Genomic DNA, 57,671 nt, shown 5'->3' with positions numbered 1-57,671 from the left:
CTCGCCCTCATGACAGGCGACCTCGACAACGCGTCGCGTTATATCAGCCTCATGCACCGGCACTCCAACGACAGCCGGCTCACGCATTGGCTCGACTACGCCGAGGGCCTGCGTGGCTGCCATGATGTGCTGGCCGGCAATATCGAGTCGGGGCTCAGCGCGCTCGAATCCGTCATCGAGAAGATGCTCGCGCGCGGCTATCGCCGTGTGCTGACGCCGCTGATCGTCATGTGGGCGGAAGGGCTGGCACAGGTCGGCCGTGCGGAAGAAGCGCTCGAACAGCTTCAGACCCTGCTCGCGTTCTGCGAGAAAAACGGCGACATGCTGTATCTGCCTGAAGTCTGGCGCGCCATGGCGGCAGTCGTGTTCACCGGTGGACGTTCGGGCGCTCGGGACGTCGATACGGATTCGGCGTTGGCGTACGTGGACAAGGCCATCGAACTGGCCGAGGCGCAAGGCGCGCCCGCACTGAGCGCGCGTGCGGCCGTCACACGGGAAACGATAGTGGGCGGTATCGGACCCGCGTCCCATTTACCGCTTGTCCCGCAAGCGTAGAACGCTGCTTCGCGCGGCGCCAGCACACGCTCGCTCAGACTTCTTCGGCCTCGCATTCGCTGGACTGCGTCAGACGCGGTGATTTCAACGCGTCGATCATCGCGAACAAGGTCCTGATCTCCGACAGGCTCGACGCCGGATCGAAAGAAGCCGCCACGCCCAGCAGACAGGCCAGCGCATCGCATTGCCGTTGTTGCCGCAGATAGAGCCGCGCGATGCAGAGCGTGGTGCGCAGCACCAGCATCGGCGCGCCGTGGGCTCGCGCAATTCGCACGGACTCGTCGAAGCAGGCCTGCGCATCCTGCAACTCCCCGTACTGCGCGTGACCGGAATCGGGCTGCTTGCCGGCTTGATCCGCCAACGCAACGAGGGCGACACCTTCCGCACGCCAGATTTCCGGCAAGTACAGCATCTCGCCGTGACGATGACAAAACTCGCGGGCCTCACGCAATCGTTCGAGCGACTCCGGCGCGCGCCCGTTTGCGATCAACGCTTCGGCATGGGCAACGACCAACGGCGTCGACAATCGACGGTATCCGCGCGACTGCAGCGAGTCGAGCGAATGCTCCAGGGCCGCGAGTCCCCGTTCCGTATGTTCTTCGATCAAGTCCAGCCAGCCGGCAAGGCCTTCGCCGTATTCGCGCCAGACGGCGAAATCGTGCAGCGCCGTTTGTGCGCGCAAAGCGCCGAGGTAATGTCTGGCACGCGCGGCGTCGCCGGATTGCAGCGCGAGCGGCGTGGCCACCAGCGCGAGCAGATGCGTGAGCCAGGGCTCCGTGCGACCGGGTTCGACCAGGGCAACGGCGCTGTCCGCGAAGGCCATCGCCTTTTGCACATCGCCGGCTAGCCACGCGATGCGCGCCAGGCTGCACGATGCCATCACGCGTGTGTCGGCAGCGAAATGCCGGATCGCCGCCGCTTCGTCGGGGTGATCCGCGACGTGTTGCAACACGGTTTCGAGTTGCGCACGCGCACCGGCGTGCTGCCCCTGATAATGGCTTGCAATCGCGGCCGCTACCTTCGCGAGCGTGCCTTGCCAGTCGTGACCTTGTTCCTGCGCGAAGCGCTGCAGGCGGCTCGCGTAGGCGAGCGCGTGATGCACCTCGCCCGCGGCCATCATGGCGCCCCATAGTCCCCAAAGCGCGCGCGCCTGGGCCGCGTCGTCGCCCGATATCATCGCCAGTCGCAGAACATCGAGCCACAGGCGCGTGCCCTGTTCGACCGGGCCGCCACGGTTGAGCAGCACGATGGCAAGCGCGGCGCGAAGGTCGATTTCATCGGACGGCCTGATGCTGCCGGGCGGCAGCAGGTCGATTGCCCGCACGGCGCTCGCCGCGCGACGCTCGCACTCGTCGAGCATCCGGCAGTCGAGCAGCGCATTGACCATGGTGGCCGAGAGCTCCACCCCGAGCCGCGCGTCGCCTACGTCGGACAAGGCCCAATCGAGCGCGCCGCGTGCATCGTCGAGCGATTGATGCAACTCCGGCAGCGAGCCGCTATCCGCAAGGGCATGGCTTGCCGTGCTGCGCAGGCGCTGCGCGAAAACGCGCGCGGCACGCGACAGGACCGCACGCGTTTCGCCGCTTTCGGCAAGCCGTTCGAACGCATAGGCGCGCGACGACTCCGTCAGCCGGTACTTCGCCACCGGACCGTCGTATTCGACGCTGACCATCGACTTCGACACGAGTTCGTCGATACCGTTGATCGCCATGCAGCTGCCCAGGTCGGCGTCGCACGCCACCGCGCACATGGCGTCGAGCGTGAACAGACCGCCGAACATCGCGAGCCGGCAGAACAGCCGTTGCGACGACGGCCTGAGCAGCCGGAAGCTCCAGTCGAAGGTAGCCCGCAAGGTCTGGTGCCGGGGTAACGCGGTACGGTAGCCACCGGAGAGCAGCGCCATACGGTCGTCGAGGCGCTGATGCACGCCCGCCACGCCGAGCGTGGCGACCTGCGCGGCAGCGAGTTCGATGGCGAGCGGTATGCCGTCGAGCCGGCGGCAGATTTCGCCGACGAGCAGCAGTTCGGTGTCGTTGCTCGGCGGGTCGTGGCGCAACGCGCGGGTGCGCGACAGGAACAGATCGACGGCCGAACTTGCGGGCAGGTCCTCGCTCGCGGCATCGCGCGGCGGTACGTCGAGCGGCTCGACCCAGAACAGCACTTCGGCCCCGATGCGCAAAGGCTCGCGGCTCGTGACGAGCACGCGCAGCGCGCCGTTCAAGGTAATCAGCTTCTCGACGATCTCCGCGACGTGACCGGCGACGTGCTCCACGTTGTCGAGCAACAGCAGACGCTCTTCGCCTCGCAGCGTCGCCGCCAGCCACTCGACTCGGGGCGCGCTGTCCGCGACGGACAGACCGAGGCTCTCCGCCATCGCGCCGAGAATCGCGTCGCGGCTGCTGAGCGCGTCGAGCGAAACGAAGCACACATAGTCCGGCAGCGTGGCCGCGATCTCGCGGCCCACGGCGAGCGCCAGCGTCGTCTTGCCGATGCCGCCCGCGCCGATCAGGGTCAGCACGCGATTCGATGCGAGTTGCTCACGCACTCGCACCACCGCGCGCTCGCGTCCGATGACGGCGCTTCGCTGCGGCAATGGCCGCATGCGCGCGGTCGCGGGTTCGCTGGATGCGGGTCTCGCGGACAAGGCCACGGAGTCGACGGCGAGCGTGCGGCGCTGAACAAGCTGGTAACCGCGACCGGGCACCGTGACGATCCAGTCGCGCCCGAGTTCCTTGCGCAATGCCGAGAGATGGACCTGAATATTGTTTTCTTCGACGATCGTGTCGGGCCACACTGCCCGCATCAATTCGTCTTTCGACACGACGCGCCCCGCCGCCATGGCCAGCACACAGAGAATATCGAAAGCACGCGAGCCGATTGGCAGTACTTCGCCATGCCGGCGAATCTCGCGCCTGTCCGTGTCCAGGTCGAACGGTCCAAATCCAGTCATATTGCTCGCTGTCGATGTCTTCTACGGCATGAACGGCGAATCACGGAATGGATCGACCAACCTGAAACACCGCTGAATGTTCTCCCTGGTATTTCACCTGACTAGCGAGACGAAGGGTTTTCGAATCCTGCGCAATTGTTGGCATGGCTTGCCGAACAGAAAGACCCACGACAATCGAAGCGCGTCTATTCGAATTATTCGCTTGTTCTATTCGAATTATTTGAAGCTGTTCTGCCTGAAACGGCCGGGCGAACAGCCCATTGCCGCCGTGAATGCCCGCGTGAAGCTCGCTTGCGACGCGAACTGGCAGCGGCTCGCGACCTCGGCAAGCGAAATGCGCGAATTCAACAGCAGCGTCTTCGCATGTTCAATGCGCCGCTGACCGAGATAACGGTACGGCGACTGACCGGTCGCCTGTTTGAACGCGCGTGAAAAATAGAATGGACTGAGACACGCAATCGCGGCGAGTTCATTGACGCCCAGATCGTCTTCGAGATGCGCCTCGATGAAATCGACCACGCGCCGCAAGCGTTTGTCGCCGAGATCGTGTTTTCCGGCCGGCACGTCCGTCACTTTATGTGGAAGACTCGCGTGAGCCCGCACCAGACGCGAACACAGTGTCAGCGCCGCGCTTTCGACGAATAGCCTGCCACCCGTACCGGGCGACTCCAACTCCACTGAAATCGCTTTCGCCAGTTGCTCGATCAAGGGATCGATAAAGCCGGCTTTGTAGTGCAGACATTCGGGATGCACGTCGGGATAACCGTCTTCACCGCTCAAATCCGTGAATAAAGCGCGCGGCAAATAGACGTGCAGAATGTCCGGCAATGCTCCGCTAATGGAGATGGAATCTTCGGCCAGTCCCTCGGGACACAGCCAGAGCGTACCGCTCGCCGCGGCCGTGCTTTGCCGTTCGCCGCCCATGCTGCGCCGGACGAAGGCGTTGGGATTGCCGTTGAGCGCAAGCGTGAGTTCGGTGACGCGCGGCAGTATGTCGGGAATTTCACCGCCCGGATGCGCGCGGCGTTCAGCGCGGATACCCGACCAGTTCAATCCGACGGACGACATCAGAACCGGGGAATGGGGAAACTTGGTACGTCCATGTTCGACCGCGATGGCTCTGTCAGTCAAATTCATTATCGGAAAACCTGGTTCAGCATGCGCACCACTTCGGAGCATCGGGCGCGGAGACACGTCGAGCAATGTCGAATACGGGTTCTGCGATTCGAACCCAACGGCCGGTAGTGTAACCGCGTCCAAAATAACGCGTGCGCCGCGACTTGAAAGCGGCCTGATCCTTCGTTGAAAAGTAGTTCTCCTGCTCACGAACTTCTGCTCTTTTGCCTCGCAATCAACGCTGCATCACGCCCGCTCATCAGCCAAATTAACAAGGATTAAGCGATACCGCCACGACGCTTTGTCTATGATCACTGCATGTTATCGAGCTTTCCGAAGCTATAAAAAGAGGAACCCCAAATGCGTTTCATCAGCTTTATTCGTCAAGGCGTGGCCGGCATTGCCGTCAAGAATCCGGATGGTCAGTACCGCGGTTTTCTGCAAAGCGATTGTGCTTATCCGGGCGATCTCGCCTCATTGCTGCGCGCAGGACCGCAAGAATTGAAATCGGCAGGCGATCTTCTCGTTACGCAAGGCACGCTATTCGAAGCAGACGAGATCAGCTTCGCGCCGCCCGTCTCCACGCCAGAAAAGATCATCTGCGTCGGCCTCAATTACGCCGACCACTCGATCGAAGCCGGCTACCAGGTGCCCGACTATCCCACGCTATTCGCGCGCTTTCCTCACAGCCTGATCGGCCACGAAGCACGCATCGTGAAACCGCGCGAGTCCGATCAACTCGACTATGAAGGAGAACTCGTGGCGGTGGTGGGTCGCGCCGGCCGACGCATTCCGAAGGCCGAGGCGCTTTCCTATATTGCTGGCTATACGCTATTCAACGACGCAACCTTGCGCGACTACCAGTTCCGCACACCGCAATGGACAATGGGCAAGAACTTCGACGCGACGGGCGCCATCGGCCCCGAGTTCGTCACGGCCGACGAACTGCCCGAAGGCGCTGCGGGCTTGCGCATCCAGACGCGGCTGAACGGCGAGATCGTGCAGGATGCCAATACGAGTCAGATGGTGTTCGACGTCGCGACATTGGTGGCGTTGATCAGCGATGCCATGACGCTTCAACCGGGCGATCTGATCGTGACCGGCACGCCGTCGGGTATCGGCATGGCGCGAACCCCGCAACTGTGGATGAAAGCGGGCGACGTCTGCGAAATCGACATCGAGCGTATCGGCGTGCTGCGCAATACGGTCGCGGCGGATTAACGCCGCGACCATCGCCCGTTAAGATCAGTCTCCGGTCCAGCCCTTCAGAAAGTCGATCAGCAGTTCATTGACGCGTTGGGGCTGTTCCTCCTGCGGCAAGTGCCCGCATTGCGCAATCGGTTCAGCGCGCAGATTGTGGGCCATGCCCTCCCACACCGCCTTCATGTCGAACATGCCGCCCACGGCATAGAAGTCTTCGCCCCACAACGCCATGGTCGGACACTCAATCTTGATTTCCGCGTCCACCAGGTCCTGGGCGACGTCTTCGGCATTGGCGCGGTAATCGGACATCGCGCCGCGCACCGCGCCCGGACGCTTATAAGCCTTCACGTAGGTATCGAAATCTGCGCCTTCGATGGTGTGCGGGTTGTAGCACCAGTCGGAAAAGAAGTGATGCAGCCATTCGGCTTCCTTACCCGCGATCAGCGTTTCCGGCAGATCCATGACCAGATGGAACAGAAAGAACCAGTAAGCCCGCGCGGTTTGCGGATTCATGTTCTGCGCGACGACCCGCGTCGGCACGTTATCCATCACGACGAGCCGGTCCACCCTGGCCGGATGATCCTTGACGAGACGTGTCGCCACGCGTGCGCCGCGATCGTGCCCGACCAGCGCGACCTTGCCGATTCCCAGTTCGTCGAGCAAGCCGACGATGTCCCGCGCCATATTGCGCTTGTCGTACCCGGCACTCGGCTTGTCGGTCTCTCCATAACCGCGAAGGTCCGGCGCGATGACCCGGTAATGTCTGGCCAGTTCGGGAATCTGATGCCGCCATGCAAAGCTGGTTTCGGGGAAACCATGCAGCAGCACGACGACCGGCCCGCTGCCGGCATCGAGATAATGTTGACGAATACCGTTGGCGCGAAGCGTGTGATGCCTGACTTCGATCGTGTCCGTGTTCATGGGGTCTTTCCTTTGCAGTGTCGTTAGAAAGCGGTTGCCGGAAGCCGGCGGAATTCACTGACCAGGCGCCGCTTCGTAGTTGACCGGAATCCAGTCATACGTATTGCCGTTCTTTCTGATGTGGCCGAGACCCGGAAAGGAAATATGCGCAGCGGCGACGAGATAGCCTTTCTTCGCGGCCAGTTCGAGTGCGGTCTGACGTGAACGTTTGGCCGCGCTCGCATCGCTGTCGTATTCGATCGACACCTTCGGGTTCTGCAACTGGATCGACGCGACGTGGATGATGTCGCCCCACGCCAGCATGACTTTCGAATCGCTCGTGACGAGATAGCCCGTATGACCTGGCGTGTGTCCCGGCAACGCGATCGGGCGAATGCCGGGCACGATTTCGTCGTCGCCGGTAAAGGGCTTGAAGCGGCCCGCCGCCACATACGGCGCGACGGACGCGATGGCGGCATCGAAGAACGTGCTGAGAAAGGCGGGCGCTTTCGACTTGTTAGCGGCGTCGAGCCAATAGTCGGCATCCGCCTGGCTCACGCGCACGGTTGCATTCGGAAACGCCATCGCGCCATTGGCATTCACTCCGCCAACGTGATCCTTGTGCAGATGCGTCAACAGAATTTCATCCACCTGACCTGGTTCGTAGCCGGCCGCGCGCAGATTGGCGAGCAGCTTGCCGCAACAGTCACCGTAAAGAACGCCCGCGCCCGAATCGATCAGAATCAGTTTGGTGCCGGTATTGACCAGAAAGGCGTTGATCGATCCCTGCACCGGCTTCTCGAGATAGTCGCGCTGAAGATCGCGCTGCACTTCCGCTTTCGATACGCCCTCCACCACGGTATCGATTGGGAACGGATGTGTGCCGTCGAGCAAGGCGGTCACTTCGAATTTGCCCAGCATGACGCGGTAAAAGCCGGGGCCTTGCGTTTTGACCAGCGGTGCCTCGGCACACGCCGCCGCACTCCAGATCATGGCGATCGCGCTCAGCAGCAACGCCCACCCATATGCCGCACGCGTTGTCCAGCCGCGTCGAACCTGCTTCATGATTTCATCCTCGACATGCAATGTGTTCAAACCGGAAAAAGCCGGCAACGGGACCGGCTCACTACATCACTGCGCGCAATGCCTCTGACGTCGAAGCCCGTTGCAGAGCATCGACGTCAGAGGTCAAGCGCGTTGCCGGCCGCCGCTTACGCTCGCGCGAAGTCGAGCAGATCCTGATTGAGCCGGTCTTTGTGCGTGAAATAGATGGCGTGCGGCGCGTTCTCGTACACGAGGAACTTTGCGTTGCTGATGAGCGCCGCCGCAGCCTTGCCGGTCACGTCGAAATTGACGACCGCATCGCCGTTGCCGTGAATGACCAGCGTGGGAATATCGAACTTCGCGAGATCGGGCCTGAAGTCGGTTTCGGAGAATGCGGCCACGCAATCGTAGGTGCCTTTCAAGCCACCCTGAAGACCGAGCGACAAGGTCCAGTCGAGGTATTGCTTGCTCACCACCGAACCCGGTTGATCGCTACCCGTGAAGACCGGACCGAACTCGTCGAGAAATTTGGCGCGGTCGTTGAGCAGGCCCGCACGAATGCCGTCGAAAATAGCCGGGTCCATTCCTTCCGGATGATCTTCGCGACGAATCATTAAGGGTGTCACGGCGCTCAGCAAAAATGCTTTCGCGAGACGCGCCGTACCGAAGCGGCCGATATAACGCGCGACGTCGCCACCGCCCATCGAGAAGCCGCCCAGAATCACGTCGTGCAAATCCAGTGCTTCGATCAGCGATTGAATGTCGCCGGCGAAGGTGTCGTAGTCGTAACCGGTCCACGGCTGATCCGAGCGGCCAAAGCCACGGCGGTCATAAGCAATCACACGAAAGCCGTTGTCGGCCAGGAACTTCATCTGCAGTTCCCACATGTCGGCATTCAACGGCCAACCGTGACTGAGAACGATCGGTTGGCCCGTGCCCCAGTCTTTATAGAAAATCTGGGTTCCGTCTGTTGCGGTAATAAAGCTCATTGGAATGACTCCTGGTTGACGGCTCGGGTCGCGCGACGAATACGGCCGCGCAGCCGGCCGTATTGCAGTTCGTGCGTGAACTGCAATACGTTGAATCGGCCCGGTCGGGGACCGGTGCACACATCGGACACCGCGTCAGGAACCGCCGCCTTCCTCGGCAACGCTCAGACGGTTGTCGATGGAATCCGCGTGCGCGGCGCGTTTCGCAACGTCGCCCGCCAAGGCGATCTGCGACTCGACCGGCACCGTGCCCACGAGCGAAACCACGCCGCCCTTCACCACGATGGCGATATTGCTGGCGGTCAGGCCTTTGGTCGTATTGAGCGCGTGCCGCACTGCCCTGGACACTTGATGGTTCTCGGCGCGCACGGCTTTCCTGCTCGCGGGTGCGGCTGTTTGCGATGCCGCTGCGTCGGTGGTCGTTTGCGCAACGGCTGCGCCGCAAACGAGCTGGGAAGCAAAAACGGCGGCGGCGCCGCATGCCGTCATGAACGCGGAAATTCGCATGATGTAATCCTGATGACTCTGGTTAGATAGAAATCGGCTTCGTCGACCGTGACGGTCATGCAGGGCTATCCCTGTCGAAGCTAACTCATGGTAGGCAGGTTTGCTTTGCAGAGCCGATTAAACCTTGTTAAACGTCCCTAAGCGTGCATAAGCGCTTCCCTAAGCGCCGTCCCTAAGCGCGCACGAAGCGAAGCGCACCGCCGACGTCGGGCGAATCGCCATGGAAATATTTCTTCGTGCGTTAAGGATTTTTAATCATTCTGAAGTTCAGGACGGCCCCTGGAAACGTACGATTCAGGCTAGACCGGCCGTCTCGCGATGACGGCCGGCAACGTCGACAACAGCGCATGACTGGAGAAAATCTTGGCTACCACAAACCAGACGAACAACGGCATCCCCTCACCGAATCGCCGGCAACTGCTCGTCGCCGGCGCTGGCGCTGCCGGCGCAGCGGTCGCGGCGATGGCCGTGCCGGGCGCCGCCATGGCGGCGGCAACCGCTACCGGCCCGGCAGCGGGCAATGCATCCCACCCTCATCATGGAGAGCATCACGCAATGAACACGGTCACGACTAAAGACGGTACGCGCATCTATTTCAAGGACTGGGGCAAGGGCAAGCCGGTCGTGTTCTCGCACGGCTGGCCGCTCGACGCGGATGCGTGGGACCCGCAAATGCTGTTTCTGGTGCAGAAGGGCTACCGCGTGATCGCTCACGATCGCCGCGGTCATGGCCGTTCGGATCAGCCTTCGTACGGCAACGACATGGACACGTACGCCGACGATCTGGCCGCGGTCATCAACGCGCTTGATCTGAAGGGCGCGATGCTCGTGGGTCATTCCACGGGTGGTGGTGAAATCGCGCATTACATCGGCCGTCACGGCACGTCGCGCGTGTCGAAGGTCGTGCTGATCGGCGCAGTGCCGCCGATCATGCTGAAGACGGAAAGCAATCCGAACGGCCTGCCGATGTCGGTGTTCGACGGCATCCGCGCGAGCACGGCAAGCAACCGCTCGCAGTTCTTTAAGGACCTCGCGGTGCCGTTCTACGGCTTCAACCGTCCGAATGCGAAAGTGGAGCAAGGCACGATCGACGAATTCTGGCGCGAAGGCATGGCCGGTTCGGTGCTCGGTCAGTACGAATGTATCAAGCAGTTCTCCGAAGTGGACTACACCGAAGACTTGAAGAAGATCGACGTTCCGACGCTGGTGCTGCACGGTGACGACGACCAGATCGTTCCGATCGACCAGGCCGGCCGCATGTCGGCGAAGATCGTGAAGAACGCGACGCTCAAGGTCTATCCGGGCGCGCCGCACGGCATGTGCACGACGGAAGCCGACAAGGTGAATGCCGACCTGCTCGCGTTCCTGCAAAGCTAAAAGCAGCACGACGGGCGACGGTTGCCTGATTCACACCGTCGCCCGGCCGATCGTTTTTTCTTGCCGCTTCTTGTACCCGCTTTTCGCACCCGTTTCTCGCATCCACTTCTCCCGCCCCCCTCGCGCCTTCATGATGCGCGTGCCTCGTCCCTTCCTTCGCAATCGTTCCAGCGTGCCGTGCAGAAGCCACGGTTGATATAATTTTTTCGACCGACCCAGGCTCGCCTCGCGCACGACGGCGCCAATATGGCCGCCGTCAACCGCTCATCCGCCGGAACTTTCAATGTCCCAACAGACAGCCACCCCGACTCCCCCACCGACCTTGACCGGGTTGTTTCTGATTTTCAGCCGTATCGGCATGACGAGTTTCGGTGGCGGACTGAGCGGATGGCTGTTGCGCGAGTTCGTGCAGGACCGCGACTGGATCAGCGAAGAAGACTTCCTGAACGGTCTCGCCATCTCGCAGGCGCTGCCGGGCATCAACGTCAAGAACATGGCGATATGGATCGGCCACCGTCTGCTCGGCTGGCGTGGCGCGCTGCTCGCGGTTGCCGGCATCATCGTGCCGCCGGCCATTCTGATCATCGTGCTCGGCACGCTGTTCAGCCATCTGCTGCAATTCCCCATCGCGCACGTGTTGCTGGCGGGCGCGGCCGCCGCAGCTACGGGTCTGTCGCTTTCCATGGGCGTGACCACGGCGCGGCGCGTGCCGCGCAAGCTGATCCCGATGATCTTTCTCGCCGGCACCTTCGTCGCGGTGGGCATCCTGCGTCTGCCGCTGGTGTGGGTCGTGCTGGTCGCGGGCGGTCTGAGCGTGTTGCTCGAATATCTCAATCTGCGCAGGGCATAAGCGATGTCGGCACGCGTTCTCTTACAGATTGCAGCGGTCTTCGCGCCGCTGTCGCTCGTGACGATTGGCGGCGGCCAAGCCATCGTCGCCGACATTCAACGGCAGGTGGTGGACGTGCATGGCTGGATGACCCATGCGCAGTTCGCCGCCGACTTCGCCATCTCACGCATGGCGCCCGGCCCCGGCTCGCTGCTGGCCACCTTGATCGGCTGGCAGATCGCCGGCTTCTGGGGCGCCGTGGTTGCCACCCTGGCCCTGCTCGCGCCAACCGGCATCCTCATCTACGGCGTCACTCACGTATGGGCCCGCTACAAGGGCGCGGCCTGGCAGCTGGCGCTCGAACGCGGGCTGCGTCCGGTTGCCTCCGGCATGATTCTCGCGGCCGGTTGGGTGCTGCTGAAGTCGCTCGATGGCGGGCTTCCCGCCAAGGCCATCGCGCTCGCTTCACTGGCCGTTCTGCTCAGCAGCCGGATCAATCCGCTCCTGCTTCTGCTTGCAGGCGCATTGCTGCTACTCGGAATCGGCGAACTGAACTTCGCGTTGCCGGCCATGCTTCAGATGCACGTGACCAGCTAAGGCGCAGCACGGACACGCGCTGGCTGCGCTATCCAGTCATACCCACGCAGAGACTCGTCTGCTGAAGCGAACCTGCGTCTGCTTCAGCGATCAGGCACGTCACGTGCTGCTCAAGGCTCCGGAACGGATAACGAACCCTCAACATTCAGGAGCCGCTTATGAAGGTCAAGACACTGGTTTGCGCAGGCGCCCTCGCCGCGATTCTCGCGTCGCAAGGTGCGATGGCACAGGTTGCCGGATTGCAGCCGCTCGGCGGCACGGTCGAACAGACCAACGCCTTGCTCAAGGGCTGGAGCGTGCGCCGTGCGCTGGTCGACGAGCCCGTTTACAACGATCTGAACGACAAGATCGGCAGCATTTACGACGTGATCATTGCACCCGACCGTAAGGCCACTTACGCGGTGGTGTCGGTGGGTGGATTCCTCGGCATGGGCAAGCACTATGTGGCTATTCCGGTCGACCACTTCGAGATTCGCGACGGCAATCTGTTCCTCGCCGGCGCCACGAAAGACGCGCTGAAATCCGTGCCTGAATTCCAGTACAACAAGCTGGAAAAAGCGACCAAGCCGAAAAAGGTCAAGGCGGAATAAGTCGTGTCATCAAGCGGCGTGACGGCGGGTGCCGGGCGTCTGCCGGCACGCTGCCTCAAGCCGGACGCGTGATCAGTTGCAGCGGCGTTTCGATGACCTTCGACAACGCCGACTGCTTGCGTCCTTCCGTCACCGCTTTCAAGGCCACGTCCATGCCGAATACCGCCTGACGTTCGCCGAACTGATCGACCGTGGCCAGCACGCGGCCGTCCGCGATCAACGGCTTCACGGCCTCGATATCGTTGTATCCGGTGACCAGCACGCCGCCCGTGCGTCCCGCGTCGCGAATCGCGTCGACGGCACCCATCGCCATGTTGTCGTTTGCGCACATCAAGGCGCGCAATTGCGGATTCTCGACCAGCATTTTCGAAGCGACGTCGCGGCCGGCGGCGTACTCCCACTCACCCGAACGCACCGCGACGATCTTCATGTCAGCCGCGTTCATCGCCTCGCTGAAGCCGGCCGTGCGCTCGCGCGCATTGCGATCGGCCGTGCTGCCTTCCACGATGCCGACCTGGGCGCCCGCCAGCAGTTTGCTCGCCAGATAGCGGCCGACGAGCGTCGCGCCCTTGCGGTTGTTCGGCCCCACGAACGGCACGGAAATGTGTGCGGCGTCCTGCGCGGCGTCGTCGAGCGGATTGTCGATCGTGATCACGATGATGCCGGCCTTGATGCCGCGCGCCACCACTGCCGTGAGCGCTTTGGAGTCGGTCGGGGCGATCACGATGGCGTCCATGCGCGCCTTGATCATGTCGTCGACCATGCGTATCTGCGAAGCGGTGTCGCTCTCGGAGGTCGTACCGCGCAGGGTCAGCGAAAACTGCGACGTGTAGTGTTTCTGATAATTCTGCGCGGCGCGGGTCATCTCGACGGTGAACGGATCGCCGAGCGACTTCAGCACGAGGCCGATCTTCACCGGACCGCCCTGCGCCGCGCGGACCCACGGCGCGCCCACGAGTCCGGCAGCGGCGAGCGCACCGGCAACCATCACACGGCGACGCATTCCCTGCTTCATCTACGATCTCCTGGACTCGACAACCGCGACGCGATGTCGTCGAACAACGGCCGTTCGCGCGGCACATCGTTCAGACATGCCGCTTTCAGTGCGAGCAGCGTCGCGGCGATCGCGGGCTCGGCGTGCAAGTCGTCGCAACGCTCGATCAACTCTTCCAGCAGGCAGCCGAAGGCGCGCACTTCGAGACGCTGCCAGACGCGGCCCTGTTGAGAACCGGTGCCGTAAAAAGACGCCGCGCCAAAATCGCCGAGCAGCGCACTGCCCTGTCCGCGATGAAGAATATTGTGCGCGTACAGATCGCCATGCATGACGCCCTTCGCATGCAGATGAGCCGCCGCCGACGCGATGCCGTGAGCGAGTTGCACCGCAGACGCCGAGTCAAAGCGCGTGTCTGCGGCGTATACGTCGCGCGTGCACGAGTCGAAACTCGGCGGCCCGGCCAGATTGCGGAACGCCGGATCGATCAACGCCATCACGAGGCCATGTGTCTGGTCCGGATGACCCTGCACTTTTCCCACGACGGGAATCAGATTCGGATGATCGGCGCCATGAATACAGGCGGCCATTTCGCAGTCGGGCAGACCGTCGCTGGTCACCACGCCTTTGAAGAGTTTCACGGCAACCGGTCGCGGCGCGGCGCTATCACTCTCGCGGCTATTCAGGCTCGCGCGATAGATCACGCCCGACGCGCCCTCGCCTAACTGCTGCTCCAGCGTCAGATGATCCCACTCGATTTCCGCAATCGGTTCATCGACCAGCGCCGCATGTTCCAGCGGTTCGCTCAACGGATTGCCCGCATAAGCGAGCCACGCAAGACGCGGCATCTCCGCCAGCCAGTCCGGCAGTGCGTCGAGACGGTTCGCGGCAAGCCGCAGCAGTTCGAGCCGCGTGCAGCGGGCCAGTTCGTCAGGCAGACTTCGCAGACGATTGCCGGCCAGCATCAGCTTCTGCAATTGCGCACAACCGCCGATCTCGCGCGGCAAGGTTTCGATTTCGTTGTCGGTGAGAATCAGCCAGCGCAGTTGCGGCGGCAATGCGCGGCCCGATACGCGACGAATACGGTTAGCCTTGAAGCCCACCATGCTCAGTTGCGAACACTCGCCAAGCACTTCCGGCAATTCGGTAAACGGATTGTTCGACGCGAACACCACGCGCAGTTTGTGGAGGCGAGGCAAATCGTCGGGAAGCGCCGTGAGCGCATTGCCGGAGAGGTCGAGAATTTCCAGCGTGTCGGCCAGATCGAAAATCTCGCGCGGGAATTCGCTGAGTCCGCACGAAAGACTGAGGCGGCGCGCGCCGGCCAGTTGTCCTGTCCGCAGTTGTTCGAGAGTGCTGGTGCTGTTCACAGTGTTAAAAAAATTCCGGTTGCCGGCCAATCTCCTGCCGAAGCCCCAATTCTACTGAGTCGCGCGGCAAGTCGCGCCGCGCGTTTCGCTCCGGCGCGAGTCCGCGCATAGGCAGGCACGCCGAAAGCCGTTAGCATGTCTGTTGAATGGCGCAGGCAACGACACCGCAAGATCCGGTGTGTTCGCGCCGCAGCAGTGGATTAAGGTAGTCATACGGCGTTCCCGTTGCAGCGCGCATGCATGCGCAGCGCACGGACAGCGCGCCTTCCAATCGGTTCAGGAGCAGCACAGTGACATACGCATACAAGTTGATGGACTCGCCGGTCGGCAAACTGACACTCGTTGCAAAAGGCGAGTGCCTCGCCGCGATTCTGTGGGAGAACGACAAGCCCAACCGCGTGCGCCTGCCGGAGATGAGCGAAGCGAACGAAAGCCCGATCCTGCTCGAAGCCGAGCGGCAACTGAACGAATACTTTGCCGGCACGCGAGACGGTTTCGATCTCGCGCTCGACTTTCAGGGCACGGAATTCCAGAAGAAGGTCTGGCACGCGCTGCTGACCATTCCGTTCGGCGAAACGCGCAGCTACTCCGATATCGCCGCGCAGATCGGCAGCGTGAATGCGGTGCGGGCGGTCGGCGCGGCCAACGGCAGGAATCCGATTTCGATCGTGGCGCCGTGTCATCGGGTGATCGGCGCGTCCGGTGAACTGACTGGCTTTGCGGGCGGACTGGCGAACAAGATGTTCCTGCTGTCGCTGGAAGCGGGACAAACCTCGCTTGAAGCCGCGCATGCCGGCAATCCGCCGAAGCAGGCGCCGTCGCGGCCCAGAGCGAAGCCCGCGCGTACCGCGCCCTCGCCGGAATATGGCACGCAGGCCACGCTGTTCGGCAATTGAGTGTCCGCGAGGGCATGCAGAGGCGCGGCTGCGTCGCGCCAACTCGCGTGTCGTGAAGACGGCTCAGAAGTTATCGAAGAACGCACGCGCCGCGATCATGCAGAACGACGCCACCAGTTCGCCGTGATAAGCCTGTAATACGGCCGACGCGCCGCCGTCGGTCGCGCCTGCGGCCACCGCCTGACTGGCGAGCTCGGCCTTGGCTGCGGCGAAGCCCTGCTTGATCGGCGCATACGGATCGGACGCGCCGGAAGCCGGCGAGTCCACGTCCAGCACCGAGGTCAATCCAGCGGGTACGCCTGCGTTTTTCCAGTAAGCCTGCTCGATACGCGCGTTGAAAAAGAACACCGTGGGATCGGAGTTGCCGCCGCACATCAGCACCGGCGCGCGCGGCACCCAGTTGCGCAAATCGTTGCGTTTGAACGCCTGACGCAGCGGCTGCGCCGGACGCGCCGCCGGCAGCAGCGCCGAGGTCGCGTTCGGGAAAGCGCCATCGGGATTCGCCATGGCGTCTTCGAGAAGACCCAGACGATACGAATTGCGCACGAGGTCGCCGCTGCCGAATCCGGAAGCGAACAGCGGCGTCAGCGCGGGCGGCGCAAGCGGCGGCGCAGTGGGCGGCGTCAGGTCGGCGAATTGCGGTGCGGGCGGTGTGCTGCTGAAAAGATGCAGCGGCGGCAGCTTGCCTTTTGCAAACAGCGTGTCGAGCGACTGCACACTGGGCAGCAGATTCTCGATGCCGGGCGCGTAGGCCGCTTCGTAGAAGTCGCCCGGCCTGCGATACAGGTTCCCATAGGCCTGCTGATAGCCCGTCACGACGAGCACCGTGAACAACGTGGAACCGAGATTCACCTCGCCTTCGATGAGTGCGTCGGCAGTGGCGGCGAGCGCGTAGGGCCCCGAACCGGGCGCGGCGGCCGTCACGTTCACACCCGCCGCCTGCAACGCACGATGCGTCGCCATCGCCACATAGCCGCCTTGCGAGTATCCCGTCACGAAGAGCTTGCCGTTTTCGCGCGGCCGTTTATCGCTCCGTGTCGCGTTCAAGACGGTACGCGCCGCGCGCAGCGAGTCGATGACGTCGGCCGATTGCTGGTCGCCGTTCAGATACGGGTGATACGGCAGATCGGAGCCCGCGTAGCCCGCATAGTTCGAAGCCACGACCATATAGCCTTGCGCCGCGTAAATGGCCGCGACGCCGATGCCTTCGCCCGCGCCGTCCACGTTGCCGGGATCGGTCTGCGTGATGTCGGCGAGGTTGTAGTTGCGATACGCAGTGGTGCCGTGCGCATAGATCATCAACGGACGCGCGCCGCTGCATGCCGTGGCGCGTCCGGTCGGGATCATCAGCGCGCCGCTCGCGGTGGTGGCCTCGCCCGCGCCGCCGATCGTGCGATAGCGATACGTGACGATATCGACGCCGCAAACCGGCGTGCCAGCAAGCTGGGCGAGTTGCTGCCCCGACGCATTCGACGCGAGCAGTTTCGCAAAGGCCGCTGCGCTGAGCCGTAACGTCACACGTTGATCGAGTAGCTCGCCACGTCCGCGGCACGCGCTGTCGCACCGGGAATCCGCCTCGACATTCACACTGGCGCCCAGCGCGAAACCAGTCAGCAGCACGAGGGCTGCGCTACGTACCGCTGCGGACATGTTGGGCTCCTACGTATTGTTGTTCGGCTAGGTGGCCTTGCAGAGTGTCAGGAGTATAGGTAAACCGAAAGCGGGCGGCTTCGTGTTTGACGACGAAGCTCGTCGAGGTGCGCGTGCGTTGGCGAAATAGCGCCCGGGAATGGCGGCTCGACACTACAGGCGCCGGCCGGCGCGTCGCGCGAAGCGATCGAGGCCAGCGGCGCCGCCCGAAACGTGCCGGTTTCGACGTGGTACGAGCCGGGCGCGGTCGGCCGAGGCCTCGCACCGAAACATCATTTCGTGCCGAGCGGCTCCCACAGCGTGCGGCCGAAGAAAGTCAGCGTGCGGTCCCATGCCTGCTGCGACCACACCGGGTCGAACTGCGTGCGCGGAATGCGGCCCGGCCCGACTGCGTCTTCGTTGGCGAAGGCGTGGTGCGCGAGATAGCGGTGGAACTCGAAATCGACCTTGCCGTCCTTCAGCTTGCCTTCCAGCTGATCGACCACGTCGGCGGTGAAGAACTCGTCCTGGGTCGCCCAGTGAGCGATCAACGGCGCGGTGATCTTCGACGGGTCGATGTATTCCAGCGGCGGAAAGCCGTACCACACCACACCGGCCGATACCTCGGGCACATTGCACAGCGCGAGCAGCGTCAGCGCGCCGCCCATGCAATAGCCGGTCACGCCGACACGCGCCGACTGCTGCTTCAGATATTGCACGGCACCACGAATGTCCTGGGTCGCGGCGTCGGCGAAATCGAGTTCGCCGAGCAGATGGCTCGCCTCGGCTTCTTCGACCGTCGACTTGCCGCGAAACAGATCGGGCACCAGCGCGACGTAGCCGGCTTCGGCATAACGGTCGGCGACGCCGCGAATCTGGTCGTTCAAACCCCACCACTCCTGAATCACGACGATAGCCGGTGCGCCTTCGAGCTTCTTCGGTTTGGCGATATAACCCTGCACGTCCTTGCCGTCCGGGCGGCTGTACGTGATCATCGAACCTGCGGTCTTTTTCATCGGATGCTCCTCGGGTGAACGGAAGCGCTAGCATAGCCCCGACGACACCGCGCCTGCATGCTCGCTTCCATTACACGACCGGCGCGGCGGCCTGTTCTCCCGCCTTCAGAAAATCGACGAATGCGCGCAGCGGCGCGGGCAGATGGCGGCGTCCGGGATAGTAGAGAAACGGCCCGGAAAAGCGCTGCCACCACGGCTCCAGAATCGGTTCCAGCGCGCCGCTGTCGAGTTGCGGACGCAGCATGTCCTCGAACAGATGAATCACGCCCACACCGGCAACCGCCGCGCTCACGGCCAGATCCATGGCCGCGCCGGGACGCACCAGCAGCGGCCCGGACGGGTCCAGCCGCAGAATCTCGCCGTCGCGCTCGAAATCCCAGGTGGGCTTGGCGCCGCCCGCGAACTGGCCGCGCAAACAGGCATGCGAGAGCAACTCACGCGGATGCGTCGGGCGTCCATGCAGGTCGAGATAACCCGGCGACGCGGCGGTGGCGAAGCGCTGCACGCGCGGCCCGATCGGCACGGCGATCATGTCCTGTTCGAGCCGCTCGTCGTAGCGGATGCCCGCGTCGCAGCCGATCGACAACACGTCCACGAAACCGTCCTCGACCACCACTTCCACCCGAATGTCGGGGTAGGCTTTCAGAAACGCCGCCACGACGCCGGGCAGCACGATGCGCGCGGCGCTGGACGGCACGTTCAGCTTGAGCGTGCCGGTGGGTTTGTCGCGGAAACCGTTGAGCACGTCGAGCGAGGCTTCCATTTCGCTGAAGAGCGGCGTGATCCGCTCCATCAGACGCAAACCCGCTTCGGTGGGCGCGACGCTGCGCGTGGTACGGTTCAGCAGCCGCAGCCCGAGCTTCGCTTCGAGGCGCCGCACCGCAATGCTCAGGCTCGACGCCGACACGCCGCTGACACGCGCGGCGTCGCGAAAGCCGCCCGCCTGGGCGACCGAAACGAAGGCGGCGAGATCGTTGAATTCCATGGTCACTGTTCAATTTTCGAAACAACCCGTTCAATTTAGATCGGATTATCGAACAGCGCAAACGCTTCCATACTGTGTCGACCTCATCAAGGAGAACACCATGACGGACATCCACTCGCAGGACACCTTTCAGTTTGCCGGACGTGCGGTGCGCCGCATGGGCTATGGCGCCATGCAACTGGCCGGCCCCGGCGTGTTCGGCCCGCCGAAGGATCGCGCGGCGGCGCTGGCCGTGCTGCGCGAGGCAGTGGCGTCGGGCGTCAATCACATCGACACGAGCGACTTCTACGGCCCGCACGTCACCAACCAGATCATTCGCGAAGCGCTGCATCCGTATCCCGGCGACCTCACGATCGTGACCAAGCTCGGCGCGGTCCGCGACGACAAGGGCGGCTGGCTCCCCGCGCTCGAACGGGCCGACATCGAACGCGGCACGCACGACAATCTGCGCAACCTGGGTCTCGACGCGCTCGACGTGGTCAACCTGCGGATCATGGGCGACATTCACGCGCCCTCGGAAGGCTCGATCGAAAAAGAAGTCACGGCGCTGGCCGAACTTCAGCGCAAGGGACTCGTGCGGCACATCGGCCTGAGCAACGTGACGGCCACGCAGATCGCCGAAGCGCAGAAGATGGTCGACGTAGTCTGCGTGCAGAATCACTACAACCTCGTGCAACGCACCGACGACGCGCTGGTCGATTCGCTCGCGGCGCAAGGCATCGCGTACGTGCCGTTCTTCCCGCTCGGCGGCTTCACGCCGATCCAGTCGTCGGGACTGAACACGCTCGCGCAGAAGATCGGCGCGACGCCGATGCAGGTGGCGCTCGCCTGGCTGCTGCATCGCTCGCCGAATATCTTGCTGATTCCGGGCACGTCGTCGGTCGCGCATCTGCGTGAAAACCTGCAGGCGGCGAATCTGAAGCTGACGGACGCGGTGCTCGCCGAACTCGATGCGATCGGCAGGAGCGGCACGCACGATGCGGGTGCGGCCGGACACTGAGCGCGCCGTTCAGGCTCGAATCCGCCTGCCGGCTGGACCGACCTCTTTCACGCAGGTCGGTTAAGCTTCGGTGCACACGCATTGGGTCCGCGGAGACCGTTCGTTCGAACCGGTTGCAAAACCGCTCCGCGCCGACAGGCATTTCATTTTTCGAGCTTGAAACTCATGGACAAACAGGCACTCATCATCGGCGCAAGCGGGATCGTGGGAAGCAATCTCGCCGACCGGCTGATCGCCAACGGCTGGCACGTCGCCGGACTCTCACGCGGTCGCTCCGCGGTTTCGCCGGCCATCGAGTCGATCGCCGCCGACCTCACTTCCGCGCAATCCGTCAGCGAGGCGCTGGCCGGCAAGCGCTTCACGCATGTGTTTCTCACGGCCTGGTCGCGCCAGGCGACGGAGAAAGAAAACATCCGCGTGAACGGTGCGATGGTGCGCCACGTGCTCGACGCCGTGGGTCCCACCGGCACGCTTCAGCACGCCGCGCTCGTGACGGGTCTGAAGCATTACCTCGGACCGTTCGAAGCCTACGCGACCGGCGCGGTGCCGATCACGCCGTTTCGCGAGGAGCAGGGCCGCCAGCCGGTCGACAACTTCTACTACGAGCAGGAAGACCGTCTGTTCGAAGCCGCGCAACGCGACGGCTTCAGCTGGAGCGTGCATCGTCCGCACACCATCATCGGCTACGCGCTCGGCAATGCGATGAACATGGGCGTGACGCTCGCCGTCTACGCCACGCTATGCAAGCAGACCGGGCAGCCGTTCGTGTTCCCCGGTTCGGCCGCGCAATGGAACAGTCTCACCGACATGACCGACGCCCGTCTGCTCGCGCGGCACCTCGAATGGGCGGCGACTGCCGAGAATGCGCGCAACGAAGACTTCAACGTGGTGAACGGCGACGTGTTCCGCTGGCAGTGGTTGTGGCCGCTCATCGCCGGATACTTCGGCATCGAAGCCGCGCCCTTCGACGGCACCGTGCGTCCGCTCGAAGGCCGCATGCAGGATGCCGGCAACGCATGGTCGGAGATTGCCGCGCGCTTCGGTCTGAAAGAAGCGGATATCGGCAAGCTGGCGTCGTGGTGGCACACGGACGCCGACCTCGGCCGTCCGATGGAAGTGCTCACCGATATGACGAAGAGTCGCGTGGCGGGCTTCCTCGATTATCAGAGCACGCCCGACGCGTTCTTCGCATTGTTCGACCGTCTGAAGGCCGAGCGGATCATTCCGCAATAACCGTCGCGCACGAAACGCGCAACGCGCGAGTGCGCCGAATGCCCGTCAGCGTGTGCGATTGAACAGCGGCGAGGCATGGCTCGCGGCCGTCAGTTCCGCGGCGGCCGCCAGTAGTTTGGGACCGAGACTCGCCATGCGTTTCTCGTCGAGCCGCACCAGCGGCCCGGCAATGCTGATCACGCCCAAAGCCGGATAGCCGCGCCGCTGCAAAGGCGCGGCCATCGCCGTCATGCCGGGTGCGAACACTTCGTTGATGGTGGCATAGCCGCGTTCGCGCGCGGCGTGCACGAACTTCAGCAACGCGGCGATGGTGGTCGGCGCATTCGGGCCGTACTGCTTCGGCTGTCCGAAACCCTGGCGCGACACCAGTTCGAGTGCGCGCTCGTCGGTCATCGTCATCATCCATGCATGACCCGTGGCGCTGCACGAGAGGATCGTGTCCATGCCCATGTCCGGGTCGTAGCGCAAGCCTTTGAGCGCGCCCTGCGCCTTGGCTACCCAGGTCAGTCTGTCTCCATCCACGATAGCCAGCCGCACCAGTTCGCCGGACGTCTCGGCGAGCCGGTCGAGCATCGTCTGCGCGATGTCGACGATTCCCGACGTCGCGAGAAAGCCCAATCCTAAACCGACGAGTTTGGTGGTCAGCACGTAATCGCCGTGCTCGCGCAACTGGCGCACGTAACCGCATTGCTTGAGATCCGTCAGCAGACGATGACACGCGCTGCGCGGGATATCGAGCTCGTCGGCGATCATGGCGAGCGGCGTGCCTTCCATCTGCGTGGCGAGATATTCGAGTACCGCGAGGGTGCGTTCGGTCACGCCGGGCATGAGTGTCTCCTTCGTTTTCCAGCGGCAGTTTTGCACATTATGAGATGAGATTCCACCCTGGAATGGTGTCCCACCTACCGATGCTAAGCTCGGTTCAAGGTTGCGCAAACAGCTTCCCGGGAATCGACAAAGGAGACGAGATGAATCAGGACACACACGCCGCATCGTCGGCGCAAGCGGCCTCCGCGGCCGCGTCGCACGGCGCCATGAGAACGCGCGCCGTTACCGCTGCGGCCATCGGCACGGCGCTCGAGTGGTTCGACTTCACGCTGTACGGCGCGCTCGCCGCGACGGTATTGCCCAAGCTATTTTTCCCCGCCATGGACTCGACCTCGGCGCTGCTGGCCTCGCTCGCCACGTTCGGCGTCGGGCTGGCCGCGCGGCCGCTTGGCGCGATCATCTGCGGCCATCTCGGCGACAAACTCGGCCGCCGCAATCTGATGCTCGGCACCGTCACCGTGATGGGCCTCGCCTCGATGCTGATGGGCCTGTTGCCGACCTACGCAAGCATCGGCGTATGGGCGCCGGTTCTGCTGGTGCTTCTGCGCATTCTGCAAGGCTTCGCGCTCGGCGGCGAATCGACCGGCGCGCAATTGATGGCCATCGAACACGCCAGCGCCGACCGGCGCGGCAAATACTCGGGACTGCTCGGCCTGTGCTCGCCGCTCAGTCAGATCATGGCCAACGGCGTCCTGCTGCTGCTTTCCTCGACCATGACCGCGCAGGCCTTCGACGCCTACGGCTGGCGCATTCCTTTCATACTGAGCTTCATCCTGGTGGTGGTCGGCGTCTATATCCGCCTGCGGGTCAGCGAAACGCCGGCGTTCGTCGCCTTGCGCAAGACCGAAGTGGTCCACGTGGGCAGTCCGTTGCGCGATGCACTGCGCCTGCACTGGCGCACCGTCCTGCGCTGGATGCTGTTCTTCTGCGGACCGGCTGCGATCTTCTATCTGATCGTGGTGTTCTCGCTCAGCTACATCACCAAGACGCTCGCGATTCCGAAGCAGACCGGCTTTCTGCTGCTGATGGGCGCCAATGTGTGCGCGATCGTCGGGGCCCTCGCGGGCGGCATGCTGAGCGACCGGATCGGCCGCAAGAAAGCACTCGCCATCGGTTCGATCGCCACGCTGCTGATGCTGTTCGTGTACTTCCAGATTCTCGACACGAAGAGTTTCGTGCCGATGCTCGCGGCGATGGGTTTCTTCCTCGGCTTCACGCAATTCCAGAGCGGCATCCAGCCGGTCGCATTCGCCGAAGCCTTCCCGACCAACGTGCGCTATTCCGGCTCGGCGCTCGCCTACACCGGCGCGAATCTGATTGCCGGCGGCCCGATGCCGGTGCTGGCGGTATGGCTGTTCTCAGTGTGCAACGGTTCGCCGTGGGGCGTCGTCGCGGTGTGCGTCGTCTTCAACGTGATCTCGCTCGTGATGATCCTGACCGCTCGCGAGACGCTCGGCATCGACATGAATCGCGCCGACTCCACCGCGGCCGTGACGGGCGAAACCGGCTTTACCGCGGCCGGCATCGGCAACAGCCACCGCACCTGAAACAAGGTCGTGCCCGACGTGGCACGACCACGCATTTCCGAATTCCGCAAACAGGCGACATGAAAGATGACTGACCTTATTTACGTGCTGAACGGCTCGAACCTCAACATGCTCGGCAAGCGCGAGCCGCATCTGTACGGCTCGACCACGCTCGCGCAGATCGAGCAGCAGGTCCGGACCCTGGCGGGCAAACTGGAACTGCGCTGCGAGTTTCGCCAGACCAACAGCGAAGCGACCATGGTCGACTGGCTGCAGGAGGCCTTCGAGTGCGACGCCGCCGTCATCATCAATCCGGCGGGCTTTTCGTTCGCCTCGGTGCCGGTGTTCGACGCGGTCAAGCTGATCCAGCAACCGTTGATCGAACTGCACATCACCAACATCCACAAGCGCGACGAAACCTACCGGCACTCGCTGGTATCGCGCGCCGCCACCGGCGTGATCTGCGGACTCGGCGCGAACGGCTATCTCGTCGCCTTGCAGGCCATGGCGATGGCGCTCGGCAAAAGTCCGAACTTCGGCTGAAGCAAGGCGTTCAGGCTGCCGGCGCTCCAGCGGCAGGCCATGTTGCCAGACGTCATATATGAAGGTGTTGCAGCGGAGGAACTGCCAAGGGACAAGGCGAGGCGCGTCACATCTGCCTAAAAAATGCGCATGAATAAGGGAAAACCCGTATAATGCGCAGAATGAAGTCTGACAACTTGAAGGCAAGTGTTAGTCTTGACGCTCAGTCTTCAGGCGCGGTTTTCAATCGCGCAGTCAGACGCGTAGCCGATGTTTTCGCCCTCATCCGAAGCCCAACCCAGCCCGATCCGTGACTCCCTCCGCGACCGCCCTGCCTTTCCGTAACGCCCTCTTCGCGATGCTCGGCATCGGCCTCGTCAACATGCTGGTCGCCCTCGACCAGACCGTCGTCAGCACCGCACTGCCCTCCATCGTGGCCGAGCTGCACGGCTTCGAGTACTACGCGTGGATTGCCAGCGCGTACCTGCTGGCTTCGGTGGTCACCGTTCCCGTGTTCGGCCGTCTCGGCGACTACTTTGGCCGCAAGCGTTTCGTGATCGCGGCGGTCATCACCTTCACGGTGGCTTCGGTGCTGTGCGGTGTCGCCAACAACATGCTGTTCCTCGTGCTCGCGCGCGGACTGCAAGGCGTGGGCGGCGGCATGATGGTCGGCACCGCGTTCGCGTCGATTCCCGATCTGTTCCCCGATCCACGCGCGCGGGTGCGCTGGCAAGTGGTGATGGCGGCGGCTTACGGCATCGGCACCGCCGCCGGTCCGTCGCTCGGCGGCTGGATGAGCGAGCACTGGGGCTGGCGCTCCACGTTTCTCATCAACCTGCCGGTGGGCGCCGCCGCGCTCTATTTCATCTGGGCGCATCTGCCCACGTTCAGCCGTCCGCATGAAGGCGAGGTCAAGATCGACTGGCTCGGCGCCGCGCTCGTGGCGGGTGTGCTGGGCTGCCTGCAGGCTTTTATCGAAGCCGTGCCGAAAGACGGTCTCACGGCCGGCAATCTGGCGCTCGGCGTCTGCGTGATCGGCGGCACCGTTGCGCTGCTGATCTGCGAACGCCGCGCCACGCATCCGATCATTCCGCTCGATCTCTTCAAAGACGCGCAACTCGTCACGCTCTTCATTCTCGGCTTTCTGTCCGGCTTCGTGATGTTCTCGCTGATCTTCTTCGCGCCGCTGCTCCTGCAAGGCGGCTTCGGACTGTCGCCGCAACAGGCCGGTCTGCTCGCCACGCCGATCGCCGCCTGCATCGCGCTCGGCAGTCTGCTGAACACGCGCGTGGTGATTCACATGAAAAAGCCCACGCAGATTCTTTCTATCGGTTTTGCCTTGCTGCTGTTCGCGTCGATCGCGCTGGCGTTCGCCAATCCGGACACGCCGCACGTCTGGATCGAATTGCCGATGGGGGCCGTGGGCATCGGCCTCGGTTTCATCCTCAACAATCTGAATGTGTTCGGTCAGGAGATCGCCGGGCGCGAGCGCTTCGGCATCACCACGGCGCTGCTGCAATCCACGCGTATGGTGGGCGGCATGCTCGGCACGAGCATCGTCGCAACGGTGGTCGCGCATCATTACCGCGACGTGGTCACGCGCACCATCAACGTACTCGGCGCGCCGGCCGCCGCGCAATGGCGGCCGCGTTTCGTCGACCTGCGCATTCTGATCGACGAAGCGTCGCGCACGAAACTGATCGCCGACATGAAGCCGTCCGGCATCGACCCGCTGGTGCTGATCGACACGGCGCGCGACGCGCTGGTGCAGTCCATTCACATCGGCGTCTGGCTGACCGCCGTGGCCGCGCTTGCGGCGGCCTTGCTGGTGCAGCGGATTTCACACGTGGTGTTCCGCCGCGCCTGAGCCTATCGGCCCAGATTTACCGCGCGTTCAGCGCACCAGGCACGGCCGCTTGTTGTCGAACTTCCAGTTCGGAATCAGATATTGCATGGCCACGCCGTCGTCGCGCGCGCCGAGGCCGTGCTGCTGATACAGCGCGTGCGCCTTCTCCAGTTCGTCCATGTCCAGCTCGATGCCGAGCCCCGCCTTCTGCGGCACCTTCACCTTGCCGCCGACAATCTGCAACGGATCGCGCGTCAGACGCTGACCGTCCTGCCAGATCCAGTGCGTATCGATTGCCGTGATCTTGCCCGGCGCGGCCGCCGCGACATGCGTGAACATGGCGAGCGAAATATCGAAGTGGTTATTCGAGTGCGAGCCCCACGTCAGGCCCCAGTCGTTGCACATCTGCGCCACACGCACCGAACCCTGCATGGTCCAGAAATGCGGATCGGCAAGCGGAATGTCCACCGATTGCAACTGGATCGCGTGGCCCATCTGGCGCCAGTCGGTCGCGATCATGTTGGTGGCGGTCGGCAGGCCGGTTGCGCGACGGAACTCGGCCATCACTTCGCGGCCCGAATAGCCGTTTTCCGCGCCGCACGGATCTTCCGCATAGGCGAGCACGTCGTGCTGGTCGCGGCACAAACGCACCGCTTCCGCCAGCGACCACGCGCCGTTCGGGTCGAGCGTGACGCGTGCATCCGGGAAGCGTTCGGCGATCGCCGTGACCGCTTCGATTTCCGCGTCGCCCGCGAGCACGCCGCCCTTGAGCTTGAAGTCGTTGAAGCCGTAGCGCGCCTGCGCGGCTTCGGCAAGACGCACCACGGCTTCGGGCGTCATCGCGACTTCGGTACGCACGCGCTCCCAGTCGTCGCGTCCGTCCGCGCCGCTCGCATACGCCAGATCGGTCTTGTTGCGATCGCCGATGTAGAACAGATAGCCGAGCATTTCCACTTCGTCGCGTTGCTGGCCTTCGCCGAGCAGCGCCGCAACCGGCACGCCGAGATGCTGGCCGAGCAGGTCGAGCAGCGCGGCTTCGAGCGCGGTGACGGCGTGAATCGTCGTGCGCAGATCGAAGGTCTGCAAACCACGGCCGCCCACGTCGCGGTCGGCGAATTGCGTGCGCGCCTTGTTCAACATCGCCTGCAGATTGCCGATCGACTGACCGACCACGAGCGGACGCGCGTCGTCGATGGTCTTGCGGATGCTTTCGCCGCCCGGCACTTCGCCGACGCCGACGTGTCCCGCGCTGTCACGCAGAATGACGACGTTGCGCGTGAAGAACGGACCGTGCGCGCCGCTCAGGTTCAGCAACATGCTGTCACGACCGGCGACGGGCACGACGCGCAGTTCGGTGACGATCGGCGTGGCGTTCGGTGTAACGTTCGATTGGGCAGTATTCGTGGACATGATAGTGATCGGCGGGTTAAGCCTGCGAGTGAAGTTGGATAAGCGCGCGGTTCGGCCATGAGCCGGGCCGCCGCGCCGTGTCGTTCAGGAAAGCCGGCGTGGGTCGGGATTGCGCATGTCAGTGCACGTTGCCAGGCAAGGCGTGCGGCCCGGCGTCCTCGTCCACGCGACGATTGCGCGTCAGGAATCCCGCCGCGGCTGCGATCAGCGACGCCACGCCGAGCCCGTACAGACCGCCGGTAATCGAGCCGGTGTGCTGCTGCAGATAGCCGAACGCGGCCGGCGCGAAGAAGCCGCCGAGATTGCCCACCGAGTTGATCAGCGCGATCACGGCAGCGGCCACGCGGGCATCGAGATAGCCTTGTGGAATCGGCCAGAACAGCGAGGCGGCGGCCTTGAAGCCGATCGCCGAAAAACAGATCGCGACGAACGACAGCACCGGATTGCCCGAGGTCGACGCAAACAGCCCGCACGCCGCGATCACCAGCGCCGCCGCGAGCCAGGCCTGCTGGAAGCGCCACTTTGCCGAGAGCACGGCGAAGCAGTACATCGCCACCATCGCGATCAGCCAGGGAATCGTGTTGAACATGCCCACCTGGAAATCCGACAGACCGCCCATCTTGCGAATGATGGTCGGCAGCCAGAAGGTGGCCGCGTAGATCGTCAACTGGATCGCGAAATAGAGGAAGCAGAACAGCAGGATTTGCGGGTCTTTCAACAATCTGGCCGCCGGCAGATGCGCGCCGCCCTGCGCTTCGCGCGCGGCCTGTTCGGCGGCGATGGTGCTTTGCAGGGCAGTCTGCTCGTCGGTAGTCAGCCAGCCGGCGTCACGAATTTTCGACTTCAGCAGCAGCCAGCTCGCGCCGCACAGCACGATCGAAAAGCCGCCTTCGATCAGGAACATCCACTGCCAGCCGTGCAGACCGAAACCGCGGATCGACAGCAGACTGCCCGTGATCGGACCCGACAGCACCGACGCCAGCGCCGAGCCGCCGAGAAACACCGCGACCGCGCGGCCGCGATGCTGTTGCGGCAGCCATTGCGTGAAGTAGAACACCACGCCCGGAAAGAAACCGGCTTCGGCAACACCGAGCAGAAAGCGCAGCACGTAAAACGAGGTGTCGTTCCAGACGAAGGCCATGGCACCCGCCACCAGTCCCCACGTGCCCATGATGCGCGTGAGCCAGGCGCGCGCGCCGTACTTTTGCATCAGCACGTTCGACGGCACTTCGAACAACGCATAGCCGACGAAGAACAGACCGCTGCCCAGACCGTACGCGGCGGCGCCGATACCCAGATCGGCCTGCATGTGCGAATTGACGAAACCGACGTTGACCCGGTCGATGTAGTTGGCGATGAACATGATGAGGAAAAGCGGCAGAACGTGCCGCTTGACCTTCGAGACCGCCGATTCGAGCGGGTCTGTCGTGGAAGCGAGAGCAGGCGTCAAGAGTGTCTCCGGTGTCGGCTGCGACGCGACGCGTCCGGGTTCTGAAATTCGTCGCCCGAATCACGTGATATGTCGTCTGACGACAGTCTACTTTTGACGCTGACGGATGCCAATGCAGTGTTTACCCTTTGCCACTCTCCCCTTTACCGACGGGAAATCGGGCCGACGTGGCGTTCCCACAGCAAAACAGGCCGAAATTATCCAAGACGTCTGATGACTCATCCGGGTTTAGCGCTACAATCGACCCGTCAGCCCAACGAAGCCACCGGTTCGGACCCGCGTTACCGGCCGCCGGATTCCGGTCGCGCGCCGTCTCCGGCAGAGGCTATGATGGCTGCGTCGGCACGTCAGACGACATGTCGCCTTCCGCAACGATTATTTTTTGTCCGGCAATCGATCCGTCCCAGCAATGAGCAGCCTAACTGAGAAGGTGGTGGCCACCCTGTCCGATGAAATCCGGCGCGGCGCCTTGCGCCCCGGAGACCGGATTCCCACCGAAGTCGAAATGATGAAACAGCTTTCGGTGAGCCGCTCCGTGGTTCGCGAGGCGATTTCGCGTCTGCAGGCGGCGCGCGTGGTCGAAACGCGCCACGGCATCGGCACGTTCGTGCTGGCGCCAACGGTCGATAAACCCGTGCAACTGGCGAGCGCCGATCTCTCCAGCATGCTCGACGTCATGGCCATCATCGAATTCCGTATCGACGTCGAAGCGGCGTCCGCCGCGTTGGCGGCCACGCGGCGCACGGAGCAGAACCTCAGGCAGATTCGCAGCGCGCTCGACCAGTTCGAGTCGGAACTCGAACGCGGCAGTACCGACGTGACAGCGCACGACGTCGAGTTCCACCTGCAGATTGCCCGCGCAAGCGGCAACCGCTATTTCTTCGACGTGCTGAGCCAACTCGGCCGCGCGGTGAGTCCGCGTACGCGACTCGGGTCGGCCGAAATCGCGGAACTCGACCATATCGAACTGCTGCGCAACGTGCTCAGCGAACACCGGTTGATCTATCGCGGCATCGAGCGCCAGGACCCCGACGACGCACGCGCCGCCATGCGCATGCATCTGAGCAATAGCCGCGAACGGTTGCGGCGCGCGCATGCGCTGAGCCATACGAACGGCTGATCGTCCGGCAGACCGGTCGATTCGCTCGCACTGCAATCAGTACATTCGTACTGGTTCGCGAACAACCTGATCCGGCAGTTCATACGCCGGCAAAACCATTAGCTCCTGATTATTCGCCTGCGCGGACAACTGCATTCGTCCGCGGCCGCTTGATGCGACCAATACGTTCGTCCATATTTCGCCATCAGCTTGTTGCTGAAGTTTTCCGATGGACGCGTACCCTTTCGACAATCAAGAGGCATCCAATGAAACTCACAGGAAACACCATTCTCATCACGGGCGGCGGATCGGGCATTGGCCGTGGTCTCGCCGAAGCGTTCCATCAGCTCGGCAACCAGGTCATCATCGCCGGACGCCGTAAGGCCAATCTCGAGGAGACGGTGGCGGCCAATCCCGGCATGCGTTCGGTCGAACTGGATATCAACGATCCCGCCAATATCGCCGCGGTGTCGCAGCAACTGATCGCGGCGTATCCGTCGCTGAACGTGCTGATCAACAACGCCGGCATCATGCAGATCGACGACCTCAGCCAACCCGTCGACGACGCGCTGATCGTCTCCACGCTGACCACCAACCTGATGGGTCCGATCCGCATGACCGGCGCGTTGGTGGAACATCTCAAGCGGCAGGATCACGCGACCATCGTCAATGTGTCGTCGGTGCTCGGCTTCGTGCCGCTGGCAATTTCGGGCGTGTATTCGTCCACCAAGGCGGCGATTCACTCGTATACGCAGTCGTTGCGCTACAAGCTGAAGGACACCTCGGTGCGCGTGGTCGAAATCGCGCCGCCGTGGGTGCAGACCGATCTGCTCGACAGCAGGAACGAGCCGCGCGCCATGCCGCTCGCGCCGTTCATCGAGCAGACCATGCACGAACTCGGCACGGACGCCGACGAAGCCGTGGTCGAGATCGCGCGCCCGTTGCGCAATAACGCCGGTCCGAACGAAGCCGCCTTCGTCACGCAATTCAACGACATGTTCAACGGCGCCTGAGCGCCTCGAAGCCGGCGTCGCTGCCGCCGTAGAATCGTCGGAATGGGGCCGCCGCGTCAGGCTCGATTCGCGTTTTGCCCCAGACCATCGCAGCCACGGCCCGCATTGAACCATGACACAATGCGGGCCATTCGTATTGCAGACTCGCCGCGCCGCCGGACCATCTCGACCATGCCGAAGCCTTCACACAAAGACACGCTGATCACCGAGGGAATGCGCGTGATCCATGAATATGGATTCAACGGCGCGAGCGTGCGCGACATCGTCAAGGCGGCCGGCGTGCCGCATGGATCGTTCACGAATCACTTCGCCTCGAAAGAAGCCTTCGGACTCGAAGTCATCGATCTATATGTCGAGCGGGCGCGCGAGGAACTTCGCAACACGCTCTGCAACGACGAACTCAAGCCGCTGTTTCGCCTCGGCAAATACTTCGACGTCCATATCCGGCTCATCAGCCACAATGATTCGCGCAACGGTTGCCTGCTCGGCAATTTCGCGGTCGATTCGAACGACAGCGAGGCGATCCGCGCGCGCATCAACGCGATCTTCGTGGAAACCGAGAGGTGTGTGCTCTACTGTCTGACGGCGGCGGTCGACGCGCGCGAGTTGCGCGCCGACACGAACTGCGAGCAACTCGCGCCGTTCATCGTTTCCTCGATGCAAGGCGCGTTTCTGCTCGCCAGGATACAGCGCGATCCCGCACCGGTCGTCAACCTGAAGGAAGTGTTGTTCAGCCGGATTCTGCAACGCGCATAACGAGGAGCACCGCATGACGATGTCTCAGGATGCCAATCGCTCCACCGGCGCCACCTTGCCCGTCGCCGGAGAAAGCGGCGCTGCGTCGAGCGCGATGGACCGCTTCGGCTCACTCAACATCTTCGTGCGCGCAGCCGAAACCCGCAGCTTCACCGAAGCGGGACGCCAGCTGGGCATTTCGTCCTCGGCGGTCGGCAAGGCTATTTCGCGGCTCGAAGGCCGGCTGGGCGCGCGCCTTTTTCACCGCAGCACGCGCAGCATTACGCTCACGCCCGAAGGCGCCACGTTTCTGACGCGCTGCCAGCGCATCGTGTGCGAAATCGAAGCGGCCGAAACGGAACTGGCGCTCGCGCATGCCGAGCCGCGCGGACGGCTGCGCGTGAGCATGCCGATGGTCAGCACGCTCATGATGCCGGTGATCGCCGCCTTCATGAAACAGTATCCCGACATCCTGCTCGACCTCGATTTCTCCGACCGCATGGTCGACGTGATCGAGGAAGGCTTCGACGTGGTGACGCGTACCGGCGACGCCAGCGACTCGCAACTCGTCACGCGTGTGATGGGGTCGTTCCGGCAGGTGATCGTCGGCTCGCCGGCCTATTTCGCGCAGCGCGGCGTGCCGAACGAACCGGAAGATCTGCGCGATCACGTGTGTCTTCAACACCGCTTTCCGAGCAGCGGCAAATTGCGGCGCTGGCCGCTGAGCCGCGACGGCGAGACGCTCGATATCGAACTGCCGACCATTGCCATCGCCACCGCGGTCGAACCCTTGACCTCGCTCGCGGAGCAGGGTCTCGGGCTGACGTGCGCGCCGGATTTCACGGTGCGCGCGCAACTGGCGCAAGGGTCCCTCGTTGCCGTGCTGCAACCTTATCTCGACAGCCCCAGCACGTTTCGCGCGCTGTGGCCGTCGGGGCGGCAGATCGCGCCCAAGGCGCGAGTCTTCGTGGACTTCCTGAGCCAGCATCTGTTTCCCGCTGCCGAACCGCTCAGGCCGTAACGGCTTCGTCGGCGTGGAACGGATAGTCGGTGTAGCCGACTTCCGTGCCGCCGAAGAACGTCGGGCGGTCGTACGCGTTGAGCGGCAGATTGCGGCGCAGACGCTCCGGCAGATCCGGATTCGCGATGAAGTCGCGGCCGAAAGCGACCAGGTCGGCGTCGCCGGCAGCGATGATCGCTTCGGCCGAGTCGCCCTTGAAGCCGCCCGCGGCGATGATCGTGCCGGCGTAATGCTGGCGGATCGTGCGCGTGGCAACCGGTTCCTGGTCGCGGCTTTCGTCTTCCACGTTACCCACGATGCGCGGCTCGATCAGATGCAGATAAGCGAGGTCGAGCTTCGCGAGTTCGGAGGCGACATACGTGAAGAGTCCGACCGGATCGCTGTCCGACATGTCGCCGAACGCGCCGCTCGGTCCGAGACGCACCGCCACTTTGTCGCTGCCCCACACCGAGATCACAGCTCGCGTTGCTTCCATCAGCAGGCGCGCACGATTTTCGAACGAACCGCCGTAGGCATCGGTGCGCTTGTTGCTGCCGTCCTGCAGGAACTGGTCGAACAGATAACCGTTCGCGCCATGCAGTTCCACGCCGTCGAAACCGGCTTGCACGCCACGCTGCGCGGCCGTGCGGAAGCCCTCGACAATCCCGGCGATTTCATGCGTTTCCAGCGCGCGGTTCGGCGTGTTCGGCACCCAGCCAGCGTTGGTGTACGCCACGCCGCCGTGCTCGATTTCGGACGGACCCACCGGACGTCCGCCGCCCGGTTGCAATTCGGCATTCGACTGACGTCCGGCGTGGTACAGCTGCAGGAAGATCTTGCCGCCCTTCGCGTGGACCGCGTCCGTCACTTCGCGCCAGCCGGCGATCTGGCTGTCGTCGTAAAGACCGGGGGCGCCGAGGTAGCCGTTGCCGTTGGCGGCGGAGATGGTCGCTTCGCCGATCAGCAGAGCGCCCGGCGACGTGCGTTGTGCGTAGTACCCGGCCATCAGTCGGCCGGGACGCGCGCCTTCTTCGGCGCGCATACGCGTCAACGGTGCGAGCACGACGCGGTGGGCGAATTCGTAGGGTCCGACTTTGACGGTGCTGAAGAGCTTGCTCATGATGTTCTCTCGAAGGTGATCCGGTGAAGGAGTGCCGCTCGCGTTGTGCGTTGTCCGGCGTTGACGTCAATCTATAGGCACGCGTCGCGCGGAAAAACGGTCCGGCGCTCCGAAGATTGCGGACCGGCTCGTCCGCAATGCACGGGAAGCCTTGTGCGACGGGGCCGGCCGTCGGCGGCGGATTGTTGCGATGGCGCGGTATCTGTGTTTCACCGCGCCGCGCCGGCTACTTTTCGAGCACGTCCTTGAGCGTGGCGTGGCGCGTGTCGAAGTTCATGATGACCAGCAGACTGAGGGCGGCGAGCAGCGCGCCGAAGCGCAGCGTGGCGGCAATGCTCAGGTGATCCACCACCGCGCCGCCCGACAGCGAGCCGAGCGCGATGGCGATCTGCACCGTGCTGACGAATAGCGACGAACCGGCTTCCGGACGATCCGGCGAGGTCAATTGCATCCAGACGCTCAGGCACAGCGGAATCGCGCCGTACGCGATGCCCCACACCATCACCGCCGCGATTACCCCGACGCGCGACGCCTGCAGCCATGGCAGGGCCACCAGCGCGGCCAGCACCAGCGCACCGAGCGTCAGCAGCGACGCCTTCAGGTGACGCGTGACGAACGCCGACGCCACGAAGTTCGCGACGAAACCGACGACGCCGAAGCCGAGCAGCACGGCCGTGACCCACGACGCGCCGAACGACGCATTGCGTTCGAGAAACGGCGCGATGTAGGTGTAGGCGGCGAAATGCGAGCCGAACAGCAGGCCGACCATCAGCAGACTGCGGCGCACGCTCCGGCGCGACAGCATGGCGCGGAAGTCGTCGGTACGCATGGCGGCTTTGGGCGGCAGCGACGGCAACAGCAGCGCCTGCGCGGCCAGCGCGAGCGCCGCCAGCACGGCGGTGGCAAAGAACGACACGCGCCATGAACTCAGGTCGGCGATCAGCGTGCCGAGCGGTACGCCGATCACGGTGGCCAGCGTGATGCCCATGAAAATCGTCGCGCTGGCGCGGGCCGCCTGATCCTCGCGCACCAGTTGTCCGGAGGCGCCGAGCGCGACCGTCCAGAATCCGCCGAGGCTCGCGCCGAGCAGCGCGCGGCCCAGCAGCATGACGGCGAAACTGGGTGCAAGCGCCGACACGACGTTCGACGCCAGCAGCAGTGCCGCCAGCAGCAACAGGATCAGTCGACGGTTGATGCGTCCGGCGGCGAGCAGGAGCACCGGCGCGGAGATCGCGGCGATGATGCCCGGCGTCGTCACCATCAGACCGGCCGTGCCGGGCGTGACGTGAAGTTCTTGCGCGATCTGCGGCAGCAGGCCGACCGGCATGTATTCGGTTGCGACGAAGGCGAACGAGCCGATCGCGACCGACATCACCGCGAGCCAGGAAGGTCCGCGCGTCGCCGCGCCGGCGTCGTCGGGAGTCGGCCCGTTGGGCGCGATCGCGCTCGGGCTGGACAGTTGATTGGCATCCATGGATGTACTCCGGTTCAGACAGATGTGGAATCCGGCGGGGCGTCGCGCGACAGGCGCGCGTGACCGGCGGGGAAAACTGCGTGTCGGAACGGAGAGTAGAGGGATCGATGGGGAATGTGGCTCCCCTTCAACGCGACGAGCGGGCGACGCGCTATCATCGGGACGCGCCTGGGCAACGCCGATACCGCTCACGGGTTTCGCCCAGCAGCGACGGCAATAAAACAACGACGAGGCAGTCACGATGCACGCGAATGACACACCGGCGCGTCCGGCACGAAGGACTTGATCGTGGCGCTCGGCAATATCAACGACATCGCCACGTTCGTTTCGGTGGTCAAGGCCGGCAGTTTCACCGCGGCGGGACAACAGTTGGGTATCACGCGCTCGGCGGTGGGCAAGATCGTCGCGCGGCTCGAAGCGCGATTACAGGTGCGGCTGCTGCATCGCACGCCGCACAGCCTCGGACTCACCGACGACGGCGCCGTGTTCTACGCGCGCTGCACGCAGATTCTCGACGACCTCGAAGAGACCGAAACCGCGATGGCCGTGCGCAGCGCCACGCCGACCGGCACGCTACGCATCAGCCTGCCGATCGCGCTGGGACACCGTCAGGTGTTGCCGATCATCGAATCCTTCCTCGCGCAGTGGCCGGCGGTCAGCGCCGAGGTGAGCTTCTCCGACCGCTTCGTCGATCTGGTCGACGAAGGCTTCGACGTGGCGATCCGCGTCGGCGAACCGAAGCCGGATTCACGGCTGATCGCCCGCACGGTGGCCACGCAGAAACTGCTCACGTGCGCGTCGCCCGCCTATCTCGCGAAACGCGGCGTACCGGCCACGCCCGCCGATCTCGCGCAGCACGACTGCCTGCATTTCGTCAGCGCGGGTCGTCCGCAGCCGTGGGTTTTTGCCGGAACGGATCAAGCCCTGGTGGACACAGACAGCCGTCTGAAAATGGATAGCGCCGAAGCCTTGATTGCGGCGGCGGTAAATGGCGCGGGTATCGTGAATATGCCGACCTATCTGCTCGCCGACGATTTGCGACACGGCCGTTTGCAATCGCTGCTGCAAGCATTCGCCATCGAGCCGCTGCCGATTCGCGCGATTTATCCGACGCGCCGCCATTTGACGCCGAAGGTCCGGCTTTTCATCGATTGCCTGCTCGAAGCGTGGCAGCCCGTGCCGCCGTGGGAAGGCGCGGAGCTTTAAGACAAAGAAAAAAGCAATCGGCCGTTTGAATTAGCGGATTCAAGCCCGTATTCCATTGACGCAAACCGGGGCAAACACCATGAATACGAATCCGCGCGAATTATTCATTGCACGTTTCTTTCAGCTTCAAATAGAACCCGATTATCCGTCTTATTCCTCTGTTTAATCGGGCCGCCGCTCCACGATAATCTGATTCGCGCGCGACCGTGGCGTAGTCAAGCTGCGGCGACGGGCACTTCCGAAATCTTCGAAAAACACACAAAGATAATGAGTCAATTTCGAATAGTCCTGGCCATCGCTACGCTTTGCGCAGTCGCGCCGGCTTACGCCGCGCTCGGCTCCGCTCCCACCTATCCCGTGACCGCCAGCAGCACCAGCGCGGCCGCATCGACTCAGAGCACGGCGGCAGTCGCGCGCTTTGCCGCGAGCAGCAACGCGGCAACGGCGTCCTATACCGTCAGCCAGACCACGCTCGCGTCGGGCGTGGTGGTGAGCGAATACATCGCCGCCAACAACACGGTGTTCGCCCTGTCGTGGGAAGGCTCGACCATGCCGCCCCTCAAGACGCTGCTCGGCACCTACTTCCCGTCCTACGTCCAGGGACTCACCGACGCGCGCGCCGCGCAAGGTGGCGGCTTCGGTCCGGCGGTGGTCCGTCAGTCCGCTCTGGTGGTGGAGACGGGCGGTCATATGGGTGCCTTCGTGGGCCGGGCTTATTTGCCTCAAGCGCTGCCGCAAGGCGTGAGCGCTGACGACATCAAGTAAATCAACAAAATCAATCGAGAGAATAAAAGTGCGCAAAATCGCATGGATTTTTGCCGTTACGCTCGGCCTGAGTCTGGCTGCATGCGGCGGGGGTGGTGGTGGTTCGGATTCGACGACGTCAAACAACCAGTCGGGAGGCGGCAACACCGTCGTGCAGCCGGCCACGCAATCGACGCCTAACGTGCTCGCCGCGGACGCGACGGCTGTGCCGACCTCGTCTTCGGCGAGTAACACGCTGCCGGTCACGGTGTCGGCCACCGGCATTGCGAATCAGCCGATGGTCAGCGTGACGATCTGCTCGCCGGGTACCAACGGCGCCAACAATTGCTCGGTCATCCCGAACGTGCTCGTCGACACTGGTTCGTACGGGCTGCGTGTGTTCAAGTCGGCGCTGTCGACGACCACCTACAACACGCTCACGCAGGAAACGGTCGGCTTGCCCGCGACGCCGCTCGCCGAGTGCGCCGTGTTCGGCAGCGGCTACGGCTGGGGCACCGTGCGTCTCGCGGACGTCAAGCTCAATGCCGAGATCGCCCAGAACGTGCCGGTTCACGTGCTCGCCGACCCGGAGCTGACGACCGCGACGCCGAGCGACTGCCAGAACGGCATCGCGCTGATCGACTCGACGGCCATGGGTGCCAACGGGATTCTCGGCATCGGCAGCAGCCCGACGGATTGCCCTGCCTGCGCGATCACGCCCAACACGAGCTTCTATTACACGAACGCCGGCACGGTCACGACCGTCCCCACGACCCAGCAGGTCACGAACCCGGTGGCGCTGTTCCCCGCCGACAACAACGGTGTGATTCTGGAAATGGCGCAAGTGTCCGACAGCGGCGCGGCGTCGGCCACCGGCACACTGGTGTTCGGCATCGACACGCAGTCGAACAATGCGCTGGCCGGCACGAGCGCGACGCTGATCAAGACCACCAGCGGCGGTGTCTTCACGTCGGTCTATAAAGGCGTGACGCAGCGCAATTCGTTCTTCGACTCGGGCTCGACCGCGCTGTTTTTCCCCGACCTGACCATCGCGCGCGAATCGACGCACGGCTACTACGTGCCGACCACGACGCAAGGCCTGTCGTCCACGTTGACGACGATCAGCCCGGCGACCGTGAACTTCGGCTACAACGTGGCGAACGCCGGGACGCTGTTCACCACCGCCAGCAACATGGCGTTCAACAACCTCGGCCTGTACATGAGCGGCGTGTTCGACTTCGGCATTCCGGCGTTCTACGGACGCCATGTGTATTACGGCATCACCGGCAAGACGTCGACGGGCGGCGGCACGGGGCCATATGTGGCGTTGGTGTCGAGTTGATCTTTCGGTAGTCAAGCTTTGGAAAAACCCGGCCCGCGCGCCGGGTTTTTTCTTCTGGATGCCGGTTTCCCGTAGACCCTTGCCGCGCCGATCAAAACACTGGCAACCTAACCACTCTCCCGGCTACGGCGACAATCGCGATGGCATCCACCGATTCCTTTCACGACGACGACCTCGCGCACTTCGAAGCGCACGGCACCGCGCCGCTGCCGGCTCCGCACGCACAAGGCCATGTCACCCACGACGCCGCACGAATCTGGTACGCGTCATACGGGAGCGGCACGCCGTTGATTCTGCTGCACGGCGGCCTCGGTCATAGCGGTAACTGGGCGTATCAGGTGCCGGCGCTCGTCGACGCCGGTCACTGCGTGGTGACGATCGACAGTCGCGGCCATGGCCGCAGCACGCGTGACGAGCGGCCCTATTCGTACGAACTGATGGCGTCCGACGTGCTGGCCGTGATGGACACGCTGCACCTCGGGCGCGCCGTGCTGGTCGGCTGGAGCGACGGCGCCTGCACTGCGCTCGTGCTGGCAAGCCAGGCGCCGGAGCGCGTCGCGGGTGTGTTTTTCTTCGGCTGCAATATGGACCCAGGCGGCGCGAAGGAATTCGTGCCGACGCCGATTATCGATCGCTGCTTCAGCCGTCATCGTCAGGACTATGCGCGCCTGTCGGCCACGCCGGACGGGTTCGACGCGTTCGTCGCCGCCGTAAGCGAGATGATGCGCACCCAGCCCAACTATTCGGCGGAAGATCTGGCGCGCATCCACGTGCCGGTCGTGATCGCGCACAGCGAGCACGACGAATTCATCAAACCGGAACACGCCGCGTATCTCGCCCACACCATTCCGGGCGCGCGCCTGCGCGTGCTGCCGGGCGTCAGTCACTTCGCGCCGCTGCAGCGGCCCGCATCATTCAACGCCGAAATCCTGGACTTCCTGCAATCACTCGGTTGGTGAAACGGCGCTGCGCTTCACTATCTGGACAATCCCGCGAAATTTCACGATGTGGCATGACCGCTTGCTTCGTAAAAAATCGTGGTGCGTGGCACAAATCCGTCATTTCGCAATGTCGCCCCACGTTGCACATCGCGAAACGATTGACGTATATCATTGTTTTTAAATGATTTTATTTGCTAGATCGAACCGTCTAACAACCCCTTGCGCCGCGAATTGCTGACGTAGACTCTTTTACAAGAGCCGACGCTTCAGGTGGTCAGCGAAACGGGCGGTGCAAGACGGGATGAAGGCGCGACGCAGTCCTCTCCTGCTTGTCCCCGCTCAAGCTGCCTCGGCACAGCGATTTTTAATTGGCAATTGGGAGACGAAAAATGAAAGGCTTTCGCTTTGGATCGACCCAGGGTGCGTTCTACATCATGCCGGGCCAGGATGGCTGGGAAGCCACCTACGGCAACGAGACGCTTGGTGAATTTTCGAGCCCGCAACAGGCGGCCGATGAAGTGGCGCGTGGCCTGACCTGCTCGCATCTGACAGAAGTGGATACGTCGACGCTCGAAATTCCCGAAAAACTCAGCGATTGGGAAATCGTGCACGTCTAAGGGCGGATATGACCGCCAGATTCCGGCAGCCAGAAACGACGATGGCGCTCATTTCGAGCGCCATCGCCTTCTTTACTGCCTGGTTTGCTGCTTACCGCGAATGCAGCAGATGCAGCGTGCTATTGCCTGAACGTTCCGGCCGTCGCTTAAGCCACCGCGTCGACGATCTTGTTCAGCGTCGCGCTCGGGCGCATTGCCTTGCTCGTCAGGTCGACGTTCGGACGGTAGTAACCGCCGATGTCCACCGGCTTGCCCTGAGCTGCCGCCAACTCTTCGATGATCTTCGCTTCGTTGTCGGCCATCGCCTTCGCCACGCCGGCGAACTGCGCCTGGAGCGCCGCGTCTTCGGTTTGAGCGGCCAGTGCTTCGGCCCAGTACATCGCCAGATAGAAGTGGCTGCCGCGATTGTCGATGCCACCGATCTTGCGCGCCGGCGACTTGTCGTTGTCGAGGAACTTGCCCGTAGCCTGATCCAGCGTCTTGGCCAGCACTTGCGCCTTCGGGTTGTGATACGCCGTGCTCAGGTGTTCGAGCGACGCCGCCAGTGCCAGGAATTCGCCGAGCGAGTCCCAACGCAGGAAGCCTTCTTCCACCAGTTGCTGAACGTGCTTCGGCGCCGAACCGCCCGCGCCGGTTTCGAACAGACCACCGCCTTCCATCAGCGGGACGATCGACAGCATCTTCGCGCTCGTGCCCAGTTCCATGATCGGGAACAGGTCGGTCAGGTAGTCGCGCAGCACGTTGCCGGTGACGGAGATCGTGTCCTTGCCCGCGCGGATGCGTTCGAGCGAGAACTTCGTGGCTTCGACCGGCGTCAGCACGCGGATATCCAGACCCGCGGTGTCGTGGTCTTTCAGGTACTGCTCGACCTTCTTGATGATCTGGGCGTCGTGCGCGCGAGCCGCGTCGAGCCAGAAAACGGCCGGCGTGTTCGTGGCGCGGGCGCGGTTGACCGCCAGCTTGACCCAGTCCTGGATCGGCGCATCTTTGGTCTGGCACATGCGCCAGATGTCGCCCGCTTCCACCGGCTGCTCGATCAGCACCGTGCCGGCGGCGTCCGTGACACGCACCACGCCGTTTGCCGGGATCTGGAACGTCTTGTCGTGTGAACCGTATTCTTCAGCTGCTTGCGCCATCAGACCGACGTTCGGCACCGTGCCCATCGTGACCGGGTCGAACGCGCCGTGCGCCTTGCAGTCTTCGATCACGGCCTGATAGACGTCGGCGTAGCAACGGTCCGGAATCACGGCCTTGGCGTCGTGCAGCGCGCCGTCGGCACCCCACATCTTGCCCGACTCGCGGATCATGGCCGGCATGGACGCGTCGACGATCACGTCGCTCGGCACGTGCAGGCTGGTAATGCCTTTATCCGAGTTGACCATGGCCAGGTGCGGGCGCTGCTCGTACTGTGCCTTGATGTCGGCTTCGATTTGAGCAACCGTCTCTGCCGGCAGGTCTTTCAGACGTGCGTACAGGTCGCCGATACCGTTGTTCGGGTTGAAGCCGACCTTGGCCAGCGCGTCGGCGTGCTTCGCCAGCACGTCTTTGTAGAACACCGAAACCACGTGACCGAAGATGATCGGATCCGACACCTTCATCATGGTGGCTTTCAGGTGCACCGAGAACAGCACGCCCTTGGCTTTCGCGTCGGCGATTTCCGCTTCGATGAAGCTGCGCAGCGCGTTCTTGCTGAGCACCGATGCGTCGATGATCTCGCCTGCCTGCACGGCGGTCTTTTCCTTCAGCACCGTCTTCGTGCCGTCCGCGGCCGTCAGTTCGATCTTGACGGTGCCGGCTGCCGGGATGAGCGCCGACTTTTCGCTGCCGTAGAAATCGCCGCCGCTCATGTGCGCGACGTGCGACTTCGAATCCGCCGACCACGCGCCCATCTTGTGCGGGTGCTTGCGAGCGTAGTTCTTCACCGACAGCGGCGCGCGGCGATCCGAATTGCCTTCGCGCAGCACCGGGTTCACCGCGCTGCCCTTGATCTTGTCGTAGCGGGCCTTGACGTCTTTTTCAGCGTCGGTCGTGGCGACGTCCGGATAGGACGGCAGCTTGTAGCCCTGATCGCGCAGTTCCGCGATCGCGGCCTTCAGTTGCGGCACCGACGCGCTGATGTTCGGCAGCTTGATGATGTTCGCTTCCGGTCGCGTGGTGAGTCCACCCAGCTCCGCCAGATCGTCGGAACCCTTCTGTTCCGCGGTCAGGAAGTCCGGAAATGCAGCAATGATCCGGCCGGCAAGCGAGATATCGCGCGTTTCAACGATCACGTCGGACGAGCGCGTGAACGCCTTGACGATCGGCAGCAGCGAGTAAGTCGCGAGAGCAGGCGCTTCGTCGGTCAGGGTGTAGATGATCTTCGGCGGTGTGGACATGTTTGATGCTTTGCTTGGGGTGAAGTGGTAGACAGAGCGTTCGTGGCGCTGAGCCCGCGAGTTTTGCGACGAAGCAGCGTAGGTGCGGCGTGGACCTCGGCAGCACGCTTTACGGCTCGAACCGTGAGTATATGCGCGTTTTCCTCTATTCGCTGCTAAACAAACATATCGTCCTGTTTGCCGAAATAGGGCCAAGCCCCGTCCGACAAGGCTTTCGTGCCGATGCCCTATGTCTTAAGACAGATGTCTTATAGATGACTTGCCACAGAAACAGTGCAAAAATTTGTTAATGCGAATCATATGCATTAACATCCGTAAGCTTCGCAATCTGGACCATCCGTTCAATCACAACTCGCTCGACCGAAGCCGTCGGGGCCAATCCCGGCGCGCGAAGGCTTCGTCACGCCCAATTCAAACAACATGCAGAATTTCTTTGTCGCCAGCCGGCGCGCTCGCCCGGCCTTCATGCGCGGCCCGCGCCGGACTCCGTCGCTTCTCAGTGCAGGCCTGTTCGTCAGCGTCGGTATGTCGCTGTCCACGTTGTCGACCTCGGGATGGGCGCAGGCTGCGGCCAGCGACGCCTCGACCACCTTGCCGGCCGTCAGCGTGAGCGCCGCCAAAGACACCACCGTGGCGCAGGCCGATACCGTCAGCGCCGGCGCACTCGGTACGCGCAAGGCGGTGGACACGCCGTTCTCGACGCACACGGTGACGAGCGACGAAGCCAAAGACCTGTTCGCGACGACGTCGAACGATCTGTTCAAGTACGACCCCGCCGTGGCGGTGAGCAGCGACAACGCGATTTCCGAAAACTCGCTGTTCCAGGTGCGCGGCATGCCGATCGACACGTTGAACAGCATCAAGGTGGACGGCCAGACCTTTCCCTCATGGGACACCGACCTCTCGCTCGAGCCGTTCGAGCAGGTGGAATTGCTCAAGGGCCTGTCGGGCTTCATGTACGGCTTCGGCTCGCCGGGCGGTATCGTCAATTACGTGCTCAAGCGTCCGACCGACACGCCGTACCGCAGCATCACGGTGGGCTATCGCTCGGCCGGCGTGTTCACCGAAGCCGTGGACCTGGGCGGCCGTTTCGGCAACGACGACCGCTTCGGCTACCGCCTGAACCTCGTCAACGAAGACGGCAATACGGCCGAACTGAACGGCCACATCCGCCGTCAGGTCGCCTCGCTCGCGCTCGACTTCCGCATCACGCCCGACCTGACGTGGACGGTCGACGCGTTCTATCAGAAGCGCAAAACCAACGGCACGCTGTTCGGCCTCGGTTTCGGCAGCGGCCTCGGCATTCCCGACGCCAGCACCATCTCGCACGCGCTCACGCAGCCGCAAAACTACTACCAGACCGAAATGGCTTCGTTCGGCACGGGGCTGGATTACCGTCTTTCCGAGAACTGGCACGCCAGCGTGAAGTACCGTTTCGCGAAAGAAAACCGCACCAACTCGGACAGTTTCCTGTACGTGAGCGACGCCGCCGGCAACTACTCGAACACGCTCTATGCGGCACTGACGCGCTACTTCTATCAGAACGTCGACGCGATGGTGCAAGGCAAGTTCAACACCGGCAGCATCAAACACGACGTCGTGGTGGGCGCGAGCTATCAGACGCAAAACGCCGAATACAGCAACGCCACCGGCTGGAACGACGGCTATTTCCTCGGCAACGGCAATCTGTACAACAGCACGCTGCTGACCAACGACGAAGTCAGCGTGGGCGAAGATCTGTACCGCCAGCGCCTCATCACGCAAGCCGCCGTGTACGCGAGCGACACCGTGGAACTGACCTCGCGTCTGTCGGCGCTGGTCGGCGTGCGCTACACGCAATTCCGTCAGCACCAGTACGATCCGGACGGCACCGTGGCCTCGCAATACAGCGCCAATCCGGTCACGCCGACCTTCGCGTTGATGTTCAAGACCGATCCGTATTCGACGGTCTACGCGAGCTATGTGCAGTCGCTCGAACAGGGCGGCGCGGCGGGCAACACCAACGTCAACTATCCGCAGACGTTCGGACCGTTACGCAGCACGCAGTATGAAATCGGCTACAAGACCGACCACGCCAAGTGGGGCGCCAACCTCGCGCTGTTCCGCGTCGATCAGGGCTACAACTACACCAACCTGCAAAACGTCTTCGTGCAGGACGGCACCAAGCGCTACACGGGCATCGACGCCAGCGGCTGGCTCGCGTTGACCAACGAATGGCGCGTGATGGGCGGCATGATGTGGCTCGACACGAAGGCGGTCGACATCGACGATCCGAGCATCGAAGGCAAGCGCATTTACGGCGCGCCGCGCTTCACGTTCACGGGCCGCGTGGAATACAACCCGTCGTATCTGCGTGCGCTCACGCTGGCATTCGGCGGCAAGTACGTCGGCAATCAGGCGGTGGATGCGGCCAACACGCAGTTCGTGCCGGCTTACGCCACGTTCGACTTGAGCGGCCGCTATGAAACGAAAATCGCCGGCAAGGACGTGACCTTCCGCGCGGGCGTGAACAACCTGTTCAATCGTCGTTACTGGACGACTGCATGGGGCTCGTTCGTCTCGCCGTCGGCGACGCGTACGGCAGTGGCCAGCGCCACGATGCAGTTCTGATCCGCACTACGCATCGAGCGGGACGCCCGGCGTGGGCGTCCCGAGCATCGCGGGAATCTCGGCGGCGAGCGCGTCGATCGCATAACGCGTTTTCAAGGCCAGATAACGACTCTTCGGCCACACCGCATGAACTTCCTGCAACGGCCGGAAGCAGTTCTCCATGACCGCCACGAGTTGACCCGTTTGCACATAACGCGTCAGCAGCCAGCACGGCAACCACGCCAGTCCGAAGCCCGCGATCGCGGCATCCACGATTCCCTGCACGTCGTCGAAACAAAGCTGCGGCTCGACCTCGGCGCGACGAATCTGCCCGTGCACATCGACCACGTCCCACGGTTGCGGTGCGCCCGCACGCGTATAAGCGACGCTCGCGTGGCCGCGCAATTCGTCGACGGTGCGCGGCGTGCCGTGCCGCGCGAGATACGCGGGCGCCGCGCCGATGCTGCCGTATTGCACGCCCAGCCGACGCGCCGCGAGACTCGCGCTATCGCCGAGCGGACCAATGCGCACGACCAGATCGAAACCCTCTTCCACGACATCGACGAAACGATCCGTGATCGAAATGTCGACCTTCAGTTGCGGATGCCGACGCGCCAGTCCGAGCAGCACCGGCGCCACGCAGTGATGGCCGAACGCCTGCGGCACGCTCACCCGCAAACGCCCCTGCGGTTCGCGCCGCCCTGACTCCAGATCCGCTTCGGCCGCCTCGAGTTCGGCGAGCGCGCGCACGCAGCGGTCGTAATACGCCTGGCCGTCTTCGGTCAGGCTCTGGCTGCGCGTGGTGCGATTGATGAGCCGCACGCCGAGACGCTTCTCCAGCCGCACGATCACTTTGCCGACCGCCGAGCGCGTCAGGTTCAAGCGCTCGGCCGCCAACGCAAAACTGCCGGTTTCGACCACGCGCACGAAGGTCGCAACGCCGTCCAGGATGTCGCTCATATTGCCCGCCGGTTGGGTTTCTGATTGTCGTTGCTGATTGGCGCCTATGAGGACTCATTCATTGGAATAAGTCTCGCCAATGGGGCCGAGAATTCCCCCTATATTACACAGTCCCGAATGGCGAAAGCCATCGACTCTCAGGTGACGTCCATGTCCAAACCCCGGAGCGCATCCCAGACAGCGCCCAGCCGTTTTCCGATCAGCAAAAACACGCTCGCGTTGGGCGCGGTGTGCCTCGCCTCGCTGATGTTCGGCCTCGAAATCTCCAGCGTGCCGGTGATCCTGCCAACGCTCGAACGCGTGCTGCACGGCGACTTCAAGAGCATGCAGTGGATCATGAACGCCTACACGCTCGCCGTGACCACGGTGCTGATGGCGACCGGCACGCTCGCCGACCGCTTCGGCCGTCGCCGCATCTTCGTCGCGGGCATCGCCCTGTTCGGCATCACGTCGCTGATCTGCGGTCTTGCGCAGAGCGTGCCGACGCTGATCGTCGGCCGCTTGCTGCAAGGCGCGAGCGGCGGAGCGATGCTGATCTGCCAGGTCGCCGTGCTCTCGCACCAGTTCAACGAAGGCGCCGAACGTGCTCGCGCATTTAGCGCGTGGGGCATCATTCTCGGCATCGGGTTGGGCTTCGGGCCGATCATCGGTGGCGCGATCGTGGCGGTGTCGGGCTGGCAATGGGTGTTCTGGATTCACGCGTTGCTCGCCGTCGTCACGCTCGCGCTCACGTTCGGCGGCGTGCGCGAGTCGCGCGATCCGCACGCGCACACGCTCGACGTGGCGGGCATCGTCACGCTGTCGCTCGCGGTGTTCGGTCTCGTGTACTTCATCACGCAGGCTGCGGATTTCGGCTTCACGAGTCCGCGCGCAATTTTTATTGTCGTGGCGACGCTGCTCGCCTGCGCGGCCTTCTGGTGCGCCGAGCGCTTCAGCTCGCGGCCGATGTTCGATTTTTCGGTCTTCAGGATTCCGCAGTTTTCGGGCGCGCTGATGGGCTCGGCCGGCATGAACTTCAGCTTCTGGCCGTTCATGATCTACATTCCGATCTATTTCCAGATCGGCCTCGGCTACGACAGCGTGAGCGCGGGCATCGCGCTGCTCGCCTACACCTTGCCGACCCTGCTGTTTCCGCCGCTCGGCGAACGGCTGATCCTGCGTTACGGCCCCGGCATTGCGATTCCCGCCGGCCTGTTCACGATCGGCCTCGGCTTCATGCTAATGAAACTCGGCAGCAGCGTCGCGCATCCGAATGCCCTCACGATGCTGCCCGGCTGCTTTCTCGCGGGCGCGGGTCTGGGCCTGACTAACACGCCCGTCACCAACACAACCACCGGCGCCGTGCCGACCGATCGCGCGGGCATGGCCTCCGGCATCGACATGAGCGCGCGCATGATTACGCTGGCGATCAACATTGCGTTGATGGGCGCGATTCTGATCGGCGGCATTCTGTTCAATCTGAAGGCGCGCTTGCCGGTGACAGTCGACCGCGCGTTGCTCGGCCGACTCGCCGAAAAAATCGCGGCGGGCGATGTCGAAGCTGTCCGCCAGGGCATCCCCGCGCTCGCCACGCTCGATCCTTCTGGCGCAGCGGTTCACGCCGCGTTGATGGCCGGCTTCGGCTGGGTGATGGTGTACGGCGGCGTCGGCGTATGGGCGCTGGCCGCGCTCAGTTTCGCGATTTCGGGCCGCGCGTCGAGAAAATGGCGACGCGGCGACGCAACGTGCGATGTGCGATTGGACGCGTCACGCACGTCGACCTGAATGCGGCGTGTGCTGTCGCCGGCGTTACGCGCTGCGCGCCTGGGCGTGCGTTCCTGGCGACGTCGAACATCGCGTCGGTGCCGGCCATCGTCACCAAGTTAAATTAGTCATCCGTATCATTTTAAATTCGCAACACCATTCAACCACGCTGCGCAATCATGGCAATCCCTGCATGCGTTGCGCCTTATTTGTTGATCGCGCCACTTGACACTTTGCGGCACGCGTCATAAAGTGCGCTTGCAGATCTAGATAAGAGACTATCTGTAAGATGGTCTCTTGCGCGCTAACGGAATGCAACGCGCGGATCGCACGATGCGGAGTTCTTCCGCATACACAGTCGTGATCTGCACCGCGAACAGCAACGGCCTCTTACAGAAAAACTAAAGGAGACCGATTGTGCAAACGATCGCGATTAAGATTCGTGGCATCGACGATGTCATTTCATACATCGACTCATGTTCCGGCATTCCCGGTCGAGCAGGCCTCATCTGGTGGCTCGCGCTCGGCGGACTGTTTCTGGATGCATTCTCCAATTCCGCATTAAGCGCGGGCCTCGGGCCGATGACGCGCGACCTTCATCTGGGCGCGCCGCAGATCGCGCTCATGACGTCGTTTGCGTCGTGGGTCGCCATTGCGTTCAATCCGATCGGCGGCTGGATGGCTGATCGCTGGGGACGTATTCGTCCACTCGTGCTCGCCAAATTTCTCGCCGTGATCGGCGCCGTGCTGGTGGTATTCGCGCCGGGCTTCGAAGTCATTCTGGCCGGCCGCTTTTTCGTGGGCATGGCGTACGGCATCGACTTCGCGATCGCCATGGCGATGCTCGCGGAATTCACGCCCGTCAAGCTCAAGAGCCGCCTCAATGCCTGGCAGGGCATGTGGTACACGGCCGTCTGTTCCAACCTGTTGCTCGCGCTGCTGTTTCATTCGTGGCAGGTCGGCGATTCGATCTGGCGATACTCGGTCGCGGCAACCGCCGTGTTCGGCCTCGCGATTCTCGTGCTGCAACTGGTGTTCCTCGTCGAAAGCCCGATCTGGCTCGCGCGTAAGGAGCGCCTGCCGGAAGCGGCCACTGCCATGAGCCGCATCTATGGTCGCGCATTCGCGGCGGCGCCCGTCGAAGAACGCGTGCCTGTGCTGAATCAGGCAAGGCGCGGACTCGCGAACGTCGCGCTGATCTTTCGCGGCGTCTATCTGCCGCGCACCATTCTCGCCGCCACCGTTCAGATCGGACAATCCATCCAGTACTTCGGGATCGGCTGGTATCTGCCGCTGATCAGCGCGACGCTGTTCGGCAAGGACTTCGTCTACGCCACGCTCGGCGCCTTGCTCTTCAACGTGTTCGGCATTCTGGGCGGCTTCATGTCGCCCGTCATCGGCAAGCGCTTCGGCTTGCGGCGCGCTTCCGCGTTCGGCTTTGCCGCGGTGTTCGCGATGCTGCTCCTGCTCGGCCTGTACGGTTCGAAGATGCCGCTCTGGCTCGCCGTCATCGTGCCTTCGCTATTCATTCTGTTTCATTCGTCGGGGCCTGGTGCGAATGGCAAGAGCCTGTCCTCGCTGTCGTTTCGCAGCGAGATTCGCGCCGGCGCGAACGGTGTCATCGGTGCGCTCGGCTCGATCGGCGCGGCGCTTGGGTTGCTGGTCTTTCCGCTGTTTCGCGAGCGTTACGGCCTCGATCACACCTTCCTGATTCTCGCCATCGTGCCGCTCGTCGCCAGCGTGATCTGCTTCGTCATCAAGTGGGACCCGACCCGCACCACCATCACGCCCGACAACGAACCCGGCGCGCCGCACTTCAAGGACGACGCGTCCGAGGCATCCGTATTCATGAACCCCGCCATCGAGAAATCCCAGCGATGATTCGCCATCGAAAAGTCATCCTCGCCATCGACGAAGGCACGTCCGGCACGCGCGCGGCAACGGTCGACGCCGACGGGCAGGTGTCCTGTCTGCACTATCAGGCGCTGGCCGTCGACAGCCCACGTCCGGGCGTGGTCGAACAGGACGCCAACGTCATTCTCGACAAGACGATTGCCGTCTGCCGCGCGACGCTCGCGCAGGCGGCCAGCGAACAACTCGAGATCGCCGCGCTGGCCATCGCCACGCAACGCGCCACGGCCGTGCTGTGGGACACGCAAACCGGCCGTGCCCTCGTGCCCGCGATGGTCTGGCAGGACACGCGTCACGCGAACGAACTGCACGAACTCGCGGCGCAATGGGACCGCACGCTCATCGCCCGCGTGGGGCGTCCCGCCGGCGTGCGCTCGCCCTACCTGTGGGCCGTCCATCATCTGCGCACGACACCCGCCGTGACGCAGGCGTATCGCGAACGGCGCCTCGCATTCGGCACCATCGACACGTGGCTGCTGTGGCATCTCTCCAGCGAACGCGCGTGCGTGACGACGCCCACCAACGCCACCTCGGCGAGCGCCTATCTGCTCGACGAGCACCGCTACTGCCTCGACTGGATCGACGCACTCGGCTTTCCACGCGAACTGCTGCCCGAACTGCGTCAGGACGCCGACGATTTCGGCCGCACGCGCGCCGACGTGCTCGGCATCGACGTCCCGATTCTCGCCTGTGCGGGCGATCAACTCGCGGGCGCGGTCGGCCTCGGCTGCCTCGATCGCGGTCAGTCGATGTGCGTGCACGGCACCGGCAGCTTCGTCGATCTGCTGGTCGGATCGCACGTGCCGGCCGTCACGGAAGCCGCGCACGACGGCACGCTGACGATGACCGCGCGCCGCCAGCACGGCGTCTCGCACTTTTCGCTCGAAACCTTCGTGGCGACCACCGGCTCCGCGCTCAACTGGATCTGCGAAAAACTGCGCTGGTTCGACCATCCCGCGCAGATCAGCGCGCTTGCCGCCACGGTCGATTCGGCGCGCGGCGTCACGTTTTTACCCGCACTCACCGGACTGCGTGTGCCGCAATTGCAACCGAACGCGCGCGCGTCGCTCAGCGGCATTTCGATTGCCACGACGCAGGCCGAGATTGCGTACGCGATTCTCGAGGGCGTCGCGCAGTCGGTGGCCCTGTGCATCGACGCGAACCAGCAGATCGGCGGTATCGACGCGTCCGAACTCGTCGTCGGCGGCGGCCTGTCCGGCAGCGACACGCTGCTGCAGATTCAGGCCGATCTAAGCGGTATGCCGGTGCGCCGCATGCACGAAAGCGACCGCTCGAGTCTGCGCGGCATCGCGTTTCTCGCCGGGTCGTCCGGCTTGCTGTGGGACTCGCTGCAACACGCACGCTCGACCACCGTCACCGACGCGGTGTTCCTGCCGACGGCATCCGCCGACGCGCGCGCCAAACGGCGCGCCATGTGGCATTCGAGAGTGGAAGCGGAACTCGCTCACGCAAGTGCATTCGATAACGGTTGTGGGGACTAGTCCATGTTGTTTATTCCATCCAGAAAGGCCTCGAAGGATCGCGCCGAAATGACGGGCACCGAGCCTTTGCGCATGGTGCGCAGCGAGCAGCTGGACCGGCTCGGCAGCGAGCCGTTCGATATCGTGATCGTGGGCGGCGGCGTCACCGGCGTGTACGCGGCGCTCGACGCCAGCTTGCGCGGCTATCGCGTGGCGCTGCTCGAAAAAAACGATTTCGCGTCGGGCACGTCGTCGAAGTCTTCGAAAATGGTGCATGGCGGCCTGCGCTATATCGAGCAGGGCAATCTCGGTCTCGTGCGTCACTCGCTGCTCGAACGCCAACGTCTACGCCGCAACGCGCGGCATCTCGTGCAACGTCTGCCGTTTCTGTTTCCCGTCATGGAGAAAGACGGCGTATTCGACAAGCGTCTCGCGAAGGCCTTCGAAAGTCTGCTCTGGACTTACGACATCGCGGGCGGCTGGCGCGAAGGTATCCTGCATCAGAAGCTGAGCAAGGCGGAAGTGCTGTCGCACTGCCCCACGTTCAACGACGAAAACCTCACCGGCGGCTTCATGTATTTCGATGCCCGCGTCGACGATGCACGCCTCACGCTGAATCTGGCGCGCACGGCAGCGTTTCACGGCGCGGCCGTGGTGAATCACGCGAAGGTGGTCGAGATCACGCGCGACGGTCATGGCAGTGTCGACGGCGTGATCGTGCAGGCCGACGAGCGCGAAATACGCGTGCGCGCCGGTGTGGTGGTGATGGCCACGGGCGTCTGGCTGCGCGACTGGAACGGCCGCAAGAAAGACGACACCGGCGGCTTGCAGATTCGTCCCGCGAAAGGCGTGCACGTAGCCATTCCCTGGTTGAAGATTCGCAACGACTGCACCGTGACGATTCCCGTGCCGGGGCGCAACCGTCGCGCCACCATCACACGCTGGGGCAACGTCTCCTATCTCGGCACCACCGACGAAGACTATCGAGGCAATCTCGACGACGTCTGCTGCACGCGTCGGGAACTCGACTTCCTGCTCGAAGGCGCGCGCTTCGCGCTGAAGACCGACCTGCAGGCCGAAGACGTGGTCGGCAGCATTGCCGGTTGCCGTCCCCTAGTCGGGCCGCCCGGTGGAAAAACGCTGGAAATGAAGCGCAATCATGAAATTCACACCGCGCCCGATGGGCTCGTGACGATCGTCGGCGGCAAGCTCACCACCTCGCGCCACATGGCCGAGCAGACCATCGACGCCGCGCAGAAAGTGATCGGCAAGCGCGCGAAGTGCCGCACGAAATCGGCCTATCTGCTGGGCGCGGCGGGCTACGACTCGCAGGCGATCGTCGCCTCGGGCGGCTTGTCCGCGCAGCTGGGCGAACGCTACGGCACGGAAGCGCGCTTCGTCACCGACATTCTCGAACGCGACCCGGCCCTGCTCGCGCCGATCGTCGAAGGATTGCCTTATACCGAAGCCGAAATCGTCTACGCCGCGCGCCACGAACTTGCGCACAGCGTCGACGACGTGCTGTCGCGCCGCATCCGTGCACGACTGATGGCACGCGATGCATCGGCGCGCGCCGCCAAACGAGTGGGCGAAATTTTACAGACGGAGCTCGGCTTGTCCGCAGCGGTCGTCGCACAGCAGGTGAGCGACTACGTCGCCGCCGTCGAACATGAAAAGTCTGTTCTTATGGGAGAAACCGAATGATCAGCAAGGAAGCAATCAAGCGCGGCTATAACCGTGGCAACTACGTGGTCGGCGCGCACACACCGCCGGCTTACGCTGCCACGATCAAGGAGACCGGCAGCGAAGCCGGTCTGCAACGCGATCCTGTCACTGTCGGCGCGCAGGAGATCGACGCGTTGCGCGCCGTCGCCGACCAAGTCCTCACGCTGACGCCGGACGTGGTGGCCTGGACGCGCGACTGGTGGGCCGCCTCGATGGTGAGCGAGACCGGCGGCAAGCCGGCCACGCCGCACGCCGTGATCGTGCGCGTGTCGAAGGTCGAGCAGATTCAGGCCGTGATGCGCATCGCCGACGCGGCGTCGATTCCGGTCACGGTGTCCGCGGGACGCAGCAACGTGACGGGCGCGGCGTTACCGGTGCGCGGCGGCATCGTGCTCGACGTGTGCGAGTTGAACCGCTTCATCGGCTTCGACCGCGAGAGCCAGATCGTCGAAGTGGAAGCGGGCATGTTCGGCGATATCTTCGAGCAGACCATCCAGCGCGACTACGGCATGACGATGGGTCACTGGCCGTCCTCGTACGCGATCAGCACAGTGGGCGGCTGGGTGGCGTGCCGTGGCGCGGGACAATTGTCCACGCGTTACGGCAAGATCGAAGACATGGTGTTCGGCATGGACGTGGTGCTCGCGGACGGTCGCCTCATCAGCGTGGGCGGCTATTCGCGCGCGGCGCTCGGCCCGGATCTGCAGCAGCTTTTTATCGGCTCGGAAGGCACGCTCGGCGTGATCGTGCGGGTACGTTTCAAGCTGCATCGCCTGCCGGATTACGGCCGCGCCATCGCCTACGGCTTCAGGACTTTCGCGATCGGCCTCGAAGCCTGCCGCCAGATCATGCAGCAAGGCGCCAATCCGGCCGCGCTGCGCCTCTATGACGAACTCGAAAGCGGCGTGCAGTTCGGCTTGCCGGAATCGAACGTGCTGCTCGTCGCCGACGAAGGTCCGCGTGAAATCGTCGAGGCCGTACTCGCGATCAGCGAGCGTGTCTGCGCGGAACTCGGCGAGAAGCTCGACGACGAGGCGATCTTCGAAAAGTGGCTGGATACGCGTTACCTCACGGGCAAAAGCGCCGAAGGCTTCAAGCGCAGCCCCGGCTTCGTCGCCGACACGCTGGAGATGGCCGGCCCGTGGAAAGACCTGCCCGCGATCTACGACGACGTCGTCAAGGCGATCAACTCGGTGCCCGGCACGCTCGCGGGCTCCGCGCATCAGTCGCATGCCTACGTGGACGGCGCGTGCCTGTATTTCTCGCTGCGCGGCGAAGTGGAAGTCGAGCAGCGCGCGAAGTGGTATCGCGCCGCCTGGGACGCGGCCAACGCGGTACTCATCCAATACAATGCAGCGCTGAGCCATCACCATGGTGTCGGCCTGTTGCGCGCGCCGTATATGAGCGAATCGCTCGGTGACGCGTTTGCGGTTCTGCAGGCCGTCAAGCGCACCCTCGACCCGAAGAACATTCTCAATCCAGGCAAGCTCGGGCTGACCGACGAGCAAGCTCACCACGCAAAGCAGTAATACATGGACAAGTCACTTGGGGCGCGCCTCACGCGCCATCCGGTCATTGCGACGCTGTACGGCGTCGAGCAGATCGACACGTTTCTGGAGAGCGCGGCCGAAGTGTCGATCGTCGCGAACGTCGAGTTGCGCAAACTGCATCCGGTGGTGGCCACCCTGACCAAAGCCGGCAAGTACGTGATCGTCAATATCGACAGTTGCGACGGGCTTTCGCAGGACAAGGGCGGCGTTGAGTATCTCGCGGACATCGGCGTGACGAGCCTCGTCTCGACCCGGGTGGCGACTATCCAGCGCGGCAATCGGGCCGGTCTCGTCACGATGCAGAAGGTGTTCGTGACGGACCGCTCGACCTGGCCGCGCAGCATGAAGGCGCTGGAACAAAGCGATCCGAATCTGGTACAACTGATGCCTGCACCGATGCTTTCACATCTGTCGAAACAGGACCGCAAGGCATTGCCGCCGATCGTCGCATCGGGCTTCGTCTGCAACAAGGGCGACGTATTCGAGGCGCTGAAAAACGGCGCCGTCGCGGTATCGACCAGCGACAGCGAATTGTGGAATCTCGATCCCGAACGTTGAAGTCACCTTTTTGCTGGAGTAATTCATGGCTCAGGCTTATCTGCAGGTCATCGCGCACTACTACGCCAAACCCGGCAACGGCGACGCCATCGTGCAGCCGCTCACGGAACTCGCGGCGGCCACCCGTGCGGAACCGAAAAACGTTTACTACGAATTTTTCCGTTCCCCACTGAACCAGGATCACTTCGTGATTCTGGAGCAATATACCGATGCCGACGGTCTTGCCGTGCATCGCGAAACCGAGCACTTCCAGCGTCTCGGTTTCGGCACGATCATTCCGCTGCTCGACCGGCGCGAGGTGACGAGCCATATGGTGCCCGGAGACACAGCATGACGAACGCATTCCGCTTCCAGACCGTGCCGACCCTGGTGGTCGAGTTCGGCGCGGCACGCCGCCTCGGCGCATTGCTGCGCGCGCAGTTTCCGTCGCTCGCACGCGTGTGCGTCGTGACCGACGGCTTTCTGCACAGAAGCGGTCTGCTGCAGCCGGCGCTCGCCGACCTCGCCGCGCATGGCTGGAACACCACGGTCATCGACGACGTGATCGCCGATCCGCCCGAACATATCGTGCTCGAAGCCACCGCGCGTGCGCGTGAGGCCGGCGCGGAACTCGTGCTGGGGCTAGGCGGCGGCTCGTCGATGGACGTGGCAAAACTGCTGGCCGTACTCGCACCGCAGCAGGAACAGTCGCTCGGCGAGATGTACGGCGTGAACAAGGTCAGCGTGGCACGCCTGCCGCTCGTGCAGATGCCCACCACGGCCGGCACGGGCTCCGAGGTGACGGCCGTGTCCATCGTGACGGTGGGCGAAGCTAAAAAAATGGGCGTGGTCGCGCCGCAGCTGATTGCCGATCTGGCGATTCTCGACGCGGAACTCACACTCGGCTTGCCGGTTGCCGCAACCGCGGCCACCGGCATCGATGCCATGGTGCACGCCATCGAGGCGTACACGTCGGCGCATCTGAAGAATCCCGTCTCCGACATGCTGGCCGTCAAGGCGCTCGAACTGCTCTCGCGCAATCTTTTGCCTGCTTGCGAGAACGGTCAGGATCGTGCCGCCCGCGAGGCGATGCTGCTCGGCGCAACGTTCGCCGGCCAGGCCTTTGCCAATTCGCCGGTGGCCGCGGTGCACGCGCTCGCGTATCCGATCGGCGGCATTTATCACGTGCCGCACGGTCTGTCGAATGCACTGGTGCTGCCGCACGTGTTGCGCTTTAACGCCGAATCCGCGTCGCACCTCTACGCGGAACTCGCGGACGTGATCGTGCCCGGCGCGACGGGCAGCGCGGAAAGCCGCACGCAGGCGCTAATCGAACGGATCGAACAGATGATTGCGGCCACCGCGATTCCGGCGCGGCTGCGCGACGTCGGCATCGAGCACGGCGGTCTCGAACGGATGGCGAGCGACGCGATGCTGCAAACACGGCTGCTCGTGAACAATCCACGGCCGGTGAGCGAAGCCGACGCGCTGGCCATTTACAGCGCTGCGTTCTGAAGTGAGAAAGCCGCTGCCCGGCGCGGCGGCTTCTCGAGCCGGGTTCGGTCCCGGCCTCCTCCTGTTGTAAACGCGATGGGATAGCGAAGCACGCTTGCTCGTGCTGTCCGCTTCATCGCGCCATCCTTTCTTCACCGAGTTTTTTGCGGTCGCCGTTTGAATCGCGCGGAAGCTTCAACCCTGTTCTTGCTGCCGTAACGTGCCATACGCGTTACGTAGCATACGCACGGAACACGGTTTGAGCAGCATTGAAATAATCGCGTTTTTTTAACATTTAAATTTATTTTTATTCAATTTTTAAGAGACTAATGCCGATTAATTAGATAGATGCGATCTATCTCACGCTGGCGCACAACTTGCACACATGGACCCGCCAATAGCCATTCCTAACGGGGACCATCATGAAAAAAATCGCCAGCCGAACAGCCGTCGCCGCTGCCACTCTCACCTTGCTCGCGCTCTACGGCTGTGGATCGACGCTGCATGTGCCCACCACGGTGGGCGATGGCGGACTGGGCGGAACATCCGGATCCGGGACATCGGGCTCGTCCGGTACTTCCGGGTCGTCGTCAGGTTCGTCGTCGGGTTCATCTTCCGGTTCGTCGTCGGGCTCGTCGTCCGGTTCATCGTCGGGC

Annotated in this window: 49 protein-coding genes (2 of these 49 cut by a window edge); 31 read left to right on the top strand and 18 right to left on the bottom strand. The window is 63.4% G+C overall.

All coding sequences use genetic code 11. The features are described 5' to 3' along the window. Positions 1-555, top strand: the 3' portion of a protein-coding gene (locus tag P3T18_RS12190) for an ATP-binding protein (protein WP_429300184.1). The gene continues 2,259 nt to the left of window position 1, outside the view; 555 of the gene's 2,814 nt are visible here — the last part of the coding sequence; its start codon lies beyond the left edge, outside the window; the stop codon is at positions 553-555. A 34-nt stretch (positions 556-589) separates the two neighbouring features. Here the strand turns inward: P3T18_RS12190 and P3T18_RS12185 are convergent, their stop codons facing one another. Both P3T18_RS12185 and P3T18_RS12180 read right to left on the bottom strand, forming a co-directional pair. Beyond that, positions 590-3,505, bottom strand: coding sequence for an ATP-binding protein (locus P3T18_RS12185; RefSeq protein WP_429300183.1), 2,916 nt, complete (start codon positions 3,503-3,505; stop codon positions 590-592). A 216-nt stretch (positions 3,506-3,721) separates the two neighbouring features. Next, positions 3,722-4,642: a helix-turn-helix domain-containing protein gene (locus P3T18_RS12180; RefSeq protein WP_429300182.1), complete on the bottom strand. Its 921-nt coding sequence runs from the start codon at positions 4,640-4,642 to the stop codon at positions 3,722-3,724. Positions 4,643-4,981: 339 nt separating this feature from the next. On the opposite strand from P3T18_RS12180, the gene P3T18_RS12175 reads away from it, so the two are divergent. Beyond that, positions 4,982-5,842 carry a fumarylacetoacetate hydrolase family protein gene (locus P3T18_RS12175; protein ID WP_429300181.1) on the top strand — a complete coding sequence of 287 codons (861 nt, stop codon included), beginning with the start codon at positions 4,982-4,984 and terminating at the stop codon, positions 5,840-5,842. Between the two features lie 24 nt (positions 5,843-5,866). Here P3T18_RS12175 and P3T18_RS12170 read toward each other — a convergent pair whose 3' ends face one another. The 4 genes from P3T18_RS12170 to P3T18_RS12155 form a co-directional block, all read right to left on the bottom strand. After that, positions 5,867-6,745 carry an alpha/beta fold hydrolase gene (locus P3T18_RS12170; RefSeq protein ID WP_429300180.1) on the bottom strand — a complete coding sequence of 293 codons (879 nt, stop codon included), beginning with the start codon at positions 6,743-6,745 and terminating at the stop codon, positions 5,867-5,869. 54 nt (positions 6,746-6,799) lie between these two features. Further along, entirely contained in the window at positions 6,800-7,789 is a 990-nt protein-coding gene (locus P3T18_RS12165) for an MBL fold metallo-hydrolase (protein WP_429300179.1), read from the bottom strand. Positions 7,790-7,935: 146 nt separating this feature from the next. After that, entirely contained in the window at positions 7,936-8,757 is an 822-nt protein-coding gene (locus P3T18_RS12160; RefSeq protein ID WP_429300178.1) for an alpha/beta fold hydrolase, read from the bottom strand. Between the two features lie 135 nt (positions 8,758-8,892). Continuing rightward, positions 8,893-9,264: a BON domain-containing protein gene (locus P3T18_RS12155; protein WP_429300177.1), complete on the bottom strand. Its 372-nt coding sequence runs from the start codon at positions 9,262-9,264 to the stop codon at positions 8,893-8,895. 555 nt (positions 9,265-9,819) lie between these two features. Between P3T18_RS12155 and P3T18_RS12150 the strand changes: the two genes are divergently transcribed. The 4 genes from P3T18_RS12150 to P3T18_RS12135 all read left to right on the top strand — a co-directional run bounded on the left by P3T18_RS12150 (position 9,820) and on the right by P3T18_RS12135 (position 12,657). After that, on the top strand, positions 9,820-10,641 hold the full coding sequence (locus P3T18_RS12150; protein WP_429301074.1) for an alpha/beta fold hydrolase: 822 nt from the start codon (positions 9,820-9,822) through the stop codon (positions 10,639-10,641). A gap of 283 nt (positions 10,642-10,924) precedes the next feature. Then, entirely contained in the window at positions 10,925-11,491 is a 567-nt protein-coding gene (locus tag P3T18_RS12145) for a chromate transporter (protein WP_429300176.1), read from the top strand. Between the two features lie 3 nt (positions 11,492-11,494). Further along, a complete protein-coding gene (locus P3T18_RS12140; RefSeq protein ID WP_429300175.1) occupies positions 11,495-12,067 on the top strand; it encodes a chromate transporter in 573 nt (190 codons plus the stop codon). A 158-nt stretch (positions 12,068-12,225) separates the two neighbouring features. Beyond that, a complete protein-coding gene (locus P3T18_RS12135; RefSeq protein WP_429300174.1) occupies positions 12,226-12,657 on the top strand; it encodes a PRC-barrel domain-containing protein in 432 nt (143 codons plus the stop codon). A 55-nt stretch (positions 12,658-12,712) separates the two neighbouring features. Here the strand turns inward: P3T18_RS12135 and P3T18_RS12130 are convergent, their stop codons facing one another. Then, complete coding sequence (locus tag P3T18_RS12130) at positions 12,713-13,672, bottom strand: substrate-binding domain-containing protein (protein WP_429300173.1); 960 nt, start codon at positions 13,670-13,672, stop codon at positions 12,713-12,715. Further along, entirely contained in the window at positions 13,669-15,018 is a 1,350-nt protein-coding gene (locus P3T18_RS12125) for a leucine-rich repeat-containing protein kinase family protein (protein ID WP_429300172.1), read from the bottom strand. Before P3T18_RS12125 ends, P3T18_RS12130 begins: the two co-directional genes overlap by 4 nt. A gap of 290 nt (positions 15,019-15,308) precedes the next feature. Between P3T18_RS12125 and P3T18_RS12120 the strand changes: the two genes are divergently transcribed. After that, positions 15,309-15,914 (top strand): methylated-DNA--[protein]-cysteine S-methyltransferase, encoded by a 606-nt coding sequence (locus P3T18_RS12120; protein ID WP_429300171.1) that lies wholly within the window; start codon positions 15,309-15,311, stop codon positions 15,912-15,914. Positions 15,915-15,977: 63 nt separating this feature from the next. Here the strand turns inward: P3T18_RS12120 and P3T18_RS12115 are convergent, their stop codons facing one another. From P3T18_RS12115 to P3T18_RS12105, 3 genes are all read right to left on the bottom strand, one after another. Then, the gene (locus P3T18_RS12115; RefSeq protein ID WP_429300170.1) at positions 15,978-17,564 is read right to left on the bottom strand and encodes an alpha/beta hydrolase family protein; all 1,587 of its coding nucleotides are present in this window, start codon (positions 17,562-17,564) and stop codon (positions 15,978-15,980) included. Positions 17,565-17,836: 272 nt separating this feature from the next. Further along, positions 17,837-18,559: a dienelactone hydrolase family protein gene (locus P3T18_RS12110; protein WP_429300169.1), complete on the bottom strand. Its 723-nt coding sequence runs from the start codon at positions 18,557-18,559 to the stop codon at positions 17,837-17,839. Between the two features lie 70 nt (positions 18,560-18,629). Next, a complete protein-coding gene (locus tag P3T18_RS12105; RefSeq protein WP_429300168.1) occupies positions 18,630-19,544 on the bottom strand; it encodes a LysR family transcriptional regulator in 915 nt (304 codons plus the stop codon). 100 nt (positions 19,545-19,644) lie between these two features. Here P3T18_RS12105 and P3T18_RS12100 point away from each other — a divergent pair, with 100 nt between their 5' ends. Both P3T18_RS12100 and P3T18_RS12095 read left to right on the top strand, forming a co-directional pair. Continuing rightward, positions 19,645-20,544, top strand: a complete 900-nt coding sequence (locus P3T18_RS12100) for an aldo/keto reductase family oxidoreductase (protein WP_429300167.1) — start codon at positions 19,645-19,647, stop codon at positions 20,542-20,544. Between the two features lie 165 nt (positions 20,545-20,709). Continuing rightward, positions 20,710-21,777, top strand: coding sequence for an SDR family oxidoreductase (locus P3T18_RS12095; protein ID WP_429300166.1), 1,068 nt, complete (start codon positions 20,710-20,712; stop codon positions 21,775-21,777). A 45-nt stretch (positions 21,778-21,822) separates the two neighbouring features. On the opposite strand, the gene P3T18_RS12090 is transcribed toward P3T18_RS12095, so the two are convergent. Continuing rightward, positions 21,823-22,605 (bottom strand): IclR family transcriptional regulator, encoded by a 783-nt coding sequence (locus P3T18_RS12090; RefSeq protein ID WP_429300165.1) that lies wholly within the window; start codon positions 22,603-22,605, stop codon positions 21,823-21,825. Positions 22,606-22,811: 206 nt separating this feature from the next. Here P3T18_RS12090 and P3T18_RS12085 point away from each other — a divergent pair, with 206 nt between their 5' ends. From P3T18_RS12085 to P3T18_RS12075, 3 genes are all read left to right on the top strand, one after another. Then, positions 22,812-24,152 (top strand): MFS transporter, encoded by a 1,341-nt coding sequence (locus P3T18_RS12085; protein ID WP_429301073.1) that lies wholly within the window; start codon positions 22,812-22,814, stop codon positions 24,150-24,152. Between the two features lie 66 nt (positions 24,153-24,218). Further along, the gene (locus P3T18_RS12080; protein ID WP_429300164.1) at positions 24,219-24,674 is read left to right on the top strand and encodes a type II 3-dehydroquinate dehydratase; all 456 of its coding nucleotides are present in this window, start codon (positions 24,219-24,221) and stop codon (positions 24,672-24,674) included. Between the two features lie 337 nt (positions 24,675-25,011). Next, positions 25,012-26,520 (top strand): MFS transporter, encoded by a 1,509-nt coding sequence (locus P3T18_RS12075; RefSeq protein ID WP_429301072.1) that lies wholly within the window; start codon positions 25,012-25,014, stop codon positions 26,518-26,520. Positions 26,521-26,547: 27 nt separating this feature from the next. Here P3T18_RS12075 and gudD read toward each other — a convergent pair whose 3' ends face one another. Both gudD and P3T18_RS12065 read right to left on the bottom strand, forming a co-directional pair. After that, entirely contained in the window at positions 26,548-27,909 is a 1,362-nt protein-coding gene (gene gudD / locus P3T18_RS12070; RefSeq protein WP_429300163.1) for a glucarate dehydratase, read from the bottom strand. Positions 27,910-28,027: 118 nt separating this feature from the next. Next, complete coding sequence (locus P3T18_RS12065; RefSeq protein WP_429300162.1) at positions 28,028-29,359, bottom strand: MFS transporter; 1,332 nt, start codon at positions 29,357-29,359, stop codon at positions 28,028-28,030. A gap of 409 nt (positions 29,360-29,768) precedes the next feature. Between P3T18_RS12065 and P3T18_RS12060 the strand changes: the two genes are divergently transcribed. The 4 genes from P3T18_RS12060 to P3T18_RS12045 all read left to right on the top strand — a co-directional run bounded on the left by P3T18_RS12060 (position 29,769) and on the right by P3T18_RS12045 (position 33,227). Beyond that, complete coding sequence (locus P3T18_RS12060) at positions 29,769-30,479, top strand: FadR/GntR family transcriptional regulator (RefSeq protein WP_429300161.1); 711 nt, start codon at positions 29,769-29,771, stop codon at positions 30,477-30,479. Between the two features lie 245 nt (positions 30,480-30,724). Beyond that, on the top strand, positions 30,725-31,471 hold the full coding sequence (locus P3T18_RS12055) for an SDR family oxidoreductase (protein WP_429300160.1): 747 nt from the start codon (positions 30,725-30,727) through the stop codon (positions 31,469-31,471). A gap of 171 nt (positions 31,472-31,642) precedes the next feature. Then, positions 31,643-32,227: a TetR family transcriptional regulator C-terminal domain-containing protein gene (locus P3T18_RS12050; protein WP_429300159.1), complete on the top strand. Its 585-nt coding sequence runs from the start codon at positions 31,643-31,645 to the stop codon at positions 32,225-32,227. A 13-nt stretch (positions 32,228-32,240) separates the two neighbouring features. Beyond that, positions 32,241-33,227, top strand: coding sequence for a LysR family transcriptional regulator (locus tag P3T18_RS12045; RefSeq protein WP_429300158.1), 987 nt, complete (start codon positions 32,241-32,243; stop codon positions 33,225-33,227). Here the strand turns inward: P3T18_RS12045 and P3T18_RS12040 are convergent. Next, on the bottom strand, positions 33,217-34,326 hold the full coding sequence (locus tag P3T18_RS12040) for an alkene reductase (RefSeq protein ID WP_429300157.1): 1,110 nt from the start codon (positions 34,324-34,326) through the stop codon (positions 33,217-33,219). The two genes, P3T18_RS12045 and P3T18_RS12040, sit on opposite strands and share 11 nt — an antisense overlap. A gap of 226 nt (positions 34,327-34,552) precedes the next feature. Then, positions 34,553-35,800, bottom strand: coding sequence for an MFS transporter (locus P3T18_RS12035; RefSeq protein WP_429300156.1), 1,248 nt, complete (start codon positions 35,798-35,800; stop codon positions 34,553-34,555). Positions 35,801-36,088: 288 nt separating this feature from the next. Here P3T18_RS12035 and P3T18_RS12030 point away from each other — a divergent pair, with 288 nt between their 5' ends. The 5 genes from P3T18_RS12030 (at position 36,089) to P3T18_RS12010 (ending at position 40,650) form a co-directional block, all read left to right on the top strand. After that, positions 36,089-37,006: a LysR family transcriptional regulator gene (locus P3T18_RS12030; RefSeq protein WP_429300155.1), complete on the top strand. Its 918-nt coding sequence runs from the start codon at positions 36,089-36,091 to the stop codon at positions 37,004-37,006. A 267-nt stretch (positions 37,007-37,273) separates the two neighbouring features. Further along, positions 37,274-37,771, top strand: coding sequence for a DUF2844 domain-containing protein (locus P3T18_RS12025; protein ID WP_429300154.1), 498 nt, complete (start codon positions 37,274-37,276; stop codon positions 37,769-37,771). 28 nt (positions 37,772-37,799) lie between these two features. After that, positions 37,800-39,092 (top strand): DUF3443 family protein, encoded by a 1,293-nt coding sequence (locus P3T18_RS12020; protein ID WP_429300153.1) that lies wholly within the window; start codon positions 37,800-37,802, stop codon positions 39,090-39,092. A gap of 140 nt (positions 39,093-39,232) precedes the next feature. Continuing rightward, the gene (locus P3T18_RS12015) at positions 39,233-40,051 is read left to right on the top strand and encodes an alpha/beta fold hydrolase (protein ID WP_429300152.1); all 819 of its coding nucleotides are present in this window, start codon (positions 39,233-39,235) and stop codon (positions 40,049-40,051) included. Positions 40,052-40,422: 371 nt separating this feature from the next. Then, on the top strand, positions 40,423-40,650 hold the full coding sequence (locus P3T18_RS12010; protein ID WP_429300151.1) for a hypothetical protein: 228 nt from the start codon (positions 40,423-40,425) through the stop codon (positions 40,648-40,650). 146 nt (positions 40,651-40,796) lie between these two features. Here the strand turns inward: P3T18_RS12010 and P3T18_RS12005 are convergent, their stop codons facing one another. Then, the gene (locus tag P3T18_RS12005; protein ID WP_429300150.1) at positions 40,797-43,025 is read right to left on the bottom strand and encodes an NADP-dependent isocitrate dehydrogenase; all 2,229 of its coding nucleotides are present in this window, start codon (positions 43,023-43,025) and stop codon (positions 40,797-40,799) included. Positions 43,026-43,445: 420 nt separating this feature from the next. Here P3T18_RS12005 and P3T18_RS12000 point away from each other — a divergent pair, with 420 nt between their 5' ends. Further along, positions 43,446-45,635 carry a TonB-dependent siderophore receptor gene (locus P3T18_RS12000; protein ID WP_429300149.1) on the top strand — a complete coding sequence of 730 codons (2,190 nt, stop codon included), beginning with the start codon at positions 43,446-43,448 and terminating at the stop codon, positions 45,633-45,635. Positions 45,636-45,641: 6 nt separating this feature from the next. On the opposite strand, the gene P3T18_RS11995 is transcribed toward P3T18_RS12000, so the two are convergent. After that, positions 45,642-46,574 (bottom strand): LysR family transcriptional regulator, encoded by a 933-nt coding sequence (locus P3T18_RS11995; RefSeq protein ID WP_429300148.1) that lies wholly within the window; start codon positions 46,572-46,574, stop codon positions 45,642-45,644. 150 nt (positions 46,575-46,724) lie between these two features. Between P3T18_RS11995 and P3T18_RS11990 the strand changes: the two genes are divergently transcribed. The 9 genes from P3T18_RS11990 to P3T18_RS11950 form a co-directional block, all read left to right on the top strand. Next, the gene (locus tag P3T18_RS11990) at positions 46,725-48,338 is read left to right on the top strand and encodes an MFS transporter (RefSeq protein WP_429300147.1); all 1,614 of its coding nucleotides are present in this window, start codon (positions 46,725-46,727) and stop codon (positions 48,336-48,338) included. 396 nt (positions 48,339-48,734) lie between these two features. Next, positions 48,735-50,198, top strand: a complete 1,464-nt coding sequence (locus tag P3T18_RS11985; RefSeq protein WP_429300146.1) for an MFS transporter — start codon at positions 48,735-48,737, stop codon at positions 50,196-50,198. After that, entirely contained in the window at positions 50,195-51,730 is a 1,536-nt protein-coding gene (locus P3T18_RS11980; RefSeq protein ID WP_429300145.1) for an FGGY family carbohydrate kinase, read from the top strand. Before P3T18_RS11985 ends, P3T18_RS11980 begins: the two co-directional genes overlap by 4 nt. 3 nt (positions 51,731-51,733) lie before the next feature. Further along, positions 51,734-53,413, top strand: a complete 1,680-nt coding sequence (locus P3T18_RS11975; protein WP_429300144.1) for a glycerol-3-phosphate dehydrogenase/oxidase — start codon at positions 51,734-51,736, stop codon at positions 53,411-53,413. Then, positions 53,410-54,963: an FAD-binding oxidoreductase gene (locus tag P3T18_RS11970; protein WP_429300143.1), complete on the top strand. Its 1,554-nt coding sequence runs from the start codon at positions 53,410-53,412 to the stop codon at positions 54,961-54,963. Before P3T18_RS11975 ends, P3T18_RS11970 begins: the two co-directional genes overlap by 4 nt. Before the next feature lie 3 nt (positions 54,964-54,966). Continuing rightward, entirely contained in the window at positions 54,967-55,542 is a 576-nt protein-coding gene (locus tag P3T18_RS11965; protein WP_429300142.1) for a glycerol-3-phosphate responsive antiterminator, read from the top strand. A gap of 25 nt (positions 55,543-55,567) precedes the next feature. Beyond that, positions 55,568-55,876: a putative quinol monooxygenase gene (locus P3T18_RS11960; protein ID WP_429300141.1), complete on the top strand. Its 309-nt coding sequence runs from the start codon at positions 55,568-55,570 to the stop codon at positions 55,874-55,876. After that, entirely contained in the window at positions 55,873-57,036 is a 1,164-nt protein-coding gene (locus P3T18_RS11955) for an iron-containing alcohol dehydrogenase (protein ID WP_429300140.1), read from the top strand. Before P3T18_RS11960 ends, P3T18_RS11955 begins: the two co-directional genes overlap by 4 nt. Before the next feature lie 401 nt (positions 57,037-57,437). Continuing rightward, positions 57,438-57,671, top strand: the start of a protein-coding gene (locus tag P3T18_RS11950) for a collagen-like triple helix repeat-containing protein (RefSeq protein ID WP_429300139.1). It continues 1,356 nt past the right edge of the window; only the first 234 of its 1,590 coding nucleotides appear in the window; the start codon lies at positions 57,438-57,440; its stop codon lies off the right edge, out of view.

Origin of the sequence: Paraburkholderia sp. GAS199 (assembly GCF_050436585.1) — a bacterium.
In the GTDB taxonomy this organism is placed as follows: Bacteria; Pseudomonadota; Gammaproteobacteria; order Burkholderiales; family Burkholderiaceae; genus Paraburkholderia.
This window is presented reverse-complemented; position numbering and strand designations above follow the sequence as displayed.

Coding starts and splice junctions, on each gene's coding strand:
- P3T18_RS12185 (WP_429300183.1), bottom strand. CDS start 3,505: ATGACTGGATTTGGACCGTTCGACCTGGACACGGACAGGCGCGAGATT.
- P3T18_RS12180 (WP_429300182.1), bottom strand. CDS start 4,642: ATGAATTTGACTGACAGAGCCATCGCGGTCGAACATGGACGTACCAAG.
- P3T18_RS12175 (WP_429300181.1), top strand. CDS start 4,982: ATGCGTTTCATCAGCTTTATTCGTCAAGGCGTGGCCGGCATTGCCGTC.
- P3T18_RS12170 (WP_429300180.1), bottom strand. CDS start 6,745: ATGAACACGGACACGATCGAAGTCAGGCATCACACGCTTCGCGCCAAC.
- P3T18_RS12165 (WP_429300179.1), bottom strand. CDS start 7,789: ATGAAGCAGGTTCGACGCGGCTGGACAACGCGTGCGGCATATGGGTGG.
- P3T18_RS12160 (WP_429300178.1), bottom strand. CDS start 8,757: ATGAGCTTTATTACCGCAACAGACGGAACCCAGATTTTCTATAAAGAC.
- P3T18_RS12155 (WP_429300177.1), bottom strand. CDS start 9,264: ATGCGAATTTCCGCGTTCATGACGGCATGCGGCGCCGCCGCCGTTTTT.
- P3T18_RS12150 (WP_429301074.1), top strand. CDS start 9,820: ATGAACACGGTCACGACTAAAGACGGTACGCGCATCTATTTCAAGGAC.
- P3T18_RS12145 (WP_429300176.1), top strand. CDS start 10,925: ATGTCCCAACAGACAGCCACCCCGACTCCCCCACCGACCTTGACCGGG.
- P3T18_RS12140 (WP_429300175.1), top strand. CDS start 11,495: ATGTCGGCACGCGTTCTCTTACAGATTGCAGCGGTCTTCGCGCCGCTG.
- P3T18_RS12135 (WP_429300174.1), top strand. CDS start 12,226: ATGAAGGTCAAGACACTGGTTTGCGCAGGCGCCCTCGCCGCGATTCTC.
- P3T18_RS12130 (WP_429300173.1), bottom strand. CDS start 13,672: ATGAAGCAGGGAATGCGTCGCCGTGTGATGGTTGCCGGTGCGCTCGCC.
- P3T18_RS12115 (WP_429300170.1), bottom strand. CDS start 17,564: ATGTCCGCAGCGGTACGTAGCGCAGCCCTCGTGCTGCTGACTGGTTTC.
- P3T18_RS12110 (WP_429300169.1), bottom strand. CDS start 18,559: ATGAAAAAGACCGCAGGTTCGATGATCACGTACAGCCGCCCGGACGGC.
- P3T18_RS12105 (WP_429300168.1), bottom strand. CDS start 19,544: ATGGAATTCAACGATCTCGCCGCCTTCGTTTCGGTCGCCCAGGCGGGC.
- P3T18_RS12100 (WP_429300167.1), top strand. CDS start 19,645: ATGACGGACATCCACTCGCAGGACACCTTTCAGTTTGCCGGACGTGCG.
- P3T18_RS12095 (WP_429300166.1), top strand. CDS start 20,710: ATGGACAAACAGGCACTCATCATCGGCGCAAGCGGGATCGTGGGAAGC.
- P3T18_RS12090 (WP_429300165.1), bottom strand. CDS start 22,605: ATGCCCGGCGTGACCGAACGCACCCTCGCGGTACTCGAATATCTCGCC.
- P3T18_RS12085 (WP_429301073.1), top strand. CDS start 22,812: ATGAGAACGCGCGCCGTTACCGCTGCGGCCATCGGCACGGCGCTCGAG.
- P3T18_RS12080 (WP_429300164.1), top strand. CDS start 24,219: ATGACTGACCTTATTTACGTGCTGAACGGCTCGAACCTCAACATGCTC.
- P3T18_RS12075 (WP_429301072.1), top strand. CDS start 25,012: ATGCTCGGCATCGGCCTCGTCAACATGCTGGTCGCCCTCGACCAGACC.
- gudD (WP_429300163.1), bottom strand. CDS start 27,909: ATGTCCACGAATACTGCCCAATCGAACGTTACACCGAACGCCACGCCG.
- P3T18_RS12060 (WP_429300161.1), top strand. CDS start 29,769: ATGAGCAGCCTAACTGAGAAGGTGGTGGCCACCCTGTCCGATGAAATC.
- P3T18_RS12055 (WP_429300160.1), top strand. CDS start 30,725: ATGAAACTCACAGGAAACACCATTCTCATCACGGGCGGCGGATCGGGC.
- P3T18_RS12050 (WP_429300159.1), top strand. CDS start 31,643: ATGCCGAAGCCTTCACACAAAGACACGCTGATCACCGAGGGAATGCGC.
- P3T18_RS12045 (WP_429300158.1), top strand. CDS start 32,241: ATGACGATGTCTCAGGATGCCAATCGCTCCACCGGCGCCACCTTGCCC.
- P3T18_RS12040 (WP_429300157.1), bottom strand. CDS start 34,326: ATGAGCAAGCTCTTCAGCACCGTCAAAGTCGGACCCTACGAATTCGCC.
- P3T18_RS12035 (WP_429300156.1), bottom strand. CDS start 35,800: ATGGATGCCAATCAACTGTCCAGCCCGAGCGCGATCGCGCCCAACGGG.
- P3T18_RS12025 (WP_429300154.1), top strand. CDS start 37,274: ATGAGTCAATTTCGAATAGTCCTGGCCATCGCTACGCTTTGCGCAGTC.
- P3T18_RS12015 (WP_429300152.1), top strand. CDS start 39,233: ATGGCATCCACCGATTCCTTTCACGACGACGACCTCGCGCACTTCGAA.
- P3T18_RS12010 (WP_429300151.1), top strand. CDS start 40,423: ATGAAAGGCTTTCGCTTTGGATCGACCCAGGGTGCGTTCTACATCATG.
- P3T18_RS12005 (WP_429300150.1), bottom strand. CDS start 43,025: ATGTCCACACCGCCGAAGATCATCTACACCCTGACCGACGAAGCGCCT.
- P3T18_RS12000 (WP_429300149.1), top strand. CDS start 43,446: ATGCAGAATTTCTTTGTCGCCAGCCGGCGCGCTCGCCCGGCCTTCATG.
- P3T18_RS11995 (WP_429300148.1), bottom strand. CDS start 46,574: ATGAGCGACATCCTGGACGGCGTTGCGACCTTCGTGCGCGTGGTCGAA.
- P3T18_RS11990 (WP_429300147.1), top strand. CDS start 46,725: ATGTCCAAACCCCGGAGCGCATCCCAGACAGCGCCCAGCCGTTTTCCG.
- P3T18_RS11980 (WP_429300145.1), top strand. CDS start 50,195: ATGATTCGCCATCGAAAAGTCATCCTCGCCATCGACGAAGGCACGTCC.
- P3T18_RS11975 (WP_429300144.1), top strand. CDS start 51,734: ATGTTGTTTATTCCATCCAGAAAGGCCTCGAAGGATCGCGCCGAAATG.
- P3T18_RS11970 (WP_429300143.1), top strand. CDS start 53,410: ATGATCAGCAAGGAAGCAATCAAGCGCGGCTATAACCGTGGCAACTAC.
- P3T18_RS11965 (WP_429300142.1), top strand. CDS start 54,967: ATGGACAAGTCACTTGGGGCGCGCCTCACGCGCCATCCGGTCATTGCG.
- P3T18_RS11960 (WP_429300141.1), top strand. CDS start 55,568: ATGGCTCAGGCTTATCTGCAGGTCATCGCGCACTACTACGCCAAACCC.
- P3T18_RS11955 (WP_429300140.1), top strand. CDS start 55,873: ATGACGAACGCATTCCGCTTCCAGACCGTGCCGACCCTGGTGGTCGAG.